We start from the raw sequence: 57,671 nt of genomic DNA on the forward strand, positions 1-57,671 counted from the left end.
GCTCCACCCATACGTTCACACCGACATCCCGTTTATTAACGACAATCGCCTGAACGTCTTGATTGTTCCACTCTTCTTTTGACGGGCGCGCCAACAAGTTCAAGTAAGAATACGGTGCCGGATCACCGAGCAACCGGCCCTTTTGATCATATTTCAAACGAATGCACAGCTGGTCTCCTGCTTGAGGCCAGTATGAGCGATTCTCCGGAAGATCGTCCATTGATACGAGGACATCTTTTTGAATCCCGATATTCACAAACACCCCCGTGTTGTAGCGGACCCCCGTCACTTCAAACCATTCATATTCATCAAACGACACGTTTGGAATCGTCATCGTTGAAGCAAGACGTCCTTCAGAGTCATGGTACAAAAATACCCGAACGGTTTGTCCGACTCCGACCTCCTCAGTCTGTTCTTTCCGATGAAGAAGTACTTCCTCACGTCCATTTCCAATAAACACACCAAAATCAGCTGAACGTTCTGCTACTAAATCAACAACCTCACCTGCACGTAGTGCCATTAAAATCACATCCTTTTTTCCATCTATTACTGTCAGTATACCTACCTACACGCGTTCCTAATCATATCATGTTCCTCTTCAATATTCGTCATAAATATGAACAAATTGTGAACAAGAATGACATATATGTAGAATCTAAAAAAAGCCGAAGTGAAAATTCATTTATTAAAATTTTGTGACAATTTAGTGAACGGACTTTTTCCTCCTAGTATCATGCTATTGAAAACGTTATTATAAAGGAAGCGTTGAACATCTCAGGTTTCAACTTGGATCGATTGGGGGATTATAAATGTTTGATGTACAATCTCGTTCGTTTGCAAAACGATTCATGAAGGGCTTATTGATTGCCTTTTTTGCACTCCTCGCTTCGTTAAGTCTTATTTTCTCGAACGGTGTCGATACAAACGTATCTTCATCCGTCACGATGACTCAAGAGTAAACGCCTTTCGGACCGCTGAAGGCGTTTTTTTATTTGCCTAAAAGAAGACAGGGTTCTTTCTTCTTTTGTCGAATAGCATACATAACATCCTACCGTATTATGTTAAAACCTTTTTGAGAAAAGGAGTGTCCGTTATGCTATTTTATTTTCTCACTACGGTTCTTTCAATCATCGGATTATCCCTTTCCATTCAATCCGGCTTTTTTACAGAACCCGTCGGTACTTTTTTATTCGCCGCGCTGATTGCCATGGCCCTTTCATCTTTCAAACAGATGCTCAGTCATATGAACCATGTGTTGGTTGAAAGAAGGAATCAGAAACGGATCAAACGCGTCATCGCCCGAATGCATTCCACTTCACGGAAGCGCTCTACATAACACTCGTCTTAACCGGTCAGTTTTGGTATTCTATTGAAGACAGAACAATATCGTATAATGGATTTATATCGCAGGAGGAACACACACGTATGAATGAAATCCCCTTATCGAACGAATGGTTGTTACGTTATTCGCCCGTCATGGAACTTTGGTTAAAAGAAGACGGGATCTTACTGGTCGATGACGATAATCGCATTCGCCTCACGCTTGAGATCGGTAACGACCAAGCGATGCAGATCAAAAGTATTGAGCAAGATGGCGCCTATTTTGTTGTTGATCCGGTGAATAAACGAATCACGTTCGAACTCGAGGAAGAGGAAGAAGAGAGCGATTCTCGCTTTTGGGAATAAAGATTCATCGTAAAGAGTCGGATTCTCGTTATGAGAAGAAGACTCTTTCTTGTTGTCATCATGAGAGGAGAGAAACAAATGATTCGCACAGCTATATGGTTTTTTTCATTTTTTGCCGTTTTGCCCGTCACCGTTCCGTTTTTAAACAAAGCGAAAAAAATCGAAACTCCCGAGCGCTATCGGTACGTTCAGGATATCGCATATAAATGGGCTCGTTTTCTATTAAAGGTTGCAGGTGCAAACGTTCGAGTACATGGTCAGGAACACATCCCTGATGAGCCTGTCGTCTACGTGGCCAACCACCAAGGAAACTTCGATGTCCCGATTATGATTACTGCCACAAAGAGACCGAAAGCATTCATTTCTAAAATCGAAGTACAAAAGTTCCCAATCATCCCACGCTGGATGGAAATGATGGGTTGCATCTTTATCGATCGCAGCGACCGCCGCCAGTCCATCAAAGCCATTCGCTCCGGTGTCGACACGATTCAGTCAGGTCAATCAATGATTGTTTTTCCAGAAGGGACACGCTCTAAAGGCGGCCCGATGAAAGAGTTTAAAGCGGGTAGTCTAACCCTCGCCACGTCGAGTGGCGCAAAAATTGTCCCTGTCGCCATCCAAGGCAGCTATAAGTTGTTAGAAGAAAAAAACCGCATCACGCCAGGCACAGTCGACGTCACCTTCTTACCCGCGATCGATCCGGCTGACTTACCGAATAAGGAGATCGCTGCGACAGTCGAAGCAGCCATTCGTCAACAGATTGAAGGAGAGAACGCATGAGTTTATTAATGATTGAAGGCATTCATAAAGAGTTTGCCGACAAAGTCTTATTTGATGACGTGACGATGACGATTCACCCGGGTGACCGCATCGGAATCATCGGTGTCAACGGATCTGGAAAATCAACATTCATGAAAATCATCGCCGGTACCGAGACGGCAGACCGGGGAACGATGCAGCATCCGAACGATTATCGGATTCGTTATCTGACGCAAAGTGTCCAGTTCGATGAAGGACAGACGATTCTAGATGCTTTGTTCACGAGCGATACTCCGTCCGTACAAGCACTGAAACAATTCGAACGTGCCCGTCAAGCGCTCGAAGCAGACCCGACGAGTGAACAGTTACTCGAACGCTTCATGAAAGCCCAACAAGCTGTCGATGCCGCTGATGCTTGGGAAACAGAAGCAAAACTGAAGTCGATTTTGAACCGTCTCGGCTTACCTGATGTGACGGCTGACGTGAACGCCCTATCCGGAGGACAACAAAAGCGTGTCGCTCTCGCCGCAGCGTTACTTGATGAAGCGGACTTACTGCTCCTAGATGAGCCAACGAACGAACTCGATGCCGATACAATCGCCTGGCTTGAGACGATGCTGGCCGATTACCGGGGAGCCATCCTTCTCATCACGCACGACCGTTATTTCTTGAATCGTGTCACGAACCATATCTTAGAGATTGCGGATGGGACGAGTTACTTCTATAACGGAAACTATGAGCTGTTCCTTGAAAAGCGAGCCGAACGAAAAGCACGGGCGCAATCAATGGAACAAAAGCGTCAAAACATTTTGCGTCGTGAGCTTGCCTGGTTACGCCGTGGCGCAAAAGCACGTACAACGAAACAAAAGGCACGCATTCAACGCGTCGAAGACTTGAAACATCAGGAATCGTTGGCTGAAGAAGAAGCACTTGACGTATCCGTCGGTTCTAGACGCCTCGGTAAAAAAGTCATCGAGGTGGAAGACATGTCCTTCGGTTACGATGACTCCTTGCTCATTAAGCAGTTCAATTGGATTTTCGGCCGTCGTGAACGGTACGGCATTGTCGGACCGAACGGGAGCGGGAAATCAACGCTTATGAACCTGCTCGCCAAACGTTTGGAACCGACAGACGGCATAATCGTGCACGGGGAAACGGTCCATCTCGGCTATTACGGTCAACAAGTCGAATTTGAAGATGAATCACGACGTGTCATCGACGAAATCGAGCGGATTGCGAAAGTGATTCATACTCCGGACGGGGAAACAATCACAGCCGGCCAAATGCTCGAACGGTTCCTGTTTACACCTGATGCACAGTACAAGCCGGTCGCCAAATTATCGGGCGGCGAAAAACGCCGTCTCGTTCTCTTACGCATCTTGATGGATGAGCCTAACGTCTTGTTCCTCGACGAGCCGACGAACGATTTGGACACGGAAACCTTATCTGTGTTAGAGGACTATTTAGAATCATTCCCTGGCACTGTTATCGCCGTCAGTCACGACCGCTATTTCTTAGATCGTGTCGCCGGGCAGTTGATTGCCTTCGAGGATGGGATGATTCAGGTGTATCACGCAGAATACAGCGACTACTTGGCGATGCGCCAAGAAGAGGTTCGTCAAGTGAAGAAAGAGAAAGAACCGAAAGAAAAGAAAGAACGTGTGAAGTCGGAAGTCGTGAAATTCACCTTCAAAGAACAGAAGGAATGGGACACGATTGAAGAAGACATCGCCGCTCTTGAAGAACAGATTGAAGCACAAGAAGCGACGCTTGCGACAGCGGGGAGCGACCTCGGAAAAGTGAATGAATTGTACGCAACAATCGCAGAACTGAAAGAATCACTCGATGCGAAGATGGAACGTTGGACGTACCTATCTGAAATCGATGAACAAATACAAGCACAGAAAAAGGGCTGACCTAAATACGAGGAAGCCTCTCAAATAAAATAAAAAGGAGGTGGATTTCCGGTGCGTGTTCCGGAAATCTACCTCCTTTTTTCACTTCACTTTAACGAAAAGTACACCGCTCGTAAGGCGATGTGCTCAAATGGACTGATGTGTCAGTGATTTGTCATATAGCTATAGACATAGACGTCATGGGCTTGTCCACGCTGGCGCATGTAGTTATGTAGTCGACCTTCTTGAACGAATCCATTCTTCTCAAGCATGCGTTGCGATGCGAGATTATCGATATAAACAATGGCACCGATACGTTCAATCTCACACGTCGCGGCAAACTGAAGCGCCGCGTGAAGGGCTTCCGTCGCATAACCCGAACGCCAATATTCCGGTCTGAGTTCATAACCGATTTCGGCGCGACGGTGTGACGGTGCCCGATTGTGAAATCCGATTGTTCCGATTAACACTTTTGATTCACGATGTTCAATCGCAAAACGGATGATGGCCCCCGTCTCGATTTGAGCGAGCATGTGGGTAAGCATCTGCTCCGTCTCTTCAAGCGTTTGATGCGGCTCCATCCCATAATGCTGGAGCACTCGTTCATTTGAAAAGATGGCGAACACGTGTGGAATGTCCTCCATTTGGAGGGGACGCAGTCAAAGACGCTCTGTCTCAATCAGAGGGAGCTTGTTCATCCTTTACTCACCAAATTATGTTGAAACGCATAGACGACTGCCTGTGTCCGGTCATAGACGTCAAGCTTCGTCAAGATGTTCGACACGTGTGTCTTCACTGTTTTGAGTGAGATGAACAATTCGTCCGCGATCACTTGATTCGACTTTCCTTCCGCCATAAGTTGCAAGATTTCACGCTCACGGGCTGTCAAACTTTCATGAAGCGTCATCTCCGGGTGACGTAACCGCTCGAGCATCTTCCCTGTCACCTGCGCTGCCATGACAGGATTACCGGCAGCGGTCTGTCGAATCGCGTCGGCAATCTCGTTCGCGTTGGCAGTCTTCAAAACGTAACTCATCGCTCCTGCTTCGATGACAGGGTACACTTTCTCATCATCCAGAAAACTTGTGACGACTAAGATTTTTGCTTCTTTCCAGCTCGCTTTAATTCGTTTTGTCGATTCGACCCCGTCGACCGGTTCCATGACAAGGTCCATCAATACGACGTCCGGTTTTTCCGCAATGGCAAGTTCCGCACCTGTCGCACCGTCCGATGCCTCGCCAACCACTTCAATATCCTCTTGTGTCGACAAAAAGGCGGATACGCCAGCTCGGACCATTTCGTGATCATCAATTAATACGACTCGAATCATTGTTACCCCTCCACTTGTTGTTTCACGCGCACTTCGATCTGTGTTCCGACGCCCGGGACACTGACAAGGCGTAACGTTCCGCCCACTTCCGCCGTACGTTCTCTTATCGATTGTAATCCATACGAAGCGACTTGTGTATCGTCCACATTAAATCCGACCCCATCATCGTTGATTTTCAAAATGACGGTTTGCTGTACCGTACGCATCTCAATTTCCAATCGTTTTGCTTTGGCATGACGAAGCGTATTACTGATTGCTTCCTGCACGATTCGGAACAACTCGTTCTCCGTATGACGAGAGAGATGAACCTCCTCAAGACGCCAAATCAGTTCGGTTGATTGTTTTCGTGATAATTCTTCAAGTAAACGTTCGATTCCTGTTTTAAGGGTCATCCCTTCAAGTTCGACCGGGCGAAGCTGCAGCAGCAAGGAACGCATCTCGGCTTGGGCGGTCTGCGCCATCAGTTCGACTTGTTCCATTTGTTTGGTAGCTACTTCCGGCTTCGTCCGCATCGTTTGTTTCACCGCTGTCGTCATCATCGAAATCGCATACAGTTGTTGACTGACCGAATCATGCAGTTCTCGCGCGACACGACGTCGTTCTTCTACAACCGCTTCACTCCGTGCTTCCTCCACGCTGATGGGACGGTCCCCGACACGCTTCGCCATCTCAATCATTTCCTGACGTTGCTTCGCAATTCGCACAATGCGTTCAAGCGTATCCCGGTATGGAGACAACGGGCGGAATGTGATTTCTTTTTGGTTCTCCAGTTTCCATAAGGCGTTGGCCACCTCACGAAAATCTCGTCGTAAATAAAAGTACGAAGCGACTCCAAAAATACTTCCGATCAATACTGCGATGACAAGAATGGACAGACCGAAAGGCAACCCTTCTCCACCTGAAAATAAATCACTGAGTGAAGTCGAGTCACCTATAAGAAAGGCTAATGTGATGAAGAAAGCCGTCAACAGACTACTGAATAACTGGTGCCACACGACCGTTCTTGGATAGGAATCTTTTTTCATACCGTCATCACCTCGACACTTCCGCTCATGAGCACGATATGAATTCTTACTTTCCGAGTCGCATCCACATAGTCGTCTGACGCTTTATAGAAACGACGGTTAAATACCGGTGAATAGTTCGATTCGTCGACTTGAATTTTTCCAAAACCGATCGAGGCGTCAATCGAATAGTCGTAACCCGCTGGAATTAAAATCCGGATATCGCCCGCCAACCCGTTTAAAAGCAAGAAGGTCTCGCCTTCCGGAATAATCGCTTGCGATAAATCCATTTCGACATCTCGTAGTAAGAAAAATTCATTTGTGTCACGCAATACATAATGCCCTGTCTCTTTAGACCCAAATGAAAAGGCCTGCTCTTGACGAAGGTGTGTCCGGACTCTCGATTGGGCCGGACGGTTTTTGTATAAGCGATATCCAAAAAGGAGCAACATGCCTGACAAGACAAAGCCAAAGGCTGCGGATGAGAAGATCAATCCGATGAGCATGATGCCACCGATCGCATAGAAAACATAACTCGCGGACTGCTTTCCTTTTCGACTAAAACGCCGTCCGATGTATAACAGTAACAGTGGAAGAATCATGCTGAATAAGACGCCATTCCCACCCGTCACGATATCAATGAAAAGTCCGACTGAAAATAAAATGATCATAAATCCGATGATTTGACGTGTGTTCCAACGCTCCATGTCCCTTCCCCCTTTCTCAATATGTATCATCATTGAAGCAAAGAAAGCGATGACCTATATTTAATTAGGCCATCGCCGAACCGTGACGTCAATCTTGTTTAAAACGACGTTCCAGTTCTTTTAATTTTGCTTCAAAATCATCCTCATCTGATTCATCCGCTTGTTTTTCTGAAGCAGGTTCTTCCTTCTTCTCTTCATCTGTAAACGGATGTGACTGTGAAGCATTTTGACCGAAAATTTGGTCGAGTGCCCCTTTGAGTAAATCTAAATTCTCACGCATCGCAAACTCGTAACGTTTGTTCTGCATTTCATCCAGCTTCAATTTCATCTCAAGGGCTCGGCGTTCAAGGTCATCCAGCTCGCGTTCCCCTTCATCGATCAATCCTTCGAAGTAACGGTACTGTTCACCGTAATGTTTCGATTCTAAAGCCGCACGTTCCGCAAGCTTCTCTTCTCCCGCTTGTTTTGCGAGTTCTGTTTGCTCATAACGTTTATCCGCCATCTTCTTCGCTTCGTCTCGTTTTGACGCAAGTTCCGAAAGCAATGTACGTTGCCGTTCTACTAAGCGTTCAACGGAAAACGCTTCTTTTTCCGCGCCACGGATGTGACGGTTCAATTCAGCTTCTCCACTCGATCGCGGCATCTCTTTATCTTGGAACTTCTTCATTTCTTTTGAAATCTCTTTCGTTAACTCATTCGCTAATTCACGAAACTGATCAAACGGTGTCTTCATTATAGAATCCTCCTTATGAAATCTTAACGACGATTTACAAACTTCTGCCAAACTTGATCGAACTGTTGAAAGCTGCTGCGCCCTGCACGTGATCCGTCTGCATTCAAAATCTCGACGTCACGTTTTTCACCTGTATACATCATATACCCTTTGAACAACAACCATGCGACGACAATTCCAACGAGCGCCCAAATGTTCGAGAGCATCGTGGCAATCCCGATGATCGCCAGGATACCATAGACAATTTTAGCGCCGACATGTGTCACAGCCTTAAATCGAACTCCAGCCCAAAGTGTCAACAATGCCCCTAGTCCGAATAAGATCATATTCGGCAAAGAACCGAGCAACACGAGCACTAGCGCGACTGCGGCTATGATGAACAGCACCTTTTTCACTTGGTGATTCATCTGTCATCCCTCCTCGTTAAGTACACTCTAATCATAATACGTTATTTTTCATAGGTCGACGAGCGGAAGGCTTGTTTTGGCTCAGTCTGTAGACCGATATGTCAGCGGTTTCAAAAAGTGTGGTACACTCAGCTTATCGAACAATGAAAGGATGATGTTTTATGAGCAACTTGATGACTGTACACCACCTCATATCAGCGAACCGGAGGGCTGTCGTCCTCCAACATTAAAAGGAGGATTCTATTTGTTCCAACAAACTAAAACGGGACGTGTCACGGCACAGTTCCAACATCTTTATACGGTATCCATTGGAGAGAACGCTTATATGTGCGGAGTTTCCGGAAAGTTTCGGCATGACGCCGAAACTGAACGAGATTTTCCCGTCATCGGAGACTATGTCGAGTTTCAAATTCGCGAATACGATCAAGGGACGATTCACCGTCTTCTTGAGCGTCGGACGGTCCTTTCCCGGGCCGCCGCCGGCAACGAGACGCGCGAACAATTGATCTGCGCGAATGTCGACTACCTACTCATTACGATGGCTTGCGGACATGACTTCAACATGCGTCGCCTCGAGCGTTATACACTCGCCGCTTGGGATACCGGCGCCATCCCACTCATTATTTTAACGAAAGCAGACCAAACGGATGACATTGAGTCGCTCATAGAAGACGTCACCATGACCGCACCGGGAATTGACGTATTCGCCGTCAATTCCATCACGGGTGAAGGCGTCAATCACCTCCGTGCCTCCATCCCAAGCGAGAGTACGCTCGCACTCGTCGGCTCGTCAGGTGTCGGGAAATCCACATTGACGAACGCCCTGGCCATGAAGCCCTTGGCCGAGACACAGACCGTACGAGCGCAGGACGAGCGTGGAAAGCATACAACGACTCACCGGGAATTGTTCCAGATTGATGATTTTTATGTCATCGACACACCCGGAATGCGAGAATTCGGTCTATGGGACGGTGGTGACCATCTCGACGAGACGTTTCGTGATATCGAGACATTGGCCGCATCCTGCCGCTTCCGCGACTGTACCCACCTCAAAGAACCAGGCTGTGCCGTGCAACAGGCCATCACGGATGGAACGCTGGATGCCAAACGGTATGCCAACTATGTCAAACTCGAGCGAGAGTTAAAATATGTTGAAAAACGGCAAGCCGAGGCGACACGTCTTGCCGAGAAGAAAAAACGAAATCCTAAAACCGCATCGAAACGCACATAAACAAACAATCCAATTTAATCAGTTGAAGCCAGTTAAGGAGCTACGAATTTCCGTAGCTTCTTTTTTTATTCATCAATTGAATTTGACAGTTGCTCATTACAGGCATAATATTGCGTTATACAAATAAAGTTGCCTAAAGGAAACTTATTGGCTTACACACAAAAAAAGAAAGAAGGATCATGATGCTGAACGAAGCAATGACACATGATAGTCAACCATCTGTATTTAAAAAAATGAAAACATTACTCCCGTTTCTTGGTCCTGCCTTCGTCGCTTCTGTCGCCTATATCGACCCGGGGAACTATGCGACAAATATCGCCGCCGGTTCGCAATTTGGCTACTTGCTACTCTGGGTCATTTTACTCGCGAACTTGATGGCCGGTTTGATCCAGACGCTATCCGCAAAAATCGGCATCGCCACGGGGAAAAACTTGCCTGAAATTTGCCGAGACCGCTTCTCGAAGAAAACATCGATTTTCCTATGGATTCAGGCCGAATTGATGATTATGGCGACCGATCTCGCTGAGTTCGTCGGTGCCGCACTCGGAATCTATCTCGTATTTGACGTCACCCTCATTCAAGCAGCACTCCTTGCGGCGGCAGGTTCTTTCGCCATTTTAGAAGTACAGCGACGGGGATATCGTCCGCTTGAGACCATCGTGACCGGAATGCTGCTCGTCGTCGCACTGGCGTTCGCCGTGCAGACATTTAGTGCACATCCGGAAGCAAGACCCCTTTTGTCGGGATTATTGATTCCACGCTTTGACGGTTCTGAAAGTATTTTGTTAGCCGCCGGGATTTTAGGGGCGACGGTCATGCCTCACGCTATTTATCTGCATTCCGCATTGACGCAACGACGGATTGTCGGAAAGAACACAGCAGAACGAAAACGGATTATGAAGTTTGAACGAATCGATGTCACGATTGCGATGATTCTCGCTGGAGCCATCAACGCAAGCATGCTCATCATCGCTGCAGCGGTCTTCTATAAAAATGGTCTCATCGTCAGTGACCTCGAAATCGCACACCAACATTTTGAATCGTTCCTCGGTTCTCCGATTGCCTTACTGTTCGGCATCGGGCTGATGGTCGCCGGTCTTTCGAGTGCTTCCGTCGGGACGTTGGCCGGAGATGTCGTCATGCAAGGATATATTCGTAAGCACATTCCGATTTATTTACGCCGCGTCATCACGATGACACCGCCGTTATTACTGATTCTTTCAGGGATCAACCTCAGTAAAGCGCTCGTATGGAGTCAAGTCGTCCTGTCGTTCGGTATCGCGTTCGCGCTCGTCCCGCTACTCATGTTTACGAGCAACAAACAGTTGATGGGTAAACTCGTCAACCATCGCCTTACGACACTGATTGGATGGGTGATTACCGGAATCGTCATCGCGTTGAACCTCTTTTTGGTCGCGCAAACTTTCTTGTGATTTGTTCATTGAACTGACATGAAAATCCGGTCATAAGACTCGTAAGTAAGCGGTTTCTTCGTTACAATGAATTCGATTGTCAAAGACAAAATTGGATTCATTAGGGAGAGAAACATGAAGACATTGAATGAACGCGCTTTAGAGATGCATGCTTTACATCACGGAAAGCTGGAAACAACACCAAAAGTAAACGTCGATTCGAAAGAAGCACTCAGCCTCGCCTATTCACCAGGTGTCGCAGAGCCTTGTCGCCGGATTGCGGAAAATAAAGAACGCTCATATGATTACACACTCCGCGCCAATACGGTTGCTGTCGTTTCTGACGGGAGCGCCGTGCTCGGGCTTGGCAACATCGGACCCGAAGCGGCCCTTCCGGTCATGGAAGGAAAAGCTGTCCTCTTCAAAAGTTTCGCTGGTGTTGATGCGTTCCCGATCTGCTTGGACACCCATGACGTTGACGAGATTGTACGGACCGTCGAGCTACTTGCTCCGACATTTGGAGCTGTCAACTTGGAAGACATTAAAGCGCCAGAATGCTTTGAAATCGAAAATCGATTAAAGCAGTCGTTACCGATCCCCATTTTCCACGACGATCAACATGGAACGGCCATTGTCGTTTTGGCAGGTCTGGTGAATGCATTACGGTTGGTCAACAAAACAATGCCGGAGCTCCGCATTGTCATGAATGGTGCTGGCGCCGCCGGAATTGCCATCGCCAAGCTTCTCAAGCGATTCGGCGTCGAAGATCTCGTGATTTGTGATACGAAAGGTGCGATTTACGAAGGTCGTGTAGAGGGAATGAATCCTTTCAAAGAACAGATTGCCAAAGAGACCAACTCGAAGCGTCATGAAGGCTCCCTGGCCGACGTATTAGTGGACGCCGATGTGATGATTGGAGTCTCAGCAGCCGGTGCAGTCACTGAAGACATGGTACGGTCAATGGCTACCGATTCAATTATTTTCGCCCTTGCCAACCCGGTCCCTGAAATCATGCCGGACCTCGCCTTCTCTTCTGGTGCACGAATCGTGGCGACCGGACGCTCTGACTTTGCGAACCAGGTAAACAACGTCCTTGCCTTCCCGGGAATTTTCCGAGGAGCATTAGATGTACGTGCGACCGAAATCAATGATGAAATGAAAGAAGCGGCCGTCCATGCCATCGCCGATCTTTTGTCAGAACAAGATTTGGTGGAGGGCATCGTCATTCCAAGCCCATTCGATGAACGGGTTGCGCCAGCCGTCGCCATCGCAGTCGCAAAGACAGCCGTCGAGACGGGCGTTGCCCGACTCCCATTCAACCAGGAAGCCATTCATCGCCATGTGGTCGAGAAACATCTCTAAATCTATGAAAAAAGCGCAGACCCGCGGGTCTGCGCTTTCGTTTATACCGTTCCTTGCAAAATCCCTTCTGCCCACTCCACTTCTTCCGAAGTCGGTGGTTTTGTCCCTGCTAAAGGATAGTCGAGGCCGAGTGCCTCCCACTTATAAACACCCATCTCATGATAAGGCAAGATTTCTACCTTTTCCACATGGTTTAGCTTTTGAATAAATGCCGCCGTACGACGGAGGGCACCTTCTTCAAGTGTCCATCCCGGGACGAGGACGTGGCGAATCCACATTTTCGTTCCGCGCTCGGAAAGGTGTTCAGCAAGCGCGAGCGTGTTGGCATTGCTACGCCCAGTCAGTTTTTTGCACATGTCGTCATCGATATGTTTAATGTCGAGTAAGACAAGATCGGTATGATCTAATATCGCATCCAAGTTAGGAGGACGGAGGGCACCCGACGTGTCGACCGTCGTATGCAATCCATGCTTTTTCGCTTCACGAAGCAATGCTTCTAAAAACTCAGGTTGCGCAAGTGGGTCTCCACCTGAAATCGTGATGCCGCCGTTGGATGCTTCCATAAACGGACGATAACTGAGCGCTTCTTGAATGACATCCTCTGCCGAGCGATGATTATTCTTTTTGAAATCCCATGTGTCCGCATTATGGCAGTACAAGCAACGTAGTGCACAACCTTGTAAAAACACGATGAAGCGAATTCCCGGACCGTCAACCGTTCCGAACGATTCGACCGAGTGAACATATCCCATTGTCATCGAAATGACCTCCTAACGAATGAGCGGCCTTCCTTAGAAGGCCGCTAAGCCTTTACTTATAAAGAACCGTGGAACGTACGGTTAATAACATCGATTTGTTGTTCGCGAGTCAATTTGATGAAGTTGACTGCATAACCAGATACACGAATTGTGAGCTGTGGATATTTTTCTGGGTGATCCATCGCATCAAGGAGTGTTTCACGGTTGAACACGTTGACGTTCAAGTGATGTCCTTTATGCTCTCCGCTCATGTAACCATCAAGAAGTGCTGCCAAGTTGAGTTCACGTGCGACTTCTTCTTTACCGAGTGCTTTCGGTACGATTGAGAACGTGTATGAAATCCCGTCTTGTGCATCTTCAAACGGAAGCTTCGCAACAGATGAGAGCGATGCAGCAGCACCTTTCGTGTCTCGTCCATGCATTGGGTTCGCCCCTGGTGCAAATGGTTCGCCTGCACGACGTCCGTCAGGTGTGTTACCTGTCTTCTTACCGTAAACAACGTTTGAAGTGATCGTCAAAATCGATTGCGTGTGAAGTGAGTCACGGTAAGTTTTGTGTTTACGAACTTTCTCCATGAATGAACGAACAAGTTCTGCCGCGATCGAGTCGACACGGTCGTCGTTGTTACCGAATTTAGGGAAGTCGCCTTCAGTTTCAAAGTCAACTGCAATTCCTTCTTCATTGCGAATCGGTTTAACTGTCGCGTACTTGATTGCTGAGAGACTGTCTGCCGTTACAGAGAGACCGGCGATTCCACATGCCATCGTCCGTAAGATTTCCGGATCATGGAGAGCCATTTCAATTCGCTCGTATGCATATTTGTCATGCATGTAGTGAATGACGTTAAGTGTGTTGACATACAGTTCAGCCAACCAGTCAAGTGTACGGTCGAAGTCTGCATATACTTTTTCGTATGTGAGCACTTCTTCCGTGTTCATTTCCCAAGCAGGAGCAACCTGTGCACCACTCTTCTCGTCGCGACCACCGTTCATACTGTAAAGAAGGGCTTTCGCCATGTTTGCGCGCGCTCCGAAGAACTGCATTTGTTTACCTGTCTTCATTGGTGATACACAGCAAGCAATACTGTAGTCATCACCGAATTGTGGGCACATCAAGTCATCGTTTTCGTATTGGATCGCTGACGTCTCAATCGACATCTTCGCACAATATTGTTTGAACGACTCAGGAAGTTTTGTTGACCAAAGTACAGTCAAGTTCGGCTCTGGAGCAGGTCCGAGGTTTGAAAGCGAGTGGAGGAAACGGAACGAGTTTTTCGTAACGTTTGAGCGACCGTCTTCACTCATTCCACCGATTGACTCCGTTACCCATGTTGGGTCCCCAGAGAAGAGTTCATTGTAGTCAGGTGTACGCAAGAATTTGACGATCCGCAGCTTCATGATGAAGTGGTCGACGATCTCTTGTACTTCTGATTCGGTATAGCGACCTGATTCGATATCACGTTCAGCATAAATGTCGAGGAACGTCGATACGCGTCCGAGTGACATCGCTGCACCGTTTTGTTCTTTGATCGCTGCGAGGTATGCCAAGTAGACCCATTGGAACGCCTCTTGTGTATTTTCAGCCGGACGTCCGAGATCGAAGCCGTATGCTGCTCCAAGTTGTTTCAATTCTTGAAGGGCACGGAGTTGTTCATTCATTTCTTCACGGTCACGAATGTCTGATTCAGATAAGAATCCGCCTCGTTTTGCCAAGTCTTTTTTGCGCTCTGCAATCAGGAAGTCAATTCCGTAAAGTGCAACGCGACGATAGTCCCCGATGATCCGACCGCGACCGTATGCATCCGGAAGCCCTGTAATAATCCCTGATTTACGTGCTGCACGCATTTCTGGCGTGTATGCATCGAATACACCTTGGTTATGCGTCTTGCGGATATTTGAATAAATTTTTGTGATTTCGTCGTTTGGTTCGAAGCCGTATGATTCAAGCGCAGCGTCGACCATCCGAATTCCACCGTTCGGGTGAATCGAACGTTTGAATGGCTCGTCTGTTTGTACACCGACGATTTTCTCTAAATCTTTGTTTAAGTATCCCGGACCGTGTGAGACGATCGTAGATGGTGTGTTTTGGTCAACGTCCCAAACGCCACCGCGTTCACGCTCTTCTGATGTTAATTCCATGACGCGGTTCCAAAGAGTAGTCGTTGCTTCTGTCGGACCTGCCAAGAACGTATCGTCACCAGTGTACTCGTGACGGTTCAAACGGATAAATTCACTGACATTCACTTCATTTGCCCACTGACCAGGTACAAATCCTGACCAAGCTGATTTAATTTCGGTTGCCATGTTGGGTCACTCCTCGTTGTTGAAATAACTGCCTGCTTTCTATAATGTGAGTGTACGTGAAAACGTGAACAATTTGTTTTACATTCTTGTGAAACTTGTAACAATCTTATGAACGTTGCTCCAAAGCCGTTTTTGAAAGCGTTTTATAAACTGTTACATTCCACTACCGAGTAGAACTGAAACAGTTTTCCCGCATAGTAAAAGGGTTTTCGCTTACACTGTACTATCGCTTTCATTCTGTGACGAACTATACAGATTTAGCGGTGATATTTATCACAGAAATGGGATAGAACTTGAATTTTCAGCTTGTATCGAGCACAATGAAGGCAGAACAATGTATAAGAGGAAGGGGTTCTACCTATGACGTATGAACCATTGACAGTCAATCACACGTTGAAAGTCGGCGACCGGATCTCGCTTAAAGTAGAGGAAGCCGGTGAAAATCGTGACGGTTTTATCACAGAGTTTGAAGAGGATGGATTTTGGATTCGCTTTGACGACGACATCGAAAATGAGGATTTCATCGATTATCGTGATCAGTTGCTCGTCGCGCTCATCTCGCGCCCGATTGACGTGGCAACGACGTATCCGGAGCTGAAACCATTTGAACGCATGATGAAAGAATTACAGTACCGCGTCTATCAAGGGTTTACGATTGAAGGAGTCGAATTAACGGCGGAAGGTGCCGATGCGCACATCCAACTCGTTGAAGATGGTCAGACCTATACCCAGACGCTTCGTTCTTCGATGGAAGAAGACACAGAACATGTTCGCTATATTTGATGGAGGGAGCGCTTTCGCTTCCTTTGTTTTTGCTTAACGATAAGGAGAAATGATATGAACTTTACAAAACCTTTTATTAACGAAACGTGGGAACGGATGGGCTTCAAGGAACCGATGCCGGTTCAAAAAGAAGCATTCCCGCTCCTATTAGATGGAAAAGATGTGACGATTGAGGCACCGACCGGTACGGGGAAAACGCTCGCCTACCTGCTTCCGGCTATCGAGAAAATTGATCCGACGAACGACCGGATCCAAGTCGTCGTCGTCGCCCCGACACGGGAACTTGTCATGCAGATTCAGCAAGTCGCCCAGCGCTTCACAGAAAAAGGGGATGTCCGCATCGGCTCGTTCATCGGTGGCGTTGAATTGAAACGCCAAATCGACCGTTTGAAGAAAAAACCGCATCTGATTGTCGGCACACCGGGACGCCTTGTGGAACTGATTGACAAGAAGAAGTTAAAACTTCACGAGACGCACACTGTCATCTTAGATGAAGCCGATCAAATCATCGACAGCGGTTTGACGGATGCAGCCGAACGTATCATCAAACACACGGCGTTCGAGCGTCAACTCGCTCTCGTCTCGGCTACGTTGACTGATTCTTTAAAAGAATGGGCGACACCGTTCATGAACGACCCGGCCCATATTAAGATCGAACGTGCTGTCAGCGACCAAGTGACGTACGGATACTTGCTCACGACACGCCGCTATAAGCCGGAACTTCTGCGCCGTCTCTCGCACGTCGATGGTGTGAAGGCACTTGCATTCATCAACAACCGCTCGTTCTTGCCACCGCTCCGCGGAGAACTCGAGAAGTTGAAAGTGAACTACCGAATGCTTGACAGCTTGAAGGGAAAACGTGAGCGCGTTGAGACGCTTCGCGAGTTCCGCAAAGGAGAATATCCACTCCTGATTACGACCGGACTTGCTGCACGCGGACTTGATATTGAAGATGTGACGCACGTCGTCCATTTCGACTTACCAGAGTCAATCGATGACTTTATCCACCGTTCAGGTCGAACGGCTCGCGGAAATGCTGGAGGAACCGTTTTATCACTCGTCACGACAGACGACCTCCCGCACTTGAAGGGATTTGCACGTCAGCTCGGTGTCGAGCTAAAAGAACTTGAGATTTATCGTGGAGACGTGATCGAGAAACGCATCGAGGACAAACCTCCTGTTGTGAAACGACCAGCGAAACGAGGACCCCGCCGATGAAAAAAGACCGGAAAGTGATTCCATTCCCTTTGCTAGTCGAGGAGTCCGAATTGCTTGCCGAGCTAAAAAAGTTATACGAGCAAGCAGCACTCGCACGTAGCACACAATGGACGAACTATATTCAGGAAATCGCCTCTGAAGGAACGTGGCATTTAAAGGATGCCGAACTGTTTAGAGACTTATTCATCGACTGGGCTGTCTTCTTCGAGACGGATGAAGACGGTATGACGCCTCACGGTCGCTACTTGGCTGACCATAAAGGAGACATGTCACCTGCCCTATACCATGCGCTTCGCGGACTCGCCGTCCCGCGATGCAGCATTTACGAAGTGACGGAAGACGGACAGTTAAGAGACTGGGAGTCAAAAGAAACGTATTCGGTTCAACTGCCGGAAGTACGCGAGACCGGTGACCTCGTCCTCGGGAAGTTACTCGATATTCGGGGAAGCTGGCGTTTCGGCTCGGCGTTCCTCGCCTTACCTGCGAAGATGGCTGGAAATGTATCCGACTTATATATTGATTTCACCGATGAAGTCGGACCCGGTGCCTTCCTCGAACAATTCCCCGAGTTTTGCGCGGAATTGATCGATCTTTTACTTGATTTAGAAGAAGGCGTCATCATCCCGAAACCATCAAAATAAGCGAAGGGCCAAGTGCCCTTCGCTTATTTTATTATTTCCTCCACGTCTATAATCAGATTCGCATTTCTTTTAGGACAGGTGACTTTTTCATAGTATTCTTCCCCCGGCCAATAGCGTCGTCTGTATTTATCCAGCCGTTCCTCCATGTCCCCGATATACGTATCCCGCTGCAGGACTCTTTCATAACGCACTTCACGTGGACAGTCGAGGTACATCATGTAATCGAAATACGCACGCCATTCCGGACGTTGGAGAAAGATTCCTTCAATCACCACAATACTCTGTTTGGATACATCAACCAGTTGTTTCGTGATGACGTCTTGCTCCTTCGCATATTTCGGTAGGACTAACTGACTCTCCCCTTCATATAGAGGCTGAAATAGACCCGAAACCAATCCGGCTACATCCCACTGCATCTCGTAGTACTCCATTGCTTCCGGATGACCCGTCCCATATCGCTTCGATCGCTCGACGATGTAATCATCAATATGTAATATCACCAAATCGGGAAGTCTTGTTAATTCGGACATGAATGTTGTCTTCCCCGCCCCGCTCAAACCGTCAACGCCGACAATGAACGGACGATGCGGCTGATGCGCTTGATAGGCGTTCAAAATTTTCGTTTGGTATGGATTCAACTCATCCCCTCCCTCCTCTATTATGAACGGAAACATAAGAAAAAGTCAGTCTCCCGAAGAGACTGACTTTCATCAATTACCAGAGTACCCAACCTCGAGCTCCTGGAGGTGCACTTTCAATCAAGTGCCAGATTGGAACAGTGTAAGCAAACGCAATCAAGACGAATGTCACTGTAATCCAAAGCTTCCAGTTTTCGAAGTAACGCGGTGTTTCCATTGCTGCTTCTTCCGTTTCCGCAAGCGGGAATTCTTCTTCCCCTTTCGGAGCGAGGAATGAAAGGTTGAACATCGAGTAGACAAAGATGAGGACCGAGATGAAGAGAATCGTTCCACCGATCGCCATCATGATGTGGTAAGGAATCCATTCACGTGTCAACGCATCTGAGAAGTATGTTGCAGGACCCGTACGACGCGGGTTCCCGTTCAAGCCTGAGATGTGCATCGCATAAGACATGATGGCCATACCGAACGCCCAAGTTCCGGCCTGAACCAAACCAAGCTTATTCATCGCTTTCGTTAACGTACGTCCACGAAGCGTAGGAACGAGCCAGTACGCCGTACCGAAGAATGTCAACGCGACCGCTGTACCAACAGTGATGTGGAAGTGACCTGTGACCCAAAGCGTGTTGTGAACCATCGCGTTCAATTGGTGAGACGCGTTAATGATCCCGCCCGCACCGGCAGGAATGAAGAACAGCATCCCGATGAACGGTGCGAGGAAGCGAACGTCACCATACGGCATTTTCTTCACCCATCCGAACAATCCTTTTGCTCCAAGCGCACGTCCACGAAGTTCGAACGTCGCGAAGAGGGAGAAGGCAGTCATGAACGATGGAATGACGACCAAGAACGTCAAAATAACTTGAACGAACTTCCAGAACGGCTCAATCCCTGGCTCTGTCAACTGGTGGTGGAAACCAACCGGGAATGAGAAGAGCAAGAACAATAAGAACGCCATACGTGCGAGTGCATCTGAGAAGATTTTACCCCCGATGACTTTTGGCACGACTGTATACCAGACGATATAAGCAGGCATTAGCCAGAAGTATACGAGCGGGTGACCGAAGTACCAGAACAATGTACGTGATAACTCGATTCCAACTGTATCTGTCCAGCCGAGCGAGAGCGGTAAGAGCTGGAAGAGAATTGTTGCAGCGACACCGAGTGTTGCAATATCCCAAAGGAGCATTGTCATGATACTCATGTATGCCGGAAGTGGCGGATGAACACCTGGGTTTTCACGCTTATAGTCTGCATACATACGGAACATCGCAAATGATGACAACCATGTTCCGACGACAAAGAGAACAAGTCCGACGTAGAAAATCGGATCCGCCATGAGCGGTGCGTAGAACGTATAAAGAACTGTCCCTTTGTTCGCAAGTACCATGACTGTAACGAGAACCGCACCTAAAATCATTGTCCAGAAACCTAACCATCCGACTCGTGTCGGGAACGCTTCAAAGCGACCAAATGATTTAGCGAGCAACGCGAAAAGCAAACCGATGATAAACATTGTTGTGAACACGATTCCTAACATGATTCCGTGTGCAGTCAACAGCTGATAATATCCAAAAATCTCCGGGATGACACCCGTACGAATCAATGTTTGCGTCAATCCAGCTAACGCGCCAATCAAGATTGCGAGAACTGAAACGAAGACGTGACTGTAAGCCAAACGTGCTTCTTTCGCACCGATGCTCGGGACCGGAACGCCGCGTTCCATCTCCCATTGCTTCATTTTAGAAGATACGTCATTCATTTAGTCCACCACCTTAATTTTAGTCGACATCATGTGATGTCCTGATCCGCAGTATTCGTTACAAAGAATCAAGAATTCTCCTGATTCTTCAAATGTATAAGTAAGCGAGTTGATATGTCCTGGGACGACCATCATGTTCACAGGGGTCCCTGTCAATTGGAATCCATGGACAACGTCAGGTGACGTCACGAGGAACGTCACTTTTGCTCCTTTTGGAATTTCGACATTTCCTGGAGTAAAAGTAAACGCTTGAGCAATCATGACGAGCTCGTATTCATTGTCCCCGATTTGGTGAAGTCCAGGGTTATCGAATGGTGCCGTTTGATGTACTTTCGCCGGATCAATCAAATCCGCGTCTGACGCCGGTTGATTCCCTGCCGCGAAAGCGGAGACACCGAGTACAGTCAGGAAGACTGCGAGTAATATAATTCCGAATGTTAGCCAATACTTTTCAAGTTTATGAATATGCACTACGAGACACTCCTTTCCGTTTCATTATCGTGTGACGAATAGATAAAAGACTGAAGACCACATGGCGATGATCACGCCCGCAATAATCATGACCGACGTAAACGTTCCTTTTAAACTCGGTTCTTGTCCATCTTTCTTTTCCACGTGAAAGACCCCTTTCGCTTTAATTTCCATCTTTATTGTATGCAATCGCTCAGGTGATAATATGTGATATTTATCACTCCAAAAGTGACAATCACATCGAATTTGCGAAGTTTCAACACATAAAGTTCACATTTAGGGGATGAAGACACACAAATAAAAAAACCACCTGATTCCAAGTGGTTTAAAGGCGACATATTCCTGCGGGACATCCTTCACAGTGGCAAAGTTCTTTTAAGAAATCGACGTCGTGAATGATGATTGACTTCGGTGTCGTCGTTACGATGCCGTCTTTTCGCCATTGACTGATCAAACGGTTCACCGTTTCACGCGGCGCCCCGATCAATTGTCCGAGCTCTCCATCTGACGGGTGTCGGGGAATCACAATCGTCCCGTCTTCTTCAACCCCGTGCATGGCTGCCATGCGAAGCAGCGTCGATGCAAGCGCTCCTGGCTTCCCGTACAACAACAGATCCCGTACTTTCATTTCAGAATGCTTCCGCATCATCGATGTCCAGCGCAAGATTTCACCTGCAAAGCGAATGTCACGTTGCATAAGTGATTCGAGTTCTCGCTTCGAAATGGTCCCAATCATGCTGTCTTCCGTCGTTTCGATACTATATGAACTCGGGAACGTCTCGACGATGTCAAATTCACCGAAGAAGTCATCTTCTCCATACAAAAACATGACAAGCGGATTGCCTTTCTTCGTAATTTTCGTGAATTTCACAGATCCGCTCTTCAAGTAGAAGAACTTCTCACACTTTTCACCTTCCCAGCAAACGATACTGGCTTTTGGGTGGTGTTGGATCGTCATCATCTCAAGCAGTAATTGTTTTGTCTCGTCTGAAAAGACGAAGCTGTTCGGCTGGGTCGTTCCACATTGCATTGACATAGGTCGGTGCTCCCTCCACATTTCATTCGTACGTTCCAATTATGACTTTATTATACAGGAGTGTGACGATGCGTATCACAAAAGTATGTGACATTTCAAACAATCTTCTAATTTACAATAAAAAAGATACGCGTCACATGACAGCGTATCCTGAAATTGAATCTTTATCGTTGAATCAGTCGAATGATTTTTTCAGTACCCTTGAAATTCGGATAACGGACCGGCAAGTCAAAAGCGGTCGTGTTTCGTAAAATCGACTTGGCATGGCTGAACGTTTCAAAGCTATAACGGCCGTGATACGCCCCCATCCCGCTCTCACCGACTCCACCAAACGGCAAGTTCGGATTGGTCAAATGCATGATGACGTCATTCACACATCCTCCGCCGAAAGTTAGATGTTTCATCACGAGCCTTTCGACTTCTTTCGATGCCGTGAATAAATAGAGGGCAAGCGGATGCGGTCGATCTGAAATAAATTCAATCACTTCATCCAATTGACGATACGGGATGACCGGCAAAATCGGACCAAAGATTTCATCTTTCATCACGTTTGCGTCTCCCTGAATGTTCGTCATCACGGTAGGGGCCATCTTCAACGTTTCGCGATCTGTATCGCCACCGAAGAAGAGGTCTCCTTCTTCTAAATAACTCGTCAAGCGGTCAAAATGTGCCTCATTGACGATTCGCGTGAACCGTTTTGTTCCGACGCCGTTACCGAACATCGCAAATGCTTCTTTTTTGATTGCTTCAAGAAATGCTTCTTGTTGTGACTCATGGATGAGCACATAGTCAGGCGCGACACACGTCTGTCCGGCATTCATCCATTTCCCCCACGCAATCCGTTTCGCCGCAATGGAAAGATCGGCATCCGCATGGACGATGACGGGCGACTTTCCTCCAAGCTCTAACGTGACAGGCGTCAAATGCTCCGCCGCGGCTTTATTCACGATGCGCCCGACTTGTGTTGACCCCGTGAAAAAGATATAGTCCCATTTTTGAGCGAGGAGTTCTTCGGCCGTCTCCTTGTCTCCTTCTACACTGACCACATACCGGTCGGCAAACGCCCGCTCCAATATTTTAGTGAGCACTGCCGCTACATGAGGCGTTAATTCGGATGGTTTCACGACCGCCGTATTCCCCGCCGCGATGGCTCCAATCAGAGGCGCGACCGCAAGTTGAAACGGATAGTTCCATGGTGCAAGAATCAACACTGTCCCGTATGGATCGTATTGTATTTCACTCTTCATTCCAAGATGAATTGCAGTCCCACGTACTCGTTTCGGACGCATCCAACGCTTTAGTTCTCGTTTCGTACGAGTGATCTCATCGTAGATGAATCCAATTTCTGTCGTGAAGGCATCCAGTTCTGATTTATTTAAATCCTTGTGTAATGCCTCAATCAACTCCACCTCATAATGCTGGATGGACTCTTTTAAAAACGTCAACATGCTTAATCGAAAAGCAAGTGATTTGGTTGCTTGTGTTTTGAAAAAACGACGTTGTTTTTGGACGAGTTCTTCAATCGTCAATTGTTCAATCGGTGCCAGCATGAACGTTCCTCCTTTTGAATCACGTTAACCTCATCTTACCATTTTTGTGATTTCATATCCCGAGAAAACGCTTCCCTCATTAGCTTGCGCTGAGTGACATCAAAAAAAATCCCCACGGATTTGTTCCGTGGGGACCGTTCTGATTAATTTGTCACTTCTACTGCTGTATCGAGCGCGACGCGAATCATTTCATCGAACGTTGTTTGACGTTCTTCCGCTGACGTCTCTTCGCCAGTCAACAAGTGGTCTGAGATTGTAAGAATCGTCAAGGCGTTGACCTTGTGTTTAGCCGCAAGTGTGTAAAGACCCGCTGCTTCCATTTCGATTGCGAGGCAACCGAAGTCCGCCCACTTCTTGAAGTGGTGGAAGTCATCTTGGTAGAATTGGTCAGCCGTGAAGATTTGACCGACTTTTACCGGGATGCCCGCTTTCTCGGCGTTCATATACGCACGATGTAGGAGGTCGAACGTCGCTGTCGGTGCATAATCCATTCCGTTGAAACGAACACGGTTTTGTGCGATTTCACTTGAAGCGCTCATCGCGATGACAACATCACGCACTTTGACATCTTCCTGAATTCCACCGGCCGTACCGACGCGGATCAAGTTTTTCGCTCCGTAAGACATGATCAATTCGTTCACGTAGATCGACATTGACGGAACACCCATACCTGTACCTTGTACCGAGATCCGTTTTCCTTTATACGTTCCTGTGAAACCGTACATGCCTCGTACTTCGTTATATAACTCGACATCTTCCAAAAACGTCTCTGCGATATACTTCGCGCGGAGCGGATCTCCCGGAAGTAATACCGTTTCTGCAATTTGTCCTTCTTGAGCTCCAATGTGTACACTCATGATTGAATTCCTCCTTTAAGCTTGTCGTTGATACTGTTCCCGATATTCATTCGGAGTAACACCGACCTGTTTTTTAAAGACTTTCCGGAAATATTTATCATCCGAAAAGCCGACTGCTTGGGCGACTTCATAAATGCGCTGTCTACTCGACTCCAACAATCGTTTTGCTTCACACATCCGAATCGTGAGCAAGTATTCGGAAAGGTTGACCCCATATTGTTGTTTGAATCGCCGTGAAATATACTCACGACTTAAGTAAAAGCGTTCACTCATGCCTTGCAGACTGAGTTCTTCCGCATAATGTTGCTCGATATACGTCCCAATCTGAAGGATCGGGTCCGTCTCGGTCTCTTCCGGCTCAACATCCGCAAGAGCCCGTTCCAATGTATCGTTCAACATGTCTGGGTCAATCGGTTTCAATAAGTAATCAAAGCTGCCGAGTTGGATGGCTCGACGCATGTATGAATACTCATCATATCCCGTTAGGACGACGAGCTTCGTTGCTGAAGCTTGCTGATGAACCCATTCCATCAGCTCAATCCCATTACATTGCGGCATTTGAATGTCAGTCAATACGAGAGAAGGTCGCTCTTGTTCAATGAGCCGTTTCGCTTCATCCCCATTTTGCGCTTCCAAAAGACACGTCACACCGAGTTTGTCCCATTCTCCTAACAGTTTGACCGCGTCTCTTACCGGTGATTCATCATCGACGATTAACACTTTCGTCACGACGCCTCCACCTCACTAACTGCCGGGAAGCGCATTAAAATGCGAAATCCGCCCGTTTCAGGTGTAGCCAACATAAATTCTGCCTCCCGATTATAGTTTAACATGAGACGGTCTCGAATGTTCTTTAATCCTGTACCTTCCGTCTCATAAATTGATGACGTTTGATTTTCGATACGCGACACAATATTTTGCAGTTCTTCTTGCGTCACATGCCGTCCGCTGTTCTCGCAATGAATGAACAGAGACGTGCCTTCTTTCCATACATTTAACATAAAATGATTCGCCAGCATCGACCCATCTCGTTCAAATCCGTGCTTAAAGAAATTTTCTGCGAGCGGCTGTAAAATCATCTTCGGTACGATGACATCATGCAGCGCTTCAGGTACGTTCAAGTCGACTTGGAACTGCCCAGGAAAACGAACATCCTGTAAATGAATATACGACTTCAAATGATCCACTTCTCGTTTGAGCGAAACCATCGATTCCTCAGGGTGCATCGTGTAGCGCATCATCGAAGAGAGTTGTGCAATGAGTCGATAGACGGTCTTCCCATCGCCTTTTAAGGCCAATGTTCCAATTGATTGCAGGGCGTTAAACAAGAAATGCGGGTTCGTTTGTGCCTGCAAGGCGCGAAGTTCATTTGTTCGATTCTCAAGTGCCAACTTATATTCACGTTGAATCAGGTCGTCGATTCGTTCAATCATTCGTTTAAATTGTCTGCCTAACACGCCAAACTCATCATTTCCCAGGGAATCAAAAGATACCGTCATGTCCCCTTGTTCGATTCGCCAAATATTGGACGTCAACGTTTTGATTGGAGTCGTCAAGCGCATCGATGCATACGTCGCTCCAATCAAGGCAAGAATGAGCGACACGATCCCGACGATCAAAATGATAAAGGCTGTTCGTGAAGCCGGTTCCGTTAATAATCGGTCGGGAATGGATTTCCCGACGTAGAACTGTTGATTATCAAATTCGAACGTTTTGACGATCCGATGATACTTTCCGTCACTTGACATCGAAAACGGTGCAATCGTATCGGGGATTTCTCCGTCCCCTAAATGTGCAAAAACACGCTGGTCACTGCCCAAAAACCAGAGGTCCTCATCCGGATTATTTTGGAGGGACGCCAGTTGCCCGAGGAAAAGTGCCTCCGGTATATCAATCGAAAGAATGGCGAGCGGCTCATCCGTCTCGATTTTGTCTAGACGAAAATGTAGTGTGACGACATCTTCTTCCGAAACGATTGGTCCGAAATCATGATAGGGAACCAAAGAATGGGAGGCTTCGAGCAGCACCCGACTGGTTTTATCACGGAGCAGCTGCTGTTGAATGGCACTCGGCTCTTTTTTCGACCGTGGTGACACTTTCATTTTATAGGCTGCAAAAGAATCCATATCTTCTAACATCAGGAGTTGAATTTGCGTCACATCTTCCCGGGAGAGATACATCCCGAGAAGCGCACGGCGTACTTCGATTTCCGTTTGTTGCAACGACAAGCCCGGACCGTACTCTAAAATATCGAGTACGTCACGGTTGGCATAGAGACTCGTCGGCAGGCGACTCAAATCGGAAATATACCGTTCCATTTGACGTGTCCCCCGTTCGAGCGACCACTCCGTCAATTCCAATCCACGCTCCCGCTCCTGATCCTGCACATACCAAAACGACACAATTGTGGCCAAGATGACGGGGACGATAATCGTCAGCGCAATCATTCCCGTCAATTTCGTCCGAATACTGTTCACCGTCATCCCTCCTACTTGGATTAGTATATCACGATTCGTGCAAACGCTTGCAGAACTTTTAAAAAAAATCCTTGCCTATACGACATAGGCAAGGAACATGCTTTTATTCGTAAGAGTTAATCAAATCAATCACACGCCGACTTACTCCTGATTCTCTCGCAACGTCTGCCGGCATCATGCCTTCTTCGTTTTTAATGGTGACGTCGGCACCATTCTCTAACAGCATTTGTACTGTTTCATAGCTGACATTTTCATTGTACAGAAGGTTATGCAGTGGCGTATCGCCGTAGCTATCCTGCATATTCACATCCGCACCAGCCAACAACTCTGCTTCGATTTCTTCGTAACTCGCATTATCATACGTGAGTTCTTGAAGTGGTTCGTCCGTCCATTCACTTTCCCATTCATCCGAAAACTCTTCACCCACCGCTGCTGAAGCAAAATCCGTCAACTCATCATCAAGCAAGAGAACTGCAATCAATCCTCCGTAAATAGCAAGTTGGAAAGCAAGGATTCCAATGATCGAAGCTTTTACATACCCTGCAGTTTTAAAAGCCGGGACGTTTTCTTCATTCGCGTGAGATGCAATCGCTGCGATTCGCTTCGGAAGCGTCGGATGAGTTGAGATAAGTTGGCTATACGTCGCAATAAAGCCGTTTTCCCGGCTCGCTTCTTGAAGATAGTCAAATTCATCCACTTCTTTCGCAAGCGTGCCTCCAACAGCCAAGACAGTTAGCGCGCGCTTTGCCGCCTCAAAATCCTGAATATAGTGGGCCGCCATGTGGTCACAAGTATACTCACAAGCTCGAGAGTACGCCGCTCCTAAAAACGGGATAAACCTTCCTAGTAAAACAAGCCATTGCTTTTGGACATGGTGACGTTGAATATGCGCCAACTCGTGCGCAATCACAAATTCAACTTCTTTGGATTGTCCATTGCGAGACAACTCAACGATATCGGAATATAAAATGACCATATTTTTTTGAAAGAATCGTGTAGCAAACGCGTTCAATAAGCCACCTGCTTGCAGGATATACACTTCAGGTAATAAACGAATTCCCATTTCTGCACCGACACGCTGATACGTTTCGTGGAGATCAGAAAATTGATATCTCGTCACTTTCACCCCGTTCGTTCGGATGTAACCGATTTGAACCCAGTGAGCGAAAACAGACATCATCACAATGGAACCGACGATCCATAAAAATAATCCGAACGAGACGATTGTCAAAATGATTCCAATTAAGACCATTAAGACGCTCACAGCAATCAATACGTTAAACAGCAGTTTTTCACGTTTATGTACCAAGTTTGAATGATTCATGTAAGATTCTCCTTCATTTTCCAAATGTCAGTCTTAATTATACAGGTAAAACAGTAATAAACAACGAAAAAAATAGAAACTGATCAAGTCAGTTTCTATCGAATCGTAAGTCGATATAGTTGATCGTCTTCAGAACTTGGGTTCCCGCGACCGTCTGTGTTATTCGAAATGAAATACAATGAATCTTCTTCCAGCCACACATCCCGAATTCGCCCGACATCTTCGACGAGCGTCGTCACTTCTTTTGACTGCCGGTTAATTGCGACGAGTTGATTATGCCGCAGTGTCGCCATATACACGTATTCCTCATCCGCCGCAATGCCGGAAGGTGCCCACGACGTCTCACCAACCTCAAACCACGGGATGACCAATCCTTCTTTCGTTTGATCCCCTTCAATGAGCGGCCATCCATAGTTCTGTCCTTCTCTGATGACATTCACTTCATCATGCCCCGTGTCTCCATGTTCACTAGCATACAAAGTTTCCCCGACCAAGACGAGCCCTTGCGGATTCCGATGACCGCGAGAGTAAATCCATTCCGTAGGAGTCCCCTCTCCGGACACCGGGATTCTTAAAATTTTTCCTGCTAGCGACGTTTCGTCCTGGGCAAGATTCGGTACGAGCGCATCCCCGGTCGTCACCCAGATCACTTCTCCATCAAGCAACAAACGGCCGCCGTTATGGAAACGCGCGCCGGGAATTCCTTCAATCAGGACGCCCGTCTCTTCGAACCGCTCACCATTCCAAGTCAATTCGACGACCCGATTCTTCACCTGTCCGGAAGCTTCGTACGTATGATAGGCAAACAGTTTCCCCGTATCGTCGAAATCTTCAGAGAGTGCAATTCCAAGGAGACCGCCTTCCCCGACCTCGAGTACCTCTTTGGTCAGGTCGACTTCATGTCTTGTCACTGTCCCCTGATCGGACACACGGGAGATCGTGCCCCCTCGTTCAGACACAAGCCACCCGTCCGAAACTTTCGCAATGGACCAGGGACTATTCAGTTTTTGTGAAATCGACTCGACTTCCCCAATTGCCAACCCGTTCTTCTCAGTCGGCTCTTCCACAGGGGATTGCGACTCTTCCACCGGCTGCCCGTCGTTCGATTGCGGTTCCGTCATCTCCTCATCTGCTGGTTGCGGCGCACATCCAATAAGAAACAAAAGTGAAAGAAACAATGCACTGCGTTTCATCATGGTTCGCCTCCCTTTTCTCCATCATACTGCTAGCTTACGGGTGTTGTGAAGGTTCGGGTGGGCGTGCCGGAAGGCGTAGCGCAATCAAGAAAGCGATCACAGCCGCCAGCATCGCCCCAATGAACACACTGTTCAACCCTGTCGCAATTAATTGTTCCCCTTGCGTCCGCACGGTGAGACTCAACGTCTCCGTGACCGATTGATTAAAGAAATCCTCTAACGCGACACGTTGAAGCGTTTCATTGTTCTTAAAGTCGTTCAGCACGATAAAGTTAAATACCGCACCGAAAACGGCGACACCGAGTGTTTGTCCGACGGTACTTAAAAATGAATTTGTCGCCGTCGCTGTCCCCCGTTGTTTGTAGGAGACAACGGTCTGCAAGACGACAATAAACATCGGTTGAGATAAACCAAAGCCGACTCCGATGATTCCGACGGCCAAGTACACCCAAGCATCCGAGCTATCTTGCGTAAGCAAGGTCAATAGGAAGGTACCGAGAATCAAAAAGCCCATCCCTGTGATCGCACGACGTTTCGGTGACGCGACGCCAAGCGTACGTCCGCCGATAATCGATGTAAACGTCCAAGCCACGGATAGCGGCATCAGCATGAACCCCGCCTCTGTCGCCGTCTTTCCTAATACCGCCTGTGCCCAAATCGGAATATACGCTGACATGGAGACGAGCACCCAGGCGCCGAAAAACACTGCGCCGTTAATGGCTGCGATCGTTGGTTGCTTCAACAGATCCAGCGGTAACAGCGGGGTTTTCGCTCTTCTTTCCAATAGGAAGAAACTTGTGATGAACAAGACACTGCAAAGTCCGCTCACGATAATCGGAGTCGTCCACACGTTCGTTTCACTGTAACTGATTAACGCATACAAGAAAGCGGAGGTTCCTGCCGCAAACAGGAGCGCACCTTTCATATCAATTCGTTCCGCCGTCTCCGTTACCGTCTCTTTATAAAACATCACGATCATGGCAAATGAAAGAAGCGAGAAGGGGACGTTTAGTAAAAAGACGTAACGCCACGAGAGCGTTTCTACTAAAAATCCGCCAATCACCGGACCGAGGACACCAGAAATCCCCCATACCGCACTTAAGATCCCTTGAATTTTCCCTCGTTCTTCATATTTAAATAAATCTCCGATAATCGTCATCGAAATCGGCCATACCGCTCCTGCCCCGAGTCCTTGTAGGGCTCGAAAGACAATCAGTTGCTCCATCGATGTGGAAAGTCCACAAAGTAAAGAGGACAATGTAAAAAGCCCAATTCCAAACAGTAATACACGTTTTCTTCCGAACAGGTCCGCTAACTTCCCATAAATCGGCGTCGATACCGCGGTGAACAACAGGAATGCCGCGAACACCCAACTCACAAGCGTCGCACCATTCAATTCACTCGCAATCACAGGCGTCGCGACCGATACAACCGTCCCTTCGATTGCTGCCAAAAAGGTTGCCAATAATAAGGCAATCGTTACGTTTCTTCTCATCTGCTCCATCCCCCAAAAAAATAGTGGTGTCGGAAGGTTCCGAGCACCACTTCATCTGTATATTATTTTGTGGGAGCGATGTCCATTTGACAAGTCTCTTGTTCTGAACCGAAGAAAAATCGTCTCAGTTCCTCGTATGCCTGTCGCTCATCTTCGACAAGGATTTTACCGGTGATCGTTCCGGCTTCCATCGTCCACACTTCATCAGCTAATAGGGTTGCGACATCGAGTTGGTGTGTTGAAAAAATAATCGTGGCTCCACGGTTCGCCTCGTCGCGCAAGAGATGACGTAAGGTTTGCATCCAGATTGGGTCAAGCCCGTTCGTCGGTTCATCCAGTAACAATACGTCAGGTTGTGTGACAAGTGCTTGGGCGAGCAAGAGACGTTGACGCATCCCTTTGGATAATTCCGACACACGGAGTCGTGAGCGGTCATTGAGCCCTACTCGCGCCAAGTATGTCGAATCAGGTCGCCCACCTTGCAAATACGCATAATAACCAAACGTCTCCTGAACGGTCCACGAGGGGTCGAATGAAAAATCATCCGGCATATAACCGAACGTCGCATTATAGCGACGTCGCTGTTTCGGGGACACTTCTCCGATCAAAACTTCACCGACACTCGGCTGAAGGGTACCGTTCAACACATTGAGCAAGGTCGACTTACCTGCTCCGTTGCTTCCACATAAGGCGATGATTTTGCCCGAAGCAATTTCACCGTCAAAAGGTTGCAGGGACCATTTGTCGCCATAACGTTTTCCTACTTGATTAAATCGAATCATGTCCTTTTCCTCCAAATAGACGTGTTGAGGCAACGACCAGGAACAGAAAACTCATCAGGAGTAAATAAGTCCAGACCAGAGCATGACCAAACGGCTGATGAAACCACGTCAAGTAGTCGATATAAATCGTCCCGAATTGCTCCGGAGAGGACAACGCGACACTCACCCATACACGTAATAAATCAAATCCGTTCAAGAAGAGCGCCATCATCATTCCATTCACTTGCATCCTGTACGGCAACCAAGAAATGGTGGTTACTAAAATCGTCGGCCAAAGGAGAACAAGGACGACCCACGTCATAAAAGCGAGTAATATGGCGCGGAGTCTCGTTTTCCCGACTAGCCCCAGAATCGTGCCGAGAGCAGCCGCATAAAGCGTCAGTCCGTTCACATAGGCGAATAAACCGACCCACGTATCGCGGCTCAAATCGACGACGAGGGATGCAACCGTAAAGGCGAGAAAGGACAAAAGGAGTTGCGTTGCAACGAACGTACTATATCGAAGCCAAATAAGCTTCCAACCGGGGAACGTAAACGTCGATAAAAGTCGAAGACGTTTCGATTCCTGCTCATGTCCCCAATGCAGAGCTGTCGTAAGGAGAATAAACAATGGAAGTAACATGCCGAGCGCAGTAATGAGCGTAGCACTGACGTTTGTATATTCGGCAGCAATCGGTAATGCTTGGCCGAGTCCTCCTAATAATACAAGTACAAGTGTCCATGTGAAGAGGAAGACGTAATTTTCTTTCTGCCGGAGCGCGCGCCCCCACTCCATCCGCCATAAAGTCATCACTTATTGACCTTCTTCAGCGTCCATGTCCATATCGCCGTCTTGCTCCATGTCACTCATCGAGCCTTCTTCGTCCATCTTCATATGATTCATTTCCCCACGTTCCCAGGAGTGATCTTTTAAATCCTCGAAGTCCATGATTGTCCCACCAGTTTCTTCTGCATAATCCTCAGCGTCAGCTTCTTTCGCAAAAGAGACGATGTTATAAGCCATCGGTGTTTTTGATTCTTTATCGTAAACGAAGATCGCCTCGTCCAGTTCGACCCACGCCTTCGTATTAAAATCTTTTACGTACATGGCGGCAATCTCGTCTTCTTTTTGTTCCGGGTACCAGTCGCGCATCAAGCAACCGATGTCGTCAAACGCATACCCTTTTTCATTATCCATGATTGCTTCGGCGGCGAACTGTTCATCCATCACTTTCATTTTGCACACTTCACACTCTGTTTCGCCCCATTCGATATCGAACGGTTCTGCCGCTGCGCTTGAACAAGCGCCTAAAGCCAAAGTTAGTCCTGTCACTGTCATGAGTCCTGCTACTGTTTTATAAGATTTCATTTTGCTTCCTCCCAAAATTCCAAATCAATAAGATCACGAGTAAAATCGCACCTTGTTTAATCGAACCGTTCCATTCCCAACGACCTTCAGAAATGCGCGGCGCCTCATCTGTCAGCGATACATCGTCCGGACTCCGTAAGATGGTTTCCAGCATCACGAGACCTGGAGACCCGTACAGCAGTTCAAACGCTTCGTATGTATCCGTTAATGTGAACAGATAAGGGTCAGCACGAAATGGAATCTCACTTAATCCATCTCCATCCACATCGAGCGTTCTCCCGCCCCAAACATTCGCTTGCACCACGTTGTTGGCCGATTCGAACATCGTTACCGGGTATCGATTTCCCATCATATTGTTTTGAAGTATCGTCATATCATTTGCTTGCTTGAATCGTAATCCGATTTGATTCCCGTTTATGTCATTCCGTTGTAGCGTTGTCCATTCTGATTGTTCCGCATAAATTCCAATCCGGTTTCCACGAATCTCCGTCATATCGATTGTCGTCCCGACCGCCTCATATAACATGAGTCCCATCGCCGTTCCACCGATTTGGTCATGCACTTGACCGTTTTTAAAAACCACTTGATCCGTTCCCATAATCATGGCCCCGGTCCCGTTATGGTGAAGCTGTGGAAAAGAGATGGTCACATCCGTCGGAAACATTAAATGAATCCCGTATCTGGAATGGGACACGACAGGGCGAATCAATGTATGGTGCGAACCCTGTTCGATATAAATCCCATCCCGGACGTTTTCAACGACCACACCTTTTAATTCCGCTGCCTCACTATTAAATAAGGCGACGCCCTCTTTCGTCCCATCCCCTTCAATGTTGGTCCGCAGGATGCGCACCCCGTAACTATCCTCCACTTGGATTCCGACACCGGAAGCTTGAATGGATATGTCGAGAATTTGATGCCCCAGTCCAGACACTTGGATAGCCGGTACCTCTTCACCTGCACATTGTTCGATTGTTACATGTTCCAGAAGTGTCCCGGTCCCCCGCATGATGAAAGCGGGATGCCCACAACTTTCATACGTTCGACCTTCACCATCGAACGTTTCATTCGATTCAAGGATGATCGGTTTTTCTAAAGAAACCGGTTGCTCCTCTGCCTCCACCGCCCCGGTGAATCCGACTAGAAATAAGATGATAATAAATCGTTTCATGCCCCCTCCTTTTGACCAACGCTTACAATCCTCATTTTACGAAAACCCCTCGGGGTATGTGTGTGCTTTCCATGGGATTCCTGTGACAGTTTCTTCATAAAAAAAACACAAGTGGCGAAGGGGTCGTTTCGCCACTTGTGTATCGATTATTTCGCTTTATCCTGCCATACTTTTGTGAAGTCCTGAAGCATTTCTTCACCTGTTTTTTGGTTGCCGACATAGGCTTGCATTAATGCACCGTATTCGTTAACCGCTCCATCTGGATACTTGAACCAGTTCCAAGAGATTGTCTTGCCTTCGTTCGAATAAGCCAAGATGTCTTCAGCAAGTGGTCCGAGATCGTTTGCTTCGATCGACTTGAATGCAGGGATGAACTTGAACTTGTTCACCATGTAGTCTTTCCCAGTGTCAGATGTCGCCATCCACTCTAAGAAGTCTTTTGCTTCTTCTTTATACTTCGAGTTTTTGTTCACGACCCAGTTGTTCGGAACCCCTACAGGGAGGCGATCCATTTTTTCTTTGTCGTCGTTGATTGGGATTGGAACGAAGCCCATCTCCATATCCGGGTTCACGTCGAGGATCATTTGCTGTGCCCAGTTTCCTTGCTGGAGCATCGCTGTCTCACCTTGAGCAAACTGTGTGACTTGTGTATTGTAGTCCGTCGTCAACGGGTTTTTGTTTCCATACTTGATTGTCAAATCGAATAATTTCAAGAAGTCTTGGAATTGTTCGTTGTCTTCAAACTTCGCTTTGTTTTCATTCAATGCTTGAATGAACGCATCCGGATCGTCCTGCTGTGCCATCGGGATGTTCAACAAGTGGATACCGAGAATCCAGAACTCTGCGTAACCGACAGAGAATGGTGTGATTCCGGCTTTATCCAATTTCTCAGCCGCATCCGTCAACTCAGACAATGTTTTCGGCAATTCACTGATTCCTGCTTTTTCGAATAACGCTTTGTTGTAAATGAAGCCGTAACCTTCAAGGTTCATCGGCATACCATACAATTTGCCATCCATCGTCATCGGTTCTTTTGCGACCTCAGTTAAGTCACCAACCCATTTCTCGTCTGACAAATCTTCCAACTTATCTTTCCAAGTTTGGGCTTCCGTGAAACCACCGTTGTTGAAGATATCCGGTTCATTGCCTGAAGCGAATTGCGATTTAAGAGCCGCACCATAGTCCGCTCCACCGCCGACTGTTTGCACTGTCACTTTGACGCCTGTTTCTTCCTCATATTCTTTCGCCATCGCTTCAAGATCTTTTGCGATCTCCGCTTTGAATTGGAAGACGTTCAATGTCACGTCTTTTTTGTCGTCGTTGTTTGAGTTTCCGTCAGACGACCCTTCATCTGTCAGTGACCCGCCTCCGCAAGCTGCTAAAGATAAGACCATCCCCGCTGTCATAACAGCTGTAGCTAATTTCCACTTCCGTTTCATTTCATTTCCTCCCTTGATCTGATCCATTCATTACAGTTTCACTTTAAATGAAAACGCTTCCATCATGTAGGTGTCAAAATTGACGAATAGGGTGGAAAATGTTGCACAGAAAAACAGGACCCGTAGTTTAGGGTCCTGCTCGCGTTTCTTCTATATAGTATTACAACAAGCTGATTCCAGCCTCCTCACACGCCTGCATGACCGCCTCTGGCCATACGGATGTTTGAACTTCACCGATATGACGCGCACGGAGTAAGTACATTGCCATACGGGACTCACCGATTCCGCCACCAATTGTGAGAGGCAGCTTGCCCTCTAAAATCGCTTTGTGGAAAGGATACGCCCGTTTCTCTTCAGCACCTGCTTTGATCAACTGTTCTTCAAGCGCTGTTTCATCGACACGGATCCCCATCGATGAGAGCTCAAACGCCGTTTCCAATGCTGGATGCCAGACGAGAATATCTCCGTTGAGCGACCAGTCATCGTAGTCCGCCGCACGCCCATCATGCTTCATTCCCGAGGCGAGCAAGTCCCCGATCTGTGAGATGAAGACCGCGCCATACTCTTTACAGATTGCATGCTCACGTTCTTTCGGCGTCAGGGCCGGATAGCTATCCTCGAGTTCCTGGCTCGTGATGAAATGAATCGTCGGCGGTAACATGGCTTTGATCCCGAATGATGCTTCGACAGCCGATTCAGTTTCCCGGATCGCCTCATAGATCGAGCGAACCGTTGTTTTCAAATAATCGATTGTTCGATCTTCACGCGCGATGACACGCTCCCAATCCCATTGATCGACAAACAGTGAGTGCGTCGCATCCAACTCTTCATCCCTGCGAATCGCACGCATTTGCGTATATAAACCTTCACCTACACCAAAGTCATAACGTCCGAGTGCTTCCCGTTTCCATTTGGCAAGGGATTGAACGATTTCAAGTTCATGTCCCGGGTACATCGTGTCGAACTGGATGATGCGCTCGACACCGTTCAAATGGTCGTTCACACCGCTCGCCGACTCCACGAAGAGTGGGGCTTGAACCTGGGTAAGTTCGAGCTTGGTGCTGAACTTGTCCTCAAATAATGCTTTTACCGCTGCGATTGTTTGCTGTCTTTCTTTCATCGTGCTTGTTGCTGTTGTCATTTTCCGTTTCCTCCAATTGTGGAATATTTGAAAATGAAGCCATGAAAAAAAGCCCTCCATTCCCATCGAACATGGGACGGAAGACTTCGGTTCCGCGGTGCCACCCAAATTAGTAGACGAATCTACTCACTTTTTCGAGACAATCATCTCGTAACTCCGATAACGGGGAGCGGTCCGGCTACGTCTACTGGCAAAGCGTTCGGGTAGCGACTCCAGGAAGTTTTTCGACGAAGGGTTAAGACCGGGCTCCCACCACCCCCGGATCGCTTGGCTCACTTCCTTCGTGTACTCGTCCTTTCGACGTCGTTCACAATTGAATTGAATTCATTATTAAAAATTTTCAGACTATTGTCAACGGTTTTTTTCAAAAAAATAATCCTCCGTGTAGCGTACGGAGGATTCCCTTGGGAAGGGTTATTTGATCGAACCGCTCGTGATCCCTTTGATGATATGCTTTTGCATACCGAAGAAGAAGACCAGAAGCGGGACGATTCCAAGCACTAAACCAGCTAACGCCAAATCCCATTGTTTCGTGTATTGCCCAAAGAAATAGAACGTCGCGAGCGGAATCGTGCGCAGTTCGATATCTCGCAGGACGAGCGATGGGAGCAGGAAGTCATTCCAAATCCAAAGGCTGTTCAAGATGACGATGGTCACCGTGATCGGTTTTAAGAGCGGGAAGACGATGCGCCAAAACACACCCCATGTCGAGCATCCATCGATGATGGCCGCCTCTTCAATCTCTTCAGGGATCGACTTCATAAACCCGTGGTAAAGGAAAACCGAAATCCCCGATCCGAATCCGAGATACATGATGATCAAGCCCCAATGGCTGTTCATAAGACCAATATCACCTGCCACCCGGACGAGCGGAATCATGATCGATTGGAACGGGATGACCATCGCTGCGACGAACAAGAAGAAAATCAGTGTCGACACCCAATGCTTCGTCCGAACCAATTTCCATGCCGCCATCGAGGTGAAGATGACGATGACGATGTTCGCTCCGGCAGTGATCAGGAGCGAGTTCAGGAAGACGCGACCGAAGTTCATCGCCTCCCACGCTTCCGTATAATTTGACGTCAACCATTCATTCGGTAAGGCGGACGTATTCGTAAAGATTTCTGCCATCGATTTGAACGAGTTGACGACGACATAATAGAATGGCACGAGGTAGAGTAACCCAAGTAAAATGGCGACGAGTTCCACAAGTCCGAGATTCGCTGAATAACGACCGTGCCGTAACGGTTTTTGAGGAAGGACGTTGTTCGGTGTCTCGTCTATTTTAGATTCGAGACGTTCAATTTTTTCCGTCGTCATGCTTCCACCTCCCGTTTTTTCGTGACATATACTTGCGTGACTGTGATTGCGGCCACGACGAGGAAGAAGATGACCGCCTTCGCCGATCCGAGACCATAGTTATTATTCACGAACGATTCTGTGTAAATGTTAAGCGCCAGCATTTCCGTCGATTTAAACGGTCCGCCGTTCGTAAGCGAAAGGTTCGTATCAAACACTTTGAACGACCATGAAATCGTCAGGAACAGACAAATCGTAATCGACGGCATGATCATCGGCAGCGTGATATGACGAAGCATCTTCAACCGGTTCGCCCCATCGATGCGAGCAGCCTCCATCAAGTCGGTCGGTACGTTTTGCAGTGCGGCAATATAGATGACCATGACATATCCCCCACCTTGCCAAATCGCCACGATGACAATTCCCCAAAAAGCCGTTTGTGCGTCCCCGAGCCAGGGTAATTCAAATAGACTCCATCCTGTCAGTGCTCCGATGGATGCGAAGCCTTTCACGTAAATGAATTGCCAAATGAATCCGAGGATCAATCCGCCGATCAAGTTCGGCATGAAGAAAATGGTGCGCAACATATTTCGCGTCTTAATGTTTAACGTCAACAGTAGTGCCAGTGAGAATCCGACGATATTCGTCAGCAGCACGGATACGATCGTATATTTCGTCGTGATCCAGAACGAATCACGGAACTGTTCGTCTTCGAATAGTAATCGATGATAATTGTCGAATCCAACAAAGTTCAACTTTTGAGTTACCCCATTCCAGTCGGTGAAACTGTAGTAAATCCCATTAAAGAACGGAATGAGTACAATTACGATGAACGCTAATAACGCAGGACCTACAAACGCGATAAAGCTCGCTGGTTTTCTCCAATTGCGTCTACGCGATTTTCGTTTTGATGTTTCTGTCATGTATATCGCCTCCACTATCAATGTATCGGTTCCGACCTTAAATGAAAACGGATACATTTGACGGAAAGGGTGGAAAATATTGAACTGAATTAATGAATTCTTCTCGGTCATGCGTTATGATAAACTCAATGACAATACGAACGAGTGGCACACAATGGTTATTTCTACACTCTTTCGACCAGAAAAAGCGAACAAAAGAATACATTAGACAAAAAATGTTCGAAAATGGAGGGACTTTTGCATGACGACAACGAAGCCATTATCCGACCTAACGATTGCCCAACAAGCGGAAACATTACCAATCAAACAAATCGGAGAAAAACTCGGACTACAGGAAGAGGACCTTGACCTTTACGGAAAGTACAAAGCCAAACTTTCTTTTGACGTACTCGAACGGGTCAAAACAAACGAAGACGGAAAGCTCGTTCTCGTCACCGCGATCAATCCGACCCCGGCTGGAGAAGGAAAATCGACAGTTACTGTAGGGCTTGGACAAGCTTTGAACCAACTGAACAAACAAGCAATCGTCTGTCTACGTGAGCCATCCCTCGGCCCGACCATGGGATTAAAAGGTGGAGCGGCTGGCGGCGGGTTCAGTCAAGTGCTGCCGATGGAAGACATCAACCTGCATTTTACTGGTGATATGCATGCCATCACGTCGGCCCACAACACGATCAGTGCGATGTTAGACAATCACCTTCATCAAGGCAATGATTTAGGGATTGATGTGCGCCGGATCGTTTGGAAACGCGTGCTTGATTTGAATGACCGCGCCTTGCGCCATGTAACGGTCGGCCTCGGTGGCACCGCGCACGGCATCCCTCGTGAAGATGGCTTTGATATCACGGTCGCATCTGAAATTATGGCGATCCTTTGTCTCGCCGATTCGTTGTCGGACCTCGAGGAGCGGATCAAGCGTATCGTCGTGGCCTATGACCATCAAAACGAACCGATCACCGCTGAACAAATCGGAGCAGCCGGCGCAGCGACCCTCTTGTTGAAAGAAGCGTTCAAACCGAACCTCGTTCAAACACTCGAGCAGACTCCTGCGCTTGTCCACGGGGGACCATTTGCGAACATCGCCCACGGTTGTAACTCGTTGATTGCGACGAAAACCGCATTGAAGCTCGGGGAATATGTCGTCACCGAAGCTGGTTTTGGGGCAGATCTCGGGGCTGAGAAATTCTGTCACATCAAGTCACGTGTCGGGGAGTTAAATCCTGATGCGGTTGTACTGGTTGCGACAGTGCGAGCATTAAAAATGCACGGCGGCGTTCCGAAAGACAAGCTCCATGTGGAAGACATCGAAGCGGTAACAGAGGGGCTTAAATTACTAGCCAAACACGTTGACACGATGAAAAAACTCGGTCTTCCGACTGTTGTCGCATTGAACCGCTTCAACTCAGATACAGAAGAAGAATTGTCTACCGTCCTCAATTGGTGTGCCTCAAACAAAATCCGCGCCTCCCTCAGCGAAGTCTGGGCAAGCGGCGGACTCGGGGGACAAAGCCTGGCTGAAGCCGTCATCGATGCGGTCGAGTCAAACGAAAGTCAGTTGACACCACTTTATGAGTTGACGGACACGATTGAGCAAAAAATTACAACGATCGCGCGCGAAGTATATGGAGCTGCCGATGTAAACTTCACTCCAAAGGCGAAGAAACAAATGAAAGATATTCAGGCAAACGGCTGGGCGGATCTGCCGATTTGTATGGCGAAAACACCATTCTCATTATCTGATGATCCGACTAAATTCGGTTATCAACAAGGATTCACGATCACAGTCCGTGAGTTGAAACCGTCTGTCGGTGCCGGATTCCTTGTCGCCCTAACCGGAAATGTTTTAACCATGCCAGGCTTGCCAAAGCAACCGGCTGCCTTGAACATGGGGATTGATACGACCGGAAAGGCGATTGGACTCTTTTAAACATTGGAGGGAATGTTCGTGGATGAAATGAAACTGATTTATCCGGATGGGTACGAGACAGATGTAATGTTCATGAGGGCTGAACATCCGATAGGGAATATATTCCTGTTTCACGGGATGTTGGAACATTATCGAAGATATATTGAATTCGCTCATTTTCTTACAGAAAATGGATTTAACGTGTATGCCTGCGACTTGAGAGGGGCAGGTCCGGCCTCTCACGAGCAAGACTATTACGGTCACCTCGAGCCTGAAGAAGGGTTTCAACAAATGGTCGAGGATGCCCAGTATTTCATAAATCAGTTTCAAGACGAGCTACCGACGTTCGTGCTTGGTCACAGCTTCGGATCGTTGCTTGCCCGTCGCCTCGGACAAGTGATGGGACAAGTTCTGGCGGGGGTCATCGCCGTCTCGCCCCCTCCCCATTCCGGAGTAGCCGGCTTGTTAGGACATTCCGCCATTTCCACCGCATTGAAACGAAAAGGCAGCACCCATCGCTCAAAATTATTCGAACGTCTTTTGTTCGGTCGATACAATCTGAAGTTCCTGCCGGCAAGGACGAGCAGCGATTGGATTTCCAGCTCTCCCGAAGAAGTCGACGCCTATCTAACAGATCAGCATTGCGGCGGCCTTCCTACCCTCGGCTATTTGTATGAAGTGACGAAAGCTTCGCTCGACGTCACCACGTCCGCCCGCATTCACGAGCACCCGAGAGAGGTCCCGATTTTGTTTGTCGTCGGTGCGGAAGACCCTGTTATTTTTGACGGGGAACGGCTAAAGGGCATCATCAAAAAATACCAGGCCGCCGATGTAGAGATCTGCGTCTCTTCATATGATGGTGCGAGACATGAAGTATTGCGCGAAGAGCAGCGTGAACAGGTATGGGCTGATATCTCATTGTGGCTCGAACAAACTTCAAACCAATAAATGGTCTAACCTCCTTTTTAAAGGAGGTTTTTATTTTGCCATTTTCATACAGACCGCTCAACCATTTACCTCTTTTGAAAATCTTCTTCTTCTTTCCATTTTTTAAGTAAGTTATACTTAGACCGCAATCATTATTTCTCAAACATTGAAGCAACCGAAAGGGGTAACATATTGAAACACACACTCTCACGATTCGGTGTGGCGGCTCTTGTATCCAGTACGATTTTAAGCACACTTGCCCCCATCCAATCATACGCAGCAACATATGCAGGAACGGTGAACACGCCCATCCTAAACGTTCGTTCAGATACTTCTACAACTTCAGACATCGTCGGAAAGTTAACGGAAGGGACAACAGTTGACGTTTATTCGGTCAATGACGATTGGGCGCAAATTGAATTCGAGGGACAAAAACGCTACGTCTCTTCGACTTACTTGACTGTCGATACGACTACACCATCAGTAGAGCTTTACGTCGCGGACACTGACGTCAATTTACGGTCATCTATGTCAACTACATCGTCAGTAGTGACGGTCGTACCAGAAGATGCAATTGTGACATTCGTCTCTGCACACGGGGCGACGGATTCTTGGTTTAAAGTGACTTATGGCACCTACACCGGCTATGTCGCCGCTCGCTACTTCAATTCAATCAGTACTTCATTTTATGCGAAAGATACCTCTGTCCTTTACGACCAGACCGGGACAGGCGCTTCAAAAATCGCTACCATCCCCGCTGGTGCAAAAGTGACGTATTTAGATTCATTAGGCGCAACCGGTTCTTGGTTTAAAATCGAATATGGTTCTCTCGTCGGTTATGCGCCGGCCCGCAATTTTTCGAGTACTTTGTTAACTGCTCAAGCAACGACAGCTTATTATGCGACTCGAAACGCCGCGCTTTATGATCGTTCCGGCACGGGCGCTACGAAAATTGCCACGATCCCACTCGGCGCCCAGGTACAACGCATTTATGTGAACGGGCTGGCTACCTCGTGGTTCAAAGTTCAATACGGAAACATCACAGGTTATGCTTCGGCCCGAAACTTCTCTACGACAAAACCGGAAACTGTAGTCAAGACGACATACTACGCGGTTCGAGATTTAGTCATGTACGAGTCTTCAGCATCTGGTGCAGCACGTCTGCGTACGATTAAAGAAGGCACGAAAGTCTCGCAAATCTCTGACAGTAACCTGTCGGATTCTTGGTTTAAAATTGAATATGATGGACTTACCGGTTACGCGGCTGCTCGCCACTTCTCCACAAATCCGCCTGAGGTGATTACGGTGACACCGTATTATGCATCAACAAATGTGGCAATGTATGACTCATCCGCTTCCGGAGCAACAAAAATCGAGACGATTCCACTCGGCGCAAAAGTCGAGCAAATCTCACAAAGCGGGTTATCCGATTCATGGTTCAAAGTAAAATACAATGGGAAAACGGGTTATGCCGGCTCACGCCACTTCTCGACCACCCCACCAGAGGTGATCACCATCACACCATATTACGCGACGACGAACGTGGCGATGTACGATTCTTCTGCCGCAGGGGCGACGAAAATCGATACGATCCCGTTCGGTGCGAAAGTCGAGCAAATCTCACAAAGCGGATTGGCCGATTCATGGTTTAAAGTGAAATATGACGGAAAGACAGGCTACGCAGGTTCAAGTCACTTCTCGCTCAAAAATCCGGATGTCATCGTACGATCAGACTATTACGCTACACGAGACATCGTTCTCTATGACCGTTCTGATGCGAACAAAGCAAAAATCGCTGTCATTCCTTACGGCACGAAAGTTGTACAAGTATCCGAATACGGTTTATCGAGCACACTCTTTAAAATTGAGTATGGCACTTTCACAGGTTATGCAACGGCAGAGTACTTCTCGAAAACGCAACCGCCGAGCGAACGGTATGATACCGAACGTCAGGTAAGAATAGAAGTAGACGGGGGCGGTCCGCTCAACGTTCGTTCAACGCCAGAAATATTAACAACAAACAAGGTCGGATCCCTCGATACCGGAACACTGGTCAACGTGAAACCGATCATCGGTTCGGCTTGGGGACTGTTGACGAGCGGAACTTACGCCGGAAACTACATTCATCTAGGCTACACTGTAACCGTTCCGACGACGCCTCCGGCCACAGAAATCACAAAAGTCGTGAACTATACAAGTTATCCGATGACGGTACAGGCGATGGCAGATCGACAAGAGGCCGAATTTGCTCAAACAGACTTTCATCTGTACGATCCTGCCTACTTGCCACGGGCTTGGGTATCGGTCAGCGGCGAGACTGGAACAATCGTCAAACCGGAGCTAAAGGTCGTCTCCGGGTTAGGCACCGCATTAAAAATGTCAGCTTCTTCAAGTGCCGCAACGCTTATAACCGTTCCTTCCGGGGGTACCGTATCTTACGTGTCTCGCTCAGGCTCTTGGTATAAAGTTAAATATGGCACGATGACCGGCTATGTCACATTCAGTTCAGTTATGGGAACTGCTGAAATTTTAAGCAAGCCTCTCTTATCATCTCACGTGTATGGACTAATCAATCCAGGTGAGCAAGTGAAAATTACCGGACAGGACGGGAACTATTACACGGTTTACTACAAGCGTCCGGCAGGCTACAGTAGACAAATTTATGACTACCAATGGCGACTTGCGTCTCCTGAAGAAATCCTGACGTATGTGGATCCGAGTCGAATCGATCCAAACTCCCGTTCGTTCTATCAGTTCTTAGACTTATCGAAGAGTGCGGGTACGACGGCGACGATCCTGAATAAAATGCTCACGTCAAAAGGATCACTCAGCGGTCTCGGACAGGCATTTGTAGATGCAGGTAAACAGTATGGGATCAATGAAGTGTATTTATTGTCACATGCTCTCCATGAGACCGGGAACGGAACGTCTCTTCTCGCATCAGGCGTACCGGTCGACAAAGATGGAAACGCCTTGATCAACATTTATGGAAATCGTATCTATCCGGAACGAGAAGTCGCAGCAACGGTCTATAATATGTACGGCATTCAGGCTGTCGACAGCGATCCGCTCGGACAAGGTGCAAAATACGCATTCCAACAAGGATGGTTCTCACCGAAACAAGCCGTCATCGGCGGTGCGTATTGGATTGGTGCAAGCTACATCAACCACTCAACATACAAACAAAATACGCTGTATAAAATGCGGTTTAACCCAGCTGCTCCTGGAACCCATCAATATGCGACGAATATCGCATGGGCTGCTCTCCAAACGAAACAAATTTATGATGTCTATCAACTTCTTGATGCTTACACGCTCCACTTCGATGTACCGAAGTATCAGTAATCGAAAAGAGACACGCGCCACTCTGGCGTCGTGTCTCTTTTTATACCCATTCGATTGAATCAATCATGGCTTCGATTTCTACTTTCTCATTCGTCACCTGGTCCGCTACATACGTCAAGAACAACAAGCGCGTCCCGTCCGTAAGCGACCAGACGTCTAAATGCATGTCGTCCTCAATGCCGCTCGCGTAAGCCGTCGTCATATTTCCCGACTCATCCGTCACACTCGGGGCGACTTTCACATCAATCGGGAATTCACCCAAAAAGGTATTCAACTCCTGTAAAGCTGCATCTCGAGGAGCTTGAGCTTCCTCTGCCTCATAAATCGAAATTTGGAGGGTACCTTGTGCGTCCGACTCCGTAGAATAAAAACTCACATAGTCTTCTTCCTCACTGTATTCGTAGTGCTCGGGGTAGGACAAACGGAACCACCCGTCGATTTCGTAATCTTTCATGCTGTCTTCTCCTTTACTTGCTTAAATGACAAACCAGTCACCATCCGACCTTGAAGCGCTACTTTCATTCGCTCGGTCACATAAAAGCGCTGGCTATTTAAATCTTGAGCAATCATATGGCCATATAAATTCATTTGGACCGTCTGATTGGATAAAAAGTAGAGCCGTTCCGAATTGATCGGACGATACTCGTTTGAATGTTCAAGGTGTTCAATTTCAAAGCGGCGTAATACGTTCAGGGCACAGTAACGGTCTGTCTTTCCCGTACTCGTGTGAAGTTCAACACGAACAAGCTGGATATCGTAAGGACATAATTTCATAAAAATCGGTCCAACCCGCTCATGGATCAATAAAATCCCCATATCGGTTTCGAGCACGTCCGGTAACGAACTTTCATCTTGGGAAATGCTGAGAACGACATATGGCCGGTCTTTAGGTGCGAGCAATTCGCCTTTATAAAACCGAAAACGCTGTATACCTGTCAATACACGAGCTCGCCATGCGCTCCCACGCGCTTCGGCTTCCAGTCGATATAGCCTCTCCTCACTCACGATTACTCCCCCTTCACTTGTTTAAGTGCATCGATGAACTTTCCCCATTCTAGATTGTCACAAACAATCTTACTTTCCAATCCCCATTCTTCATCAATGGTCAAACGTACCTCGTTCGTTTCTTCATGACGAGTCAGTTGAAGGTCACCAATTTTCACTAGTGTTTTTTCAATTTGGAACGTATCGTTCGGTAATCCGATCCACTTGATCCGCTTTGCCCGTAGAATCACGAACCATCCCTGATCTTGTTTGATTGAAAAAGTCCATCCCCGGAGAGCGATCGTCGATTCTGTTTGTTTGGACTGTTTCATCATTTGAAATCCTTCGCCCAGCAGTTTTAAATAAGATTTACGTTCACTCATACTTGATTTCTCTCCTTTTTTCTATTATCTTCGTTTCAGTGGCGACTTCGCAATAAAAAAAGTTTTTTCAAAAAAGGGTTTGCAATTCGTATCGCATATGCTATTATATTACCGTAACGTTAAACGTTTCGCGGGTGTAGTTTAATGGTAAAACCTCAGCCTTCCAAGCTGATGACGAGGGTTCGATTCCCTTCACCCGCTCCAATTATTTTATTCACTCAATGCGGGTGTAGTTTAATGGTAAAACCTCAGCCTTCCAAGCTGATGACGAGGGTTCGATTCCCTTCACCCGCTCCAATATCGACATATACGCGAGGCGGTCTCGCACACATAAATCGCATGGTTTGAACCTTGCAAAAGCAGAAAGTCAATCGACTTTCTGCTTTTTTTGTTTCGCACCATAATGATTATTCAAAACATAATCGGGAAAAGAAAGAATGATACAGATGACAATCCGAGGAGGAATAACGGTGATTCAAGCGAAACTACAGTCTTTCACCATCTACGAAAGCGCCTTGATGCGAACGACCTCTACATTAATTGAAGCTGACGACTGTCTCATTCTAATCGATCCAAACTGGCTACCTGAAGAAGTCGCTACAATCCGGCGTGATATCGAATTGAAACGCGAAAATAAAGAGTTATATGTCATTTATACCCACCATCATTTCGATCATATCATCGGTGCATATGCTTTCCCTGACGCAACAACCATCGCCTCAAAAGCATTCGTTGAACAGGACTCATCCGAACAATTGGATGAAATCCAAAAGTTCTACGAGCAGTATTACATCAATCGCCCGATACGGAAACCATCAATCGATCTCGTCATCCAACAAGAGGAGACGCTCGAAATCGGTTCGGTTCCCATCACATTTTTCCTGACACCTGGTCACGATGCCACACACATGTCGTTAATGATTGAGCCGATGCATCTATTAATTTGCGGAGATTACGGTTCAAATATTGAACCGCCTTTCATTGAACATGATTCGGCAGCTTATCTTCGGTCCTTGCAAACTCTCCAGACCGCCATATACGAGTACGAAATCCGATGGTTCATTCCAGGTCATGGGGACCTCTGTGATAACCGAAGCGATATGATCAAGCGTCTTAGTGAGGCAGAAGAATACATCCTCGCTCTCCCACACGAACGTCTATGGTCCCCATCTTGGCCGGAACACGATTTTTTTGACCGCGTTCATGAGCGGAATCGCAAAATGGTCGAGCAACAAGAGGCGGATCGTCAAGCTAGACAACAAGACTATTAAAAAAATCGCAACGTCTCCCCAAGACGTTGCGATTTCCCCCTATGTAAACCTATTTCTTTGTGACGCGTTCTGAGCGGACCGTGAACATACGGTCAACTCCATAGACTGTTATCCCTGTAAGAGCTAACAATCCAATCATTGCTGAAGAAAACATTGACCATACCCCCATTGTTCACAGTTTCGTCATAATCACCCCGTGATTTCATTATAGAAGAGTAATTTAAAAAAAGAAAGCGTTTTCTTCAATCTTTTTTCACATTTTAATCTACTAAACACATTGATATTCCTTCCGATATTCTCTACAAACTCCTTACTCGTTTAAACATGTGTACGTTTTGTGGAATGTGGGAATACACTCAGTAAGGATAAAAAGAGACAGAAAGCTGTTCGCCGAGGAGGAAGAGGCATGATTAAGTACGGTACATTGGTAAGGATCGAGGGTAAATATGCCGTATTGAGATGGAATAACGGCTCAAGTTTTATCCCTCGACGGTTCCTGCCATCCGAAGCACGTGTTGGTGATACAATTGTTCGAGATAATCATCATTATTACCTCGAAGAAGACATGACACCTAACTTTGATGCGCTGATTAAACAGCACTATAAAAGTTAAATTCCTTGCCCGAAATGTCGGGCAAGGAATTTTTTATGTTCCTGCTATACAAATCTCAACATGTAAACGATCACATAGGACGTTCGAAATATAGAAACTCGCAATCATGACTATGTAACCACGTGTTCGACTTTCATCCGTTACATTGGATGCTTTTTCATTTTAAAAATAGGTGAATGAAAAATATTTTTGTTACACTTTAGTCGAGCAATCGCTATTCACGTACTCCTCGTTGAGTCATTTACAATCGATCATGGCAAACCTACTGAAAAGTAGCGACGCAAAGCTATAGGGGCTAAAGACAACCTGTCCACGCCAGCCAGTTACCGTTACAAGTACATCTCCTTGTTGACGGAGGTGTACTTTTTTTGAAGAAAGGAGGAAACAAGTGCGCCATTTATTGACTTATGTACTTTTGTTGCTCACAAGTACATTACTCGCAGGATGTGGAGAGGACACCCAAACTAGCTTGCCACAAGAAAACCGAGTAGCTATGTATACAAACGAATCAAACGGAATCACCATTTACGAAAATTCTGAATGGCAGTTCGATTCGGAGAATGTTACGAAAAACCTAAATATCAAACTGAGTCACCCTGAAAAATTAAATGCCCTCATTACAACGGTTACACCTGAAAAAACGTTTACCATGATCAAAGATGAGTTACGTGCAAGTACTGGTGACATTGAAGTAATCGAGGAATCCGACCATACCTTTTCTTTCAAATCAACATTAGAGAATGCAGTTCAAACAGATGTATATTTCAAAACGAACAATGGACGTAAACACGCTCTTATGATTTTTATGTCCCCTGCTTCGACGCACGAAGAAGTTACACCTTACATAGACAGTCTACTGAACCATGTGGAATTTAAAAACGAATAGGAGTGTTTTGAATGAAAAAAGAACTAGTCACTTTAGTATTAGGAACGAGTATGTTCGTCGGAGGCCATGCTTTCGCAGAAGAGGCCGAAACGGTCATTAGCCCTGATTCAGAACTTTATGATACAACGAGAATGATGGAAGAAATCGAATATGAGTTGACAGAAGATGCTAGCGATCGCGCAATCTTACAAGACCAATACGCGACAGAACGACTTGAAGAATCTGAAGTTGCCATTGAAAACGGGGATGTGGAAACGGCAGAAGAATTGCTAGAAGAAGCAAACGAAAGTGCCGAGCAAGCCGACGAAGACTTGACTGAGGCTAGCACTTCAGAAGAAGAGGATGCTGAAGAAGTTGAAGAAATCGAAAAAGAATTTTCGAACAGCATCGAAAAGCACGCCCTCGTTTTAGAAAAATTGTTGGCTCACAAACAACTTTCTGATAAAACGAAATTCGGTATCTCAAACGCCATTAAACAACTCGAGCGAATCATGGAACGTGCTGAGAAGCGTGAAGAGTTAAAAGCTCAATATGCTGCAGGCGAAATTACAGAAGAAGAATTCGAAGCTGGAATGAAAGCGATCGCGAAAAGCTACAAAAAACACGGTCGTATGACAGAAGAAGATTCTACAACAGATGAAGCCACAACAGAAGAATCAGCTGAGACGACAGAAGTAGAAGACATGGATACAGAAGAAGTCGATACTGAAGAAGTCGATACTGATGAAATCACAGAGGATGCGGTAACTGAAGAAGACGTCGAACTCGAGGACGAAGCGTCCACTACAGAAGAAGCAGACCTTGAAGACGAAGAAGAAAAGACAGAGGCTGAAAAGCAAGCCGCACAAGCTGAAAAAGAACGTCAAAAAGAAGCTCGTGAAGCTGAGAAAGAGCGTCGTCAGGAAGCCCGTGAAGCTGAGAAACAACGCCGTGAAGAGGCTCGTGAAGCCGAGAAAGAGCGTCGTCAAGAAGCTCGTGAAGCCGGAAAAAAAGGTAACTCTGAATCAAAAGAAAATAAAAAGAACCGCGACTAATCCATTCAAAAAAGGAGCTTGCTACGAGGCAGGCTCCTTTTATTCTTGAGAAGATTCTCCTGTATGCTGTCGTAGCCACTTCCCATCGACTGGTCCCGTATGTTTCGCCACGATCACCCCGTCGCGATCAATCACATACGTGGTAGGTAGCGCCACAATTCTATACGTTTGTTCAACCGAGCCGGTACGGTCTAATAATATCGGAAACGACGCCGGAACTTCTTCTAAAAACACCTCTACGTCCTCCACTCCACGCCGTTCGTTTTTAGTGACATTTACTCCGAGGACCGGAATGCCTTCCTCTTCCGAAAATGTAATCAGCTCCGGAAACTCCTCACGACACGGCGGGCACCAGGATGCCCAAAAGTTCAATACAATCGTCTCTCCTCTATATTGCGACAAGGCGGTTTCTTCCCCATCAATGGACGCTAATTCAAAGTCGGGTGCTTTTCGCCCCACTTCAAGACCGCCCAACACATCCTCATTCTCCACTTGAGAAGCCGTTTGTTCTGTTTTCAAACTCATCATATATTCTTCATAGCCTTTGTATGCCAAGCCGGCTATGAACAGCAGGAGTAACGTACTGATTAGGATTCTTTGTAAATTCATCATTTACCTCTTGTTTGTTTTACTTAAGATTTCTACACTTAACTTATCACATTTGTCAAAGGAGCGGATGAATTGTGCAACTTCAAAATGATCACGTACGCATCACGTTAAAAGCTCAAGGGGCGGAGATGACGAGTTGGAAAGTGAAGGACACCGAACTATTGTGGCAGGGCGATCCAACCTACTGGGGACGACAAGCCCCTATTCTCTTTCCTATCGTCGGCCGATTACTAGATGACCGCTACCTTTATGAAGGCTCGATTTATTCGATGAGTCAACACGGATTTGCCCGTGATGAATTTTTTGAAATCGAATCAATTTCAGATTCACATGCCCGTTTCATCCTTGAAGATACACCTGAAACACGCACACACTATCCTTTCCCATTCAAATTGACAGTCGAATACCGGTTAGTCGGTGAAGAATTAACCGTGACCTATCATGTCTATAATTCAGGACTGTCTCCTTTACCATTCAGCATCGGTGGTCACCCTGCCTTCAACGTTCCATTTGCCGGCGGTGATTTCGAGGAGTATGTCATTGATTTCGGAGAAACACGTACGCTCGATCGTCTGTTGTTGGATGGTCCCTATTTAACAGGCGCCTATCAACCACTCGGTGAACGCCGGTTCCTGCCTCTTACACGATCGCTTTTTGACTACGATGCGTTAATTTTTGAGAATATCGAGTATGCCGCGATCCGTCATCAACCGACCGGACAAGCAATCGTGATGGAAAGTCCCGGTTTCACCCATTTCGGAGTCTGGTCACCACCGCATAAAGACGCCCCCTTTGTTTGTTTGGAACCATGGTTTGGCCACGCAGACTACAAAGGACATCGAAAAGATTTGTCCCAAAAGGAAGGGATTCAGCTGTTACCCCCGAAAGAATCATTCGAATCCACCTATACACTTTATCTCGAATCATGAAAAAGGCTGGTCGACTCTTGTCGGCCAGCCTTCGATTTATTATTAGAAACGCTCTTCTTGCTCCACTTCATATTCTGAAGGTGGTTTTTTCATGATAATCGCGAGCACAATATAGATTAAGATCCCCGGACCACCCAGTAGGGCAAGCGCGACAAACAACAAGCGCATGATGGTTACATCTACCCCCAAATAACGTCCGAGACCAGAACATACCCCGGCAATCATTTGATTGGACGGGTCTTTATACAGCTTCCGTTCCATATCATCTTCTCCTCAACTTATATTATCGTTGTGGTCGGCGCAATGTCGTTCTACCACCCTGCGCAACCTCTCCACGTCCTTCAAAATCAAGTGCTTCATTAATCGGCGTACTGCCTGATTTGATTTCGATTCGACGACCATATAATCCACGGTTGTCAAGCGCTGCAGCAATGACTGTCGCAACATCCGTTTCTGAGATTGTAGCCCCATCGGCGTCTTTCAAGTCTTCAGACGCTTCAATCGAACCTTTACCTGACTCATCGACAATGGCCACCGGACAAATGATTGTATAGTTCAAACCGCTATGTTCGATGTATTCATCAGCCGCATTGTTTGCTGACAAAAAATTAAAGTGTTCTTTCGGTGCTGCGTTCGGTTGATCTGCACCGTAGGCACTTAAAAGTACTACGTGGCGTACACGTTCTTTTTTCGCTGCATCAATTGCTTTCATGGCCACATTGCGGTCAAGCAGTTCGATTTCCGTACTGGTTCCATCCGCACCTGCAGTAGCAGCAATAATCACAGCGTCTTGCCCCGATGTCGCCTCGTGAATTTTTTTCTCCAGTTCTTTTTCGACATCAACTGTCAACACATGTGCGCCCATTTTCTCATACTCTGGTTGTAGTTCAGGATAACGAATTAAAGCGGTCACTTGATGATTTTTCGCTAAACTTTTTAATACACGTTTACCGATCTTTCCTGTTGCTCCAATGACTAATACTTTCATTCAAATTTCCCTCCTCAAAAGAGTAGTTCATTTGATTAAAATTCCTCTTTAGCCATCGCCTCAAACCCTTTTCTCGAAATTATCTGGTCGTCCCCCAAATTGTTAAATCGAGCGCATCTTGAATTTCTTTCACACTCTCTTCGGCCGGCTGATAATAGTACACGTTATTGATATAAGCATCTTGTCCTTCAACCTGCATCTTGTTCACTTCAGGACTCATGATCATCGTCAACCCAACAGACGCCATCTGTAGCACGTTCATCTCCAGTCCCATCTCCTCTTTCATAAAACGATACGTTGCTGGAATTTTAGTCCATCCAGAGGGGCTTGCGAGCTTCTCAGCTACGGCGGTCATCACCTCGGTTTGACGATTTGACCGCGCTCCGTCCGTATCGGATTTCCGGTGACGTGCATAAGCAAGTGCCATATCTCCATCCATCGCGTAAGAGACACCTTCTGTATACTCATACGTTTGATTGAACCCTTTCTCGCTGAACGTGTGCGTCGCGGTGACATTGACACCTCCAATCAAATCAATGAGTTCCATGAAGGATTCAAATGTGATCACAACTTGACCGTCAATCGTTGCATTCGTTAACCCTTCGACAGCCCCGATTGTACAATCAGCCCCGCCATAGGCGAACGCATGCGTGATTTTGTCTCCTTCCCGCTCCGGTTCACAAGGAATCGCCGTGTACGTATCTCTTGGAATCGATACATTTTGAACGGTACGTGACCGTGGGACAAACTCCATCAATTGAAGAGAATCTGTGCGCGATCCAGACAAAGATTCCCCGACACGGGCGTCACTTCCCATCACCAAGAAGGTGAATGGCGAGGTTGCCAAGTAACCGACGAGAATGAATAAAAGGAGGAACAGCATGAACGCTTTTCCTTTCCATTTTCGCTGACGTTTCACTTTTTCAGGTTTTCGGTCTTCTGCTCCTCTATTGGCGGCAGATGAAGTCCGGTCCGGACGCTGTTCTCGTTTCGGACGCTTTCTTCCTCCACTTTGACCGCGAAACAACGACCGGGCGTTCCCGCGTTTCTTCCGGTATTGATCGGACTCTTTTCTGACAGAGGTTTGATCGATCGTGCCTTCTGGCGATTGGTATGCATCTGGACCCTCTGACGGAGCATCCTCCACGAAAGCTGAATCACCTTCGTTTCCTGGAGCGTCCGATTCTGATGTTTCTTTATATTCTTGATCAAACGCTTGTTCACGTTTCTTTCGTTCGACACGCGAAAGCTTTTGTTCATCCTTCATCTCATATTACCTCAACTTTTCTGATTTTCTTTATTATCATGGACCGTCACGATTCTGACAACGATTCTGCAAAAAATCCGCCTCAAGCATGAGTTGCGTGGGTTGTTTCAAACGAAAAGGGGGAAAGGAATAATAATTGGTGTATGCCTAAATACAAAAACAATGATAAATGATGTTTTAGAAAGGGGGAGAGAGCTGATGCGCATCGGGAAATTACGCATGGTGTTAGAACAGTATGGCGAAGCCACGTTACGTGATTTAATCGTTGAAATGTATCGTCAAATGCCTAAACAAACCATTGAAGAACACGATATTGATTTTATGATTGGTCAGTACTTGCGCTATAAAGAGAAAAAATTGTCAGAAGAACGCCATTCGCTCTCACAGACCATCACACTCGCTGAACGTTTTGTCGATCTCGCCTATGACCAACTCTATCTTCGACCCAATCAAATCATGAGCGAACGCGATCAGAAAAACTGGTATATCCATGCAAAAAAAATCATTCGCGATTTATCTCACTATGCGGAAGATAGTATGGAAGCCCGGACGATGTATGAAGAGATGTTTTATCTCCTCTCGACATCAGCCGGCGAAGAACCGTTGTTCTCAACGAGCGATCCCTTCCGTCTGTTGAAACTTTCGCAAGTGGAGATGTTGGCAAAACTGATCCACTATTACCAGTTGGATGCTCCGACGGATGAAGTGTGGATTGACCGCTCACTTTACACCGCTCTTCATGTGCCAAAGGACGTCGACTCTACACGAATCGATTTATTGGATACGCTGTTAATGGAACCGACCTCGCCAACCACACGTAAAATCTTACATCTTCGTCTGTTGGGCTTATGTGAACGAATGCTTGAAAAGTCACAGACGGATGAAGCGGCGCTTGAAAACTATCAAGCCTTAAAAATGTTAGAATTGCGCTTACTCGTTGAACAAGGTGATTTGACAGAGGCGGAGCAGAAATTTTTCTCTGAGTACATTCCATTCTTTTCACATCGGTCTGAACCCTTTAAAGTCTACGTGGACTTTTTGGAAAGTCATGGTCATTCAGATGAAACGAAACGCTTAAAGCGGCTCGCTAAAGAGAAACGAATCCAGTTTTAATGGTTCCCGTCTCAAACCGTATATCGTCCGATTCACTCAGAAACAAGATGTCGACTGAAGCATAAAAAAAGGGAGCCAATCGACGTCGTCGATTGGCTCCAATACATGATATGAACGAGGGGTGTTCATCTGAAAAGGAGGACAGAAAGTTGGTGCAGAACTTCCTTCCTACAAAACTAGTATAAAATATTTATTGAAACCGTTATCATGGAAGATATTGCATTTTTGTGAACGTTTTCACGTTATTCGATTGAATTGATGATCCCGAGCCCAATGACTGATAAAAATACAATGAGTACAAAGATATAGACCATTTCATTCGGGGAGCGGAACCCTTCGTAGATCTCTACTTCTTCTTCAACAACAATATTCTCATGTACCACGATTGGCTCTGTTGCTGCTTTAGCGATAGAGGGCGAACCCACGAACAATAACAAGAGGACAAGGCAGGCACTGTACATGTATTTCATATTTCGACTCCTATCTGGCATTTTCATTGTCATTAAGTATAGCACGGAACAACCTGTTTGAATGTGTTCTTCTAGAAAGCTACCTCTTCATCCGACCCTAATCTGACAAACTCTCCCTCTAATCGATTGAATCGAGCGATGCCACCAACTCTAACTCGGACAAATCCCTCACGTAACGTTCATAAGAACGACATGCATCTTACGATATGGAAACATTTACAATTTATATGGAGAACCTATTTTATTTGAAAGAAGGAGTCTGCTTGAAGAGAAAGTTACGCTTTACAGAGTGTCGACAAATGTCTCCTAAAGAACGTATTTCCATACAACAGTTATATCTGGATGAAGAAACCCCCATGCTATTACCTCCGAAGCCTATGCATAATATTCATGTCGCTTTAGACGACGATTTCCCACTGGCGGCTATTATGGCGAACTTTGAGGAGTACGAACGGGCTCAGATAATCCGGTTATCCAAACCAACGTATCGAGATCGTCATGTGTTTCGCAGTCTCGTAGATCGTGTCTGTTTTCAATGGAGTCGAACGAGTTGTGACTCCGTCCTTTTCTCACTTCGGCAAACGCAACGACACAATCAGGATGAACTGAAAATCTTTCGGGAATTGGGATTCGTGCCTTATCATGAAACACTAATCTATACATTACCACTGCTTCCGTTTGAAAAATCTTCTTACCGGAACTGGTACCTGCAGCTGGGTGATTACGCTTCCCGGAATGAGTGGCTGAGCCTTCGAAATCAGTTTTCCCATCTACTCAGCGAGCCCTTTACCATGACGGGGGAACAGTATCAGAAGTCATGCCGGCTTCAAACTTTATTTTATACCCTGATCTGGTGTGAACTTCCGGTCGGAATCGTCAAGGCTTGTATTCATCAAAGCCAACTCGTCATACAGGAAATTCACATTGATGGAGATGACGCTTTCTTACGTGAAGCCCTCTCCTTCCTCCAACAGAAATTCTTTTGTTCGTTCCAGGAATTAGACGAGATGCATCTCGCCATCACGACCCTGCAACCTGATTTACAATTTGCCGCCCGCCAACAAGGAGCAAGCCATCAACATGTCGGCTATTTTACGATGACCAAACAAACATCCCCCACAATGCAGTTCTAACGAAAAAAGACGTCGATTCGCAATACACTTTCTCTAAACAGTGTCATGCGTTTCACGTCTTTTATTCGGCAGCGGTTGTCGATTCCATCGCAAGAGGCGGCATTCCCTTAAACAGTTCGGTCCGTAATCCAACATCTCTTAAGTCCAATGTTTCCGTTCGATTAAACTCGATTTTTCGATCGATGACACTAAACCAATACGTGATTTCCGGTTCATCTTTAAATCGAATCGCATAATTCGAGCCGTTCAAATGAAAATCGACTTCTGTTGAAAGTAACTCGGTAGGACCGATTGTCTTGTGTGTCGTCAGCCGCTCGAGGACGACTTGTTCTTCATGAATTCGATAATCGACAAATGTCGCAAGCGAGAGTCCAAACACAAATGACACTAAAGCGAATGCGCCAATCAAGCCAGTGGTGATTTTTCCATTCATTATGCCGTCCCTCCCTTTACCATTATATCGGATTTGAACAAAACGTTGTGAAGTGACATTTTGTTCAAGTTTAGGCAAACTAGGAGGAAAGGAGGGGTTTCATTGCATATTGACCATACTGGAATCGCGGTACGAGACATAGAAGAAGCGATTTTATTCTATACGACAGTCCTACAAGGCACACTCGTCGACCGTTATACTAACACCGCACCTGGTGTCGAGACCGAGCTCGCAGTCATTCA

At 46.9% G+C, this 57,671-nt stretch carries 60 protein-coding genes, 2 tRNA genes, 1 riboswitch and 1 other annotated feature (2 of these 64 cut by a window edge); of the genes, 24 read left to right on the forward strand and 38 right to left on the reverse strand.

Going from position 1 to position 57,671, the window contains the following annotated elements; genetic code table 11:
• Positions 1 to 520, reverse strand: the 5' portion of a protein-coding gene (locus KNP03_RS10410) for a CvfB family protein (protein ID WP_214829070.1). It extends 332 nt beyond the left edge of the window; 520 of the gene's 852 nt are visible here — the first part of the coding sequence; its start codon is at positions 518 to 520; its stop codon lies beyond the left edge, outside the window.
• A gap of 289 nt (positions 521 to 809) precedes the next feature.
• On the opposite strand from KNP03_RS10410, the gene KNP03_RS10415 reads away from it, so the two are divergent.
• From KNP03_RS10415 to KNP03_RS10435, 5 genes are all read left to right on the forward strand, one after another.
• Positions 810 to 959 (forward strand): hypothetical protein, encoded by a 150-nt coding sequence (locus tag KNP03_RS10415; RefSeq protein ID WP_214829071.1) that lies wholly within the window; start codon positions 810 to 812, stop codon positions 957 to 959.
• Between the two features lie 134 nt (positions 960 to 1,093).
• Positions 1,094 to 1,336, forward strand: coding sequence for a hypothetical protein (locus tag KNP03_RS10420; protein ID WP_214829072.1), 243 nt, complete (start codon positions 1,094 to 1,096; stop codon positions 1,334 to 1,336).
• Between the two features lie 89 nt (positions 1,337 to 1,425).
• Entirely contained in the window at positions 1,426 to 1,686 is a 261-nt protein-coding gene (locus KNP03_RS10425; RefSeq protein ID WP_026826759.1) for a hypothetical protein, read from the forward strand.
• A gap of 78 nt (positions 1,687 to 1,764) precedes the next feature.
• A complete protein-coding gene (locus tag KNP03_RS10430; protein WP_214829073.1) occupies positions 1,765 to 2,466 on the forward strand; it encodes a lysophospholipid acyltransferase family protein in 702 nt (233 codons plus the stop codon).
• Positions 2,463 to 4,361: an ABC-F family ATP-binding cassette domain-containing protein gene (locus tag KNP03_RS10435; RefSeq protein ID WP_214829074.1), complete on the forward strand. Its 1,899-nt coding sequence runs from the start codon at positions 2,463 to 2,465 to the stop codon at positions 4,359 to 4,361. The genes KNP03_RS10430 and KNP03_RS10435 overlap by 4 nt, the downstream gene beginning before the upstream one ends.
• Positions 4,362 to 4,504: 143 nt before the next feature.
• On the opposite strand, the gene KNP03_RS10440 is transcribed toward KNP03_RS10435, so the two are convergent.
• From KNP03_RS10440 to KNP03_RS10465, 6 genes are all read right to left on the reverse strand, one after another.
• The gene (locus tag KNP03_RS10440) at positions 4,505 to 4,999 is read right to left on the reverse strand and encodes a GNAT family N-acetyltransferase (protein WP_338082732.1); all 495 of its coding nucleotides are present in this window, start codon (positions 4,997 to 4,999) and stop codon (positions 4,505 to 4,507) included.
• Positions 5,000 to 5,034: 35 nt separating this feature from the next.
• A complete protein-coding gene (locus KNP03_RS10445; RefSeq protein ID WP_214829075.1) occupies positions 5,035 to 5,670 on the reverse strand; it encodes a response regulator in 636 nt (211 codons plus the stop codon).
• A 2-nt stretch (positions 5,671 to 5,672) separates the two neighbouring features.
• Positions 5,673 to 6,695 (reverse strand): sensor histidine kinase, encoded by a 1,023-nt coding sequence (locus KNP03_RS10450; RefSeq protein ID WP_214829076.1) that lies wholly within the window; start codon positions 6,693 to 6,695, stop codon positions 5,673 to 5,675.
• On the reverse strand, positions 6,692 to 7,381 hold the full coding sequence (liaF, locus tag KNP03_RS10455) for a cell wall-active antibiotics response protein LiaF (RefSeq protein WP_214829078.1): 690 nt from the start codon (positions 7,379 to 7,381) through the stop codon (positions 6,692 to 6,694). Before liaF ends, KNP03_RS10450 begins: the two co-directional genes overlap by 4 nt.
• A gap of 88 nt (positions 7,382 to 7,469) precedes the next feature.
• A complete protein-coding gene (locus KNP03_RS10460) occupies positions 7,470 to 8,114 on the reverse strand; it encodes a PspA/IM30 family protein (RefSeq protein WP_214829079.1) in 645 nt (214 codons plus the stop codon).
• Between the two features lie 23 nt (positions 8,115 to 8,137).
• Positions 8,138 to 8,521, reverse strand: a complete 384-nt coding sequence (locus KNP03_RS10465; protein ID WP_214829080.1) for a lmo0954 family membrane protein — start codon at positions 8,519 to 8,521, stop codon at positions 8,138 to 8,140.
• A 244-nt stretch (positions 8,522 to 8,765) separates the two neighbouring features.
• Here KNP03_RS10465 and rsgA point away from each other — a divergent pair, with 244 nt between their 5' ends.
• The 3 genes from rsgA (at position 8,766) to KNP03_RS10480 (ending at position 12,526) form a co-directional block, all read left to right on the forward strand.
• On the forward strand, positions 8,766 to 9,752 hold the full coding sequence (rsgA, locus tag KNP03_RS10470) for a ribosome small subunit-dependent GTPase A (protein WP_214829081.1): 987 nt from the start codon (positions 8,766 to 8,768) through the stop codon (positions 9,750 to 9,752).
• Positions 9,753 to 9,931: 179 nt separating this feature from the next.
• Entirely contained in the window at positions 9,932 to 11,185 is a 1,254-nt protein-coding gene (locus KNP03_RS10475) for an Nramp family divalent metal transporter (protein WP_214829082.1), read from the forward strand.
• Positions 11,186 to 11,299: 114 nt separating this feature from the next.
• On the forward strand, positions 11,300 to 12,526 hold the full coding sequence (locus tag KNP03_RS10480; RefSeq protein WP_214829084.1) for an NAD(P)-dependent malic enzyme: 1,227 nt from the start codon (positions 11,300 to 11,302) through the stop codon (positions 12,524 to 12,526).
• A gap of 41 nt (positions 12,527 to 12,567) precedes the next feature.
• Here the strand turns inward: KNP03_RS10480 and pflA are convergent, their stop codons facing one another.
• Positions 12,568 to 13,284, reverse strand: coding sequence for a pyruvate formate-lyase-activating protein (gene pflA / locus KNP03_RS10485; protein WP_214829087.1), 717 nt, complete (start codon positions 13,282 to 13,284; stop codon positions 12,568 to 12,570).
• Positions 13,285 to 13,340: 56 nt separating this feature from the next.
• Positions 13,341 to 15,587 carry a formate C-acetyltransferase gene (gene pflB, locus KNP03_RS10490; protein WP_214829089.1) on the reverse strand — a complete coding sequence of 749 codons (2,247 nt, stop codon included), beginning with the start codon at positions 15,585 to 15,587 and terminating at the stop codon, positions 13,341 to 13,343.
• A gap of 360 nt (positions 15,588 to 15,947) precedes the next feature.
• Here pflB and KNP03_RS10495 point away from each other — a divergent pair, with 360 nt between their 5' ends.
• The 3 genes from KNP03_RS10495 to KNP03_RS10505 are packed head-to-tail and all read left to right on the forward strand — an operon-like array spanning position 15,948 to position 18,229.
• Positions 15,948 to 16,370 carry a hypothetical protein gene (locus KNP03_RS10495; protein ID WP_214829091.1) on the forward strand — a complete coding sequence of 141 codons (423 nt, stop codon included), beginning with the start codon at positions 15,948 to 15,950 and terminating at the stop codon, positions 16,368 to 16,370.
• A 54-nt stretch (positions 16,371 to 16,424) separates the two neighbouring features.
• Complete coding sequence (locus KNP03_RS10500; RefSeq protein WP_214829093.1) at positions 16,425 to 17,588, forward strand: DEAD/DEAH box helicase; 1,164 nt, start codon at positions 16,425 to 16,427, stop codon at positions 17,586 to 17,588.
• Positions 17,585 to 18,229: a hypothetical protein gene (locus KNP03_RS10505; RefSeq protein WP_214829095.1), complete on the forward strand. Its 645-nt coding sequence runs from the start codon at positions 17,585 to 17,587 to the stop codon at positions 18,227 to 18,229. Before KNP03_RS10500 ends, KNP03_RS10505 begins: the two co-directional genes overlap by 4 nt.
• A 23-nt stretch (positions 18,230 to 18,252) precedes the next feature.
• Here KNP03_RS10505 and KNP03_RS10510 read toward each other — a convergent pair whose 3' ends face one another.
• The 20 genes from KNP03_RS10510 to KNP03_RS10605 form a co-directional block, all read right to left on the reverse strand.
• Positions 18,253 to 18,867, reverse strand: a complete 615-nt coding sequence (locus KNP03_RS10510) for a kinase (protein WP_240544574.1) — start codon at positions 18,865 to 18,867, stop codon at positions 18,253 to 18,255.
• A 76-nt stretch (positions 18,868 to 18,943) separates the two neighbouring features.
• Complete coding sequence (locus KNP03_RS10515; protein WP_214829099.1) at positions 18,944 to 20,629, reverse strand: b(o/a)3-type cytochrome-c oxidase subunit 1; 1,686 nt, start codon at positions 20,627 to 20,629, stop codon at positions 18,944 to 18,946.
• Positions 20,630 to 21,100: a cytochrome c oxidase subunit II gene (locus KNP03_RS10520; RefSeq protein ID WP_214829101.1), complete on the reverse strand. Its 471-nt coding sequence runs from the start codon at positions 21,098 to 21,100 to the stop codon at positions 20,630 to 20,632.
• A 24-nt stretch (positions 21,101 to 21,124) separates the two neighbouring features.
• Positions 21,125 to 21,244 carry a cytochrome c oxidase subunit 2A gene (locus tag KNP03_RS10525; protein ID WP_338082729.1) on the reverse strand — a complete coding sequence of 40 codons (120 nt, stop codon included), beginning with the start codon at positions 21,242 to 21,244 and terminating at the stop codon, positions 21,125 to 21,127.
• Between the two features lie 181 nt (positions 21,245 to 21,425).
• The gene (locus KNP03_RS10530; RefSeq protein WP_214829103.1) at positions 21,426 to 22,136 is read right to left on the reverse strand and encodes a Crp/Fnr family transcriptional regulator; all 711 of its coding nucleotides are present in this window, start codon (positions 22,134 to 22,136) and stop codon (positions 21,426 to 21,428) included.
• 164 nt (positions 22,137 to 22,300) lie between these two features.
• Positions 22,301 to 23,686, reverse strand: coding sequence for an aldehyde dehydrogenase (locus KNP03_RS10535; protein WP_214829105.1), 1,386 nt, complete (start codon positions 23,684 to 23,686; stop codon positions 22,301 to 22,303).
• Positions 23,687 to 23,829: 143 nt separating this feature from the next.
• Positions 23,830 to 24,543 carry a purine-nucleoside phosphorylase gene (gene deoD / locus KNP03_RS10540; protein ID WP_214829107.1) on the reverse strand — a complete coding sequence of 238 codons (714 nt, stop codon included), beginning with the start codon at positions 24,541 to 24,543 and terminating at the stop codon, positions 23,830 to 23,832.
• 15 nt (positions 24,544 to 24,558) lie between these two features.
• Positions 24,559 to 25,272, reverse strand: coding sequence for a response regulator (locus KNP03_RS13610; protein ID WP_214829109.1), 714 nt, complete (start codon positions 25,270 to 25,272; stop codon positions 24,559 to 24,561).
• Positions 25,269 to 27,026, reverse strand: a complete 1,758-nt coding sequence (locus KNP03_RS10550; RefSeq protein ID WP_214829111.1) for a sensor histidine kinase — start codon at positions 27,024 to 27,026, stop codon at positions 25,269 to 25,271. The genes KNP03_RS13610 and KNP03_RS10550 overlap by 4 nt, the downstream gene beginning before the upstream one ends.
• 97 nt (positions 27,027 to 27,123) lie before the next feature.
• Entirely contained in the window at positions 27,124 to 28,344 is a 1,221-nt protein-coding gene (locus KNP03_RS10555) for a M48 family metallopeptidase (protein ID WP_214829113.1), read from the reverse strand.
• Between the two features lie 95 nt (positions 28,345 to 28,439).
• Positions 28,440 to 29,540 carry a PQQ-dependent sugar dehydrogenase gene (locus KNP03_RS10560; protein ID WP_240544576.1) on the reverse strand — a complete coding sequence of 367 codons (1,101 nt, stop codon included), beginning with the start codon at positions 29,538 to 29,540 and terminating at the stop codon, positions 28,440 to 28,442.
• Between the two features lie 34 nt (positions 29,541 to 29,574).
• The gene (locus KNP03_RS10565) at positions 29,575 to 31,035 is read right to left on the reverse strand and encodes an MDR family MFS transporter (RefSeq protein ID WP_214829115.1); all 1,461 of its coding nucleotides are present in this window, start codon (positions 31,033 to 31,035) and stop codon (positions 29,575 to 29,577) included.
• Between the two features lie 62 nt (positions 31,036 to 31,097).
• Complete coding sequence (locus KNP03_RS10570; protein WP_214829117.1) at positions 31,098 to 31,817, reverse strand: ABC transporter ATP-binding protein; 720 nt, start codon at positions 31,815 to 31,817, stop codon at positions 31,098 to 31,100.
• Positions 31,804 to 32,607, reverse strand: a complete 804-nt coding sequence (locus KNP03_RS10575; RefSeq protein WP_214829299.1) for a hypothetical protein — start codon at positions 32,605 to 32,607, stop codon at positions 31,804 to 31,806. Before KNP03_RS10575 ends, KNP03_RS10570 begins: the two co-directional genes overlap by 14 nt.
• Positions 32,608 to 32,610: 3 nt before the next feature.
• On the reverse strand, positions 32,611 to 33,165 hold the full coding sequence (locus KNP03_RS10580; RefSeq protein ID WP_214829119.1) for a nitrous oxide reductase accessory protein NosL: 555 nt from the start codon (positions 33,163 to 33,165) through the stop codon (positions 32,611 to 32,613).
• Positions 33,152 to 34,336 (reverse strand): NosD domain-containing protein, encoded by a 1,185-nt coding sequence (locus KNP03_RS10585; protein WP_214829122.1) that lies wholly within the window; start codon positions 34,334 to 34,336, stop codon positions 33,152 to 33,154. The genes KNP03_RS10580 and KNP03_RS10585 overlap by 14 nt, the downstream gene beginning before the upstream one ends.
• A gap of 146 nt (positions 34,337 to 34,482) precedes the next feature.
• On the reverse strand, positions 34,483 to 35,775 hold the full coding sequence (locus tag KNP03_RS10590) for an ABC transporter substrate-binding protein (protein ID WP_214829123.1): 1,293 nt from the start codon (positions 35,773 to 35,775) through the stop codon (positions 34,483 to 34,485).
• A gap of 160 nt (positions 35,776 to 35,935) precedes the next feature.
• Complete coding sequence (gene asnA / locus KNP03_RS10595; RefSeq protein WP_214829124.1) at positions 35,936 to 36,916, reverse strand: aspartate--ammonia ligase; 981 nt, start codon at positions 36,914 to 36,916, stop codon at positions 35,936 to 35,938.
• A gap of 69 nt (positions 36,917 to 36,985) precedes the next feature.
• Positions 36,986 to 37,226: a binding site (T-box leader), on the reverse strand.
• A gap of 104 nt (positions 37,227 to 37,330) precedes the next feature.
• The gene (locus KNP03_RS10600; RefSeq protein ID WP_214829125.1) at positions 37,331 to 38,236 is read right to left on the reverse strand and encodes a carbohydrate ABC transporter permease; all 906 of its coding nucleotides are present in this window, start codon (positions 38,234 to 38,236) and stop codon (positions 37,331 to 37,333) included.
• The gene (locus KNP03_RS10605) at positions 38,233 to 39,138 is read right to left on the reverse strand and encodes a carbohydrate ABC transporter permease (RefSeq protein WP_214829126.1); all 906 of its coding nucleotides are present in this window, start codon (positions 39,136 to 39,138) and stop codon (positions 38,233 to 38,235) included. Before KNP03_RS10605 ends, KNP03_RS10600 begins: the two co-directional genes overlap by 4 nt.
• 241 nt (positions 39,139 to 39,379) lie before the next feature.
• Between KNP03_RS10605 and KNP03_RS10610 the strand changes: the two genes are divergently transcribed.
• The 3 genes from KNP03_RS10610 to KNP03_RS10620 all read left to right on the forward strand — a co-directional run bounded on the left by KNP03_RS10610 (position 39,380) and on the right by KNP03_RS10620 (position 45,316).
• Entirely contained in the window at positions 39,380 to 41,065 is a 1,686-nt protein-coding gene (locus tag KNP03_RS10610) for a formate--tetrahydrofolate ligase (RefSeq protein ID WP_214829127.1), read from the forward strand.
• Between the two features lie 27 nt (positions 41,066 to 41,092).
• On the forward strand, positions 41,093 to 41,992 hold the full coding sequence (locus tag KNP03_RS10615) for an alpha/beta fold hydrolase (protein ID WP_420827886.1): 900 nt from the start codon (positions 41,093 to 41,095) through the stop codon (positions 41,990 to 41,992).
• Positions 41,993 to 42,163: 171 nt separating this feature from the next.
• Entirely contained in the window at positions 42,164 to 45,316 is a 3,153-nt protein-coding gene (locus tag KNP03_RS10620; protein WP_214829131.1) for an SH3 domain-containing protein, read from the forward strand.
• Positions 45,317 to 45,356: 40 nt separating this feature from the next.
• On the opposite strand, the gene KNP03_RS10625 is transcribed toward KNP03_RS10620, so the two are convergent.
• The 3 genes from KNP03_RS10625 to KNP03_RS10635 are packed head-to-tail and all read right to left on the reverse strand — an operon-like array spanning position 45,357 to position 46,683.
• A complete protein-coding gene (locus KNP03_RS10625; RefSeq protein ID WP_214829133.1) occupies positions 45,357 to 45,770 on the reverse strand; it encodes a DUF3805 domain-containing protein in 414 nt (137 codons plus the stop codon).
• Positions 45,767 to 46,321, reverse strand: a complete 555-nt coding sequence (locus tag KNP03_RS10630; protein ID WP_338082730.1) for a hypothetical protein — start codon at positions 46,319 to 46,321, stop codon at positions 45,767 to 45,769. Before KNP03_RS10630 ends, KNP03_RS10625 begins: the two co-directional genes overlap by 4 nt.
• 2 nt (positions 46,322 to 46,323) lie before the next feature.
• The gene (locus tag KNP03_RS10635; RefSeq protein ID WP_214829135.1) at positions 46,324 to 46,683 is read right to left on the reverse strand and encodes a hypothetical protein; all 360 of its coding nucleotides are present in this window, start codon (positions 46,681 to 46,683) and stop codon (positions 46,324 to 46,326) included.
• Between the two features lie 130 nt (positions 46,684 to 46,813).
• On the opposite strand from KNP03_RS10635, the gene KNP03_RS10640 reads away from it, so the two are divergent.
• The 6 genes from KNP03_RS10640 (at position 46,814) to KNP03_RS10665 (ending at position 50,487) form a co-directional block, all read left to right on the forward strand.
• Positions 46,814 to 46,887: transfer RNA gene (locus KNP03_RS10640), tRNA-Gly, on the forward strand.
• Between the two features lie 19 nt (positions 46,888 to 46,906).
• Positions 46,907 to 46,980 (forward strand) — tRNA-Gly (locus KNP03_RS10645).
• A gap of 173 nt (positions 46,981 to 47,153) precedes the next feature.
• Complete coding sequence (locus KNP03_RS10650; RefSeq protein ID WP_214829137.1) at positions 47,154 to 47,954, forward strand: MBL fold metallo-hydrolase; 801 nt, start codon at positions 47,154 to 47,156, stop codon at positions 47,952 to 47,954.
• Positions 47,955 to 48,360: 406 nt separating this feature from the next.
• On the forward strand, positions 48,361 to 48,567 hold the full coding sequence (locus tag KNP03_RS10655) for a DUF3006 domain-containing protein (RefSeq protein ID WP_214829139.1): 207 nt from the start codon (positions 48,361 to 48,363) through the stop codon (positions 48,565 to 48,567).
• Between the two features lie 245 nt (positions 48,568 to 48,812).
• Positions 48,813 to 48,898: riboswitch (cyclic di-GMP riboswitch) on the forward strand.
• 57 nt (positions 48,899 to 48,955) lie between these two features.
• Positions 48,956 to 49,453: a hypothetical protein gene (locus KNP03_RS10660; protein ID WP_214829141.1), complete on the forward strand. Its 498-nt coding sequence runs from the start codon at positions 48,956 to 48,958 to the stop codon at positions 49,451 to 49,453.
• Between the two features lie 11 nt (positions 49,454 to 49,464).
• Entirely contained in the window at positions 49,465 to 50,487 is a 1,023-nt protein-coding gene (locus KNP03_RS10665) for a DUF5667 domain-containing protein (RefSeq protein ID WP_214829143.1), read from the forward strand.
• A 39-nt stretch (positions 50,488 to 50,526) separates the two neighbouring features.
• On the opposite strand, the gene KNP03_RS10670 is transcribed toward KNP03_RS10665, so the two are convergent.
• Positions 50,527 to 51,096, reverse strand: coding sequence for a TlpA family protein disulfide reductase (locus KNP03_RS10670; RefSeq protein WP_240544577.1), 570 nt, complete (start codon positions 51,094 to 51,096; stop codon positions 50,527 to 50,529).
• A gap of 74 nt (positions 51,097 to 51,170) precedes the next feature.
• On the opposite strand from KNP03_RS10670, the gene KNP03_RS10675 reads away from it, so the two are divergent.
• Positions 51,171 to 52,025: an aldose 1-epimerase family protein gene (locus KNP03_RS10675; protein WP_214829147.1), complete on the forward strand. Its 855-nt coding sequence runs from the start codon at positions 51,171 to 51,173 to the stop codon at positions 52,023 to 52,025.
• A gap of 42 nt (positions 52,026 to 52,067) precedes the next feature.
• Here the strand turns inward: KNP03_RS10675 and KNP03_RS10680 are convergent, their stop codons facing one another.
• From KNP03_RS10680 to KNP03_RS10690, 3 genes are all read right to left on the reverse strand, one after another.
• Positions 52,068 to 52,286 carry a PspC domain-containing protein gene (locus KNP03_RS10680; protein WP_214829149.1) on the reverse strand — a complete coding sequence of 73 codons (219 nt, stop codon included), beginning with the start codon at positions 52,284 to 52,286 and terminating at the stop codon, positions 52,068 to 52,070.
• Between the two features lie 22 nt (positions 52,287 to 52,308).
• A complete protein-coding gene (locus KNP03_RS10685) occupies positions 52,309 to 53,013 on the reverse strand; it encodes an SDR family oxidoreductase (protein WP_214829151.1) in 705 nt (234 codons plus the stop codon).
• A gap of 79 nt (positions 53,014 to 53,092) precedes the next feature.
• The gene (locus KNP03_RS10690) at positions 53,093 to 54,280 is read right to left on the reverse strand and encodes an LCP family protein (RefSeq protein WP_214829153.1); all 1,188 of its coding nucleotides are present in this window, start codon (positions 54,278 to 54,280) and stop codon (positions 53,093 to 53,095) included.
• A gap of 198 nt (positions 54,281 to 54,478) precedes the next feature.
• Between KNP03_RS10690 and KNP03_RS10695 the strand changes: the two genes are divergently transcribed.
• Positions 54,479 to 55,393, forward strand: coding sequence for a hypothetical protein (locus tag KNP03_RS10695; protein ID WP_214829155.1), 915 nt, complete (start codon positions 54,479 to 54,481; stop codon positions 55,391 to 55,393).
• A gap of 242 nt (positions 55,394 to 55,635) precedes the next feature.
• Here KNP03_RS10695 and KNP03_RS10700 read toward each other — a convergent pair whose 3' ends face one another.
• Positions 55,636 to 55,863: a hypothetical protein gene (locus tag KNP03_RS10700; RefSeq protein ID WP_214829157.1), complete on the reverse strand. Its 228-nt coding sequence runs from the start codon at positions 55,861 to 55,863 to the stop codon at positions 55,636 to 55,638.
• 428 nt (positions 55,864 to 56,291) lie between these two features.
• Between KNP03_RS10700 and KNP03_RS10705 the strand changes: the two genes are divergently transcribed.
• Positions 56,292 to 56,996: a hypothetical protein gene (locus KNP03_RS10705; RefSeq protein ID WP_214829159.1), complete on the forward strand. Its 705-nt coding sequence runs from the start codon at positions 56,292 to 56,294 to the stop codon at positions 56,994 to 56,996.
• 61 nt (positions 56,997 to 57,057) lie between these two features.
• Here the strand turns inward: KNP03_RS10705 and KNP03_RS10710 are convergent, their stop codons facing one another.
• On the reverse strand, positions 57,058 to 57,429 hold the full coding sequence (locus KNP03_RS10710; RefSeq protein WP_214829161.1) for a hypothetical protein: 372 nt from the start codon (positions 57,427 to 57,429) through the stop codon (positions 57,058 to 57,060).
• Positions 57,430 to 57,531: 102 nt separating this feature from the next.
• Between KNP03_RS10710 and KNP03_RS10715 the strand changes: the two genes are divergently transcribed.
• Positions 57,532 to 57,671, forward strand: the 5' end (the start) of a protein-coding gene (locus KNP03_RS10715; protein ID WP_214829163.1) for a VOC family protein. It continues 274 nt past the right edge of the window; only the first 140 of its 414 coding nucleotides appear in the window; the start codon lies at positions 57,532 to 57,534; the stop codon falls past the right edge of the window.

Origin of the sequence: Exiguobacterium algae, assembly GCF_018617875.1 — a bacterium.
GTDB classification, from domain to species: Bacteria; Bacillota; Bacilli; order Exiguobacteriales; family Exiguobacteriaceae; genus Exiguobacterium; species Exiguobacterium algae.

Coding starts and splice junctions, on each gene's coding strand:
- deoD (WP_214829107.1), bottom strand. CDS start 24,543: ATGAGTGTACACATTGGAGCTCAAGAAGGACAAATTGCAGAAACGGTA.
- KNP03_RS10415 (WP_214829071.1), top strand. CDS start 810: ATGTTTGATGTACAATCTCGTTCGTTTGCAAAACGATTCATGAAGGGC.
- KNP03_RS10430 (WP_214829073.1), top strand. CDS start 1,765: ATGATTCGCACAGCTATATGGTTTTTTTCATTTTTTGCCGTTTTGCCC.
- KNP03_RS10610 (WP_214829127.1), top strand. CDS start 39,380: ATGACGACAACGAAGCCATTATCCGACCTAACGATTGCCCAACAAGCG.
- KNP03_RS10435 (WP_214829074.1), top strand. CDS start 2,463: ATGAGTTTATTAATGATTGAAGGCATTCATAAAGAGTTTGCCGACAAA.
- pflB (WP_214829089.1), bottom strand. CDS start 15,587: ATGGCAACCGAAATTAAATCAGCTTGGTCAGGATTTGTACCTGGTCAG.
- KNP03_RS10475 (WP_214829082.1), top strand. CDS start 9,932: ATGATGCTGAACGAAGCAATGACACATGATAGTCAACCATCTGTATTT.
- KNP03_RS10655 (WP_214829139.1), top strand. CDS start 48,361: ATGATTAAGTACGGTACATTGGTAAGGATCGAGGGTAAATATGCCGTA.
- KNP03_RS10460 (WP_214829079.1), bottom strand. CDS start 8,114: ATGAAGACACCGTTTGATCAGTTTCGTGAATTAGCGAATGAGTTAACG.
- liaF (WP_214829078.1), bottom strand. CDS start 7,381: ATGGAGCGTTGGAACACACGTCAAATCATCGGATTTATGATCATTTTA.
- KNP03_RS10550 (WP_214829111.1), bottom strand. CDS start 27,026: ATGACGGTGAACAGTATTCGGACGAAATTGACGGGAATGATTGCGCTG.
- KNP03_RS10480 (WP_214829084.1), top strand. CDS start 11,300: ATGAAGACATTGAATGAACGCGCTTTAGAGATGCATGCTTTACATCAC.
- KNP03_RS10575 (WP_214829299.1), bottom strand. CDS start 32,607: ATGACTTTATGGCGGATGGAGTGGGGGCGCGCGCTCCGGCAGAAAGAA.
- KNP03_RS10420 (WP_214829072.1), top strand. CDS start 1,094: ATGCTATTTTATTTTCTCACTACGGTTCTTTCAATCATCGGATTATCC.
- KNP03_RS10530 (WP_214829103.1), bottom strand. CDS start 22,136: ATGTCAATGCAATGTGGAACGACCCAGCCGAACAGCTTCGTCTTTTCA.
- KNP03_RS10585 (WP_214829122.1), bottom strand. CDS start 34,336: ATGAAACGATTTATTATCATCTTATTTCTAGTCGGATTCACCGGGGCG.
- KNP03_RS10635 (WP_214829135.1), bottom strand. CDS start 46,683: ATGAGTGAACGTAAATCTTATTTAAAACTGCTGGGCGAAGGATTTCAA.
- KNP03_RS10680 (WP_214829149.1), bottom strand. CDS start 52,286: ATGGAACGGAAGCTGTATAAAGACCCGTCCAATCAAATGATTGCCGGG.
- KNP03_RS10615 (WP_420827886.1), top strand. CDS start 41,093: ATGAAACTGATTTATCCGGATGGGTACGAGACAGATGTAATGTTCATG.
- KNP03_RS10685 (WP_214829151.1), bottom strand. CDS start 53,013: ATGAAAGTATTAGTCATTGGAGCAACAGGAAAGATCGGTAAACGTGTA.
- KNP03_RS10465 (WP_214829080.1), bottom strand. CDS start 8,521: ATGAATCACCAAGTGAAAAAGGTGCTGTTCATCATAGCCGCAGTCGCG.
- KNP03_RS10505 (WP_214829095.1), top strand. CDS start 17,585: ATGAAAAAAGACCGGAAAGTGATTCCATTCCCTTTGCTAGTCGAGGAG.
- pflA (WP_214829087.1), bottom strand. CDS start 13,284: ATGACAATGGGATATGTTCACTCGGTCGAATCGTTCGGAACGGTTGAC.
- KNP03_RS10705 (WP_214829159.1), top strand. CDS start 56,292: ATGGCGAACTTTGAGGAGTACGAACGGGCTCAGATAATCCGGTTATCC.
- KNP03_RS10590 (WP_214829123.1), bottom strand. CDS start 35,775: ATGAAACGGAAGTGGAAATTAGCTACAGCTGTTATGACAGCGGGGATG.
- KNP03_RS10580 (WP_214829119.1), bottom strand. CDS start 33,165: ATGAAATCTTATAAAACAGTAGCAGGACTCATGACAGTGACAGGACTA.
- KNP03_RS10565 (WP_214829115.1), bottom strand. CDS start 31,035: ATGAGAAGAAACGTAACGATTGCCTTATTATTGGCAACCTTTTTGGCA.
- KNP03_RS10495 (WP_214829091.1), top strand. CDS start 15,948: ATGACGTATGAACCATTGACAGTCAATCACACGTTGAAAGTCGGCGAC.
- KNP03_RS10700 (WP_214829157.1), bottom strand. CDS start 55,863: ATGAAATACATGTACAGTGCCTGCCTTGTCCTCTTGTTATTGTTCGTG.
- asnA (WP_214829124.1), bottom strand. CDS start 36,916: ATGACAACAGCAACAAGCACGATGAAAGAAAGACAGCAAACAATCGCA.
- KNP03_RS10570 (WP_214829117.1), bottom strand. CDS start 31,817: ATGATTCGATTTAATCAAGTAGGAAAACGTTATGGCGACAAATGGTCC.
- KNP03_RS10665 (WP_214829143.1), top strand. CDS start 49,465: ATGAAAAAAGAACTAGTCACTTTAGTATTAGGAACGAGTATGTTCGTC.
- KNP03_RS10600 (WP_214829125.1), bottom strand. CDS start 38,236: ATGACGACGGAAAAAATTGAACGTCTCGAATCTAAAATAGACGAGACA.
- KNP03_RS10450 (WP_214829076.1), bottom strand. CDS start 6,695: ATGAAAAAAGATTCCTATCCAAGAACGGTCGTGTGGCACCAGTTATTC.
- KNP03_RS10500 (WP_214829093.1), top strand. CDS start 16,425: ATGAACTTTACAAAACCTTTTATTAACGAAACGTGGGAACGGATGGGC.
- KNP03_RS10605 (WP_214829126.1), bottom strand. CDS start 39,138: ATGACAGAAACATCAAAACGAAAATCGCGTAGACGCAATTGGAGAAAA.
- KNP03_RS10625 (WP_214829133.1), bottom strand. CDS start 45,770: ATGAAAGATTACGAAATCGACGGGTGGTTCCGTTTGTCCTACCCCGAG.
- KNP03_RS10670 (WP_240544577.1), bottom strand. CDS start 51,096: ATGAATTTACAAAGAATCCTAATCAGTACGTTACTCCTGCTGTTCATA.
- KNP03_RS10690 (WP_214829153.1), bottom strand. CDS start 54,280: ATGAAGGATGAACAAAAGCTTTCGCGTGTCGAACGAAAGAAACGTGAA.
- KNP03_RS10535 (WP_214829105.1), bottom strand. CDS start 23,686: ATGCTGGCACCGATTGAACAATTGACGATTGAAGAACTCGTCCAAAAA.
- KNP03_RS10560 (WP_240544576.1), bottom strand. CDS start 29,540: ATGATGAAACGCAGTGCATTGTTTCTTTCACTTTTGTTTCTTATTGGA.
- KNP03_RS10555 (WP_214829113.1), bottom strand. CDS start 28,344: ATGAATCATTCAAACTTGGTACATAAACGTGAAAAACTGCTGTTTAAC.
- KNP03_RS10710 (WP_214829161.1), bottom strand. CDS start 57,429: ATGAATGGAAAAATCACCACTGGCTTGATTGGCGCATTCGCTTTAGTG.
- KNP03_RS10695 (WP_214829155.1), top strand. CDS start 54,479: ATGCGCATCGGGAAATTACGCATGGTGTTAGAACAGTATGGCGAAGCC.
- KNP03_RS10445 (WP_214829075.1), bottom strand. CDS start 5,670: ATGATTCGAGTCGTATTAATTGATGATCACGAAATGGTCCGAGCTGGC.
- KNP03_RS10515 (WP_214829099.1), bottom strand. CDS start 20,629: ATGAATGACGTATCTTCTAAAATGAAGCAATGGGAGATGGAACGCGGC.
- KNP03_RS10425 (WP_026826759.1), top strand. CDS start 1,426: ATGAATGAAATCCCCTTATCGAACGAATGGTTGTTACGTTATTCGCCC.